We start from the raw sequence: 57390 nt of genomic DNA, 5'->3' as shown, positions 1-57390 counted from the left end.
TCGCTGCAGGCCGATGGTCCCGGCAAGCTCGGCGGTGAATACCCCGCGCTGGCCGACCAGCTGACCTCGATCGGCGGCCGGCTGTTCACGCTGTCCGCCGCGACCAGGGTGCTGCCCAACCAGGGCGAGGAGAGCACGATCGGCGACCTGGAGCCGCACTTCGACGACTGGGTGTCGGGGTCGCTGACCCGAGAGACGCCCCCTGAGGGCCCGCTGACCGACGGCACGGGCGCCGCGGGGATCAAGCTGAACCTGGGCGACCAGTAGGTGCTGGAGCAGCTCCCTCTTGAGGGCATGCCGCGGCGGCTCTATTCGTGCACGCCGTCGCGGCTGAACTCATGGCTCGACTGCCGCAGGCGCTACAGGTTCTCCTATCTCGACCGGCCACAGCCGCCCAAGGGGCCCGCGTGGGCCCACAACAGCATGGGCGCGAGCGTGCACAACGCGCTCGCCGCGTGGTGGCGGGAGCCGTACGCACGCAGGACTCCCGCGATGGCGGCGATCCTGCTGACCAACGGGTGGATCTCCGAGGGGTTCAGGGACGCCGAGCAGTCCACGCAGTGGCGTGATCACGCTCGCGGCATGGTCTCGGGGTACGTCGAGACGCTCGACCCCTCCGACGAGCCCGTCGGCGTCGAGCGCACGGTGGCCACGCGGACGAAGGCCATCGCCGTCTCCGGGCGTATCGACAGGCTCGACCGGCGCGGCGACGAGCTGGTGGTGGTCGACTACAAGACGGGCCGGCGCCCGCTGACCGAGGACGACGCCCGCGGCTCGCTCGCCCTGGCGATCTACGCGATCGCCGCCTCGCGTGTCCTGCGCACCCCGTGCACCACAGTCGAGCTGCATCACCTGCCGACCGGTGAGATCGTCGAATGGGAGCACACCGACGAGTCGCTCGGCCGCCACCTGGCCAGGGCCGAGGAGGTCGCGCTGGAGGCCGGTGAGGCCGACGAGCGCTACCGGGCGGGCGAGAAGGACGACCCTTTCCCGCCGAGTCCAGGCCCCCTGTGCTCGTGGTGCGACTTCCGGCGCCACTGTCCAGAGGGTCGCACGGCGGCACCCGACAAACTCCCCTGGGACGCCCTCGCCTGAACTCCTGAGGCTGTCACTCGTCGTACAGGTGGTAGTGGGTCACGCGGGGTTCCTTCTCCAGCAGGTAGGCGTCGTCGAAGTCGTAGTACTTCGCGACGGTGACGTCGTCGCCCGCGAACGCGGTGATGGACCCCTCGCTGTCCCAGAACGTCAGCGTGAGGAAGTGCGCGACCCCTTCGGCCTCACGGTGCAGCACGTAGGCGCCCTGATTGCCGGGACTCGACCGGTAGTCGGGGATCGCGACCTCGCGCATCAGCTTGAGGTAGTCGCCGGACTTGTCGAGCGGCGTGACGCCGTGCCAGATTCGAGCGATCATCAGGTTCCCTCCGTCTGCTCATGGGTTGAGTACCCGGTTCAGGAGGGACGGGCTCGTTCGTCAGGCCGCCAGGCCTCCCGGCCATCGGCGGGGGTCGGTGAGGCCCTTGAGCCCCTTGCTCACGTCGTAGCCGGCCTTCGCCAGGCGCTCGCGGGAGGCGGCGAGCATCTGCCTGGTCGGCTCGGAGAAGGCCAGGTCGTGGACGTGCTCGGGCAGCGAGTTGGCCCCCAGCCTGAACGCCTTCAGCGCGGCCGTGACCGTCGCGCGCGGCACCTCCGGCAGCGTGCCGTACATCCTCCTGGCCCAGCCGGGCAGCGAGTAGTAGCACAGCGCGCCGAACGGGAAGTAGACCGGCTTGCCGGGGGAGAGCCTGCGCAGCTCCTGCGGCAGCCGCGGCCACAGCAGGAACCGCACGGTGGCCGCCGACTCGTCGATGACCCTCAGCTGGGGCCGCATCTCCTCGAAGTAGGCGGCCATCTCGGCCTGCGAGCCAGGCACGTCGTCCACATGCAGGCCGACGTAGGTGGCGCTCTTGCGTTGCTCGTAGAGGTAACGGTCGGCCTGCCGGTCGGTCAGCCCGAGCCCGCCGCGCCTGGCCACCTCCAGGTAGGACGACACCTCCGCGCAGTGCACCCACCGCAGCAGCTCGGGGTCGTCGACCCGGTGTGTCCTGCCGCCGTCGCTGATGCGCAGCGCCCGGTGGATGCCGCGCACTCTGCGCCCGATCTCGTCGGCCTCCTGCGGGCTGCCGAACGTGACCCTTCCCACGAAGTCCGCGGTACGGCGGAGCCGCCCGAACGGGTCGTCCTGGAAGTTGGAGTTCTGCCAGACGCCACGCATCGCCAGCGGGTGGAGCGCCTGGAGCATGAGGCCGCGCACGCCGCCCACCCACATCGAGCGGTCGAGGTGTACCAGCCACGTCACAGCCTGCGGCGGCTGGACGACGATCTCTTCGATGCTCGCCATAGTAAGTAAATAATTACACGGCTGGGCGCCGAATGGCCTCCGCCTCGTTCCAGAATCTCGTCAGAGCCGCCGCGGTCGTCTCCGGCGCCTCGACGGCGGGGGAGTGGACGGCCCCCGGCACCACCACGATCTCGGCGCCGAGCCTGGCGGCCATCTCGGCCTGCACGCTGGGCGGCCAGCCGTCGTCGTGCTCGCCGAACAGGACGAGGGTCGGCACCTCGATCTGGGTGAGCTCCTCGGTGCGGTCGGGCTGGTCGAGCACCTGCTGCGCCATCGTCGTCAGCGCCGTCGGGTTGTTGGCGAACAGCCGCTTGCGCAGGAACGCCACGATCTCGTCGGGCACGCCGCCGACGAGCGCCTCGGGCTCGTAGCGGGTGGTCCACAGGTGTTCGAGGCCCAGCTCGGGCAGCTCGCGGATGATCACCCTGCCGACCCGTTCGCGTGGGCCCACGATGCCCGACGGGCCCGAGCTCATCAACGTGAAAGAGGCGAACTTGGTGCGCCCGTCGATCGCCGCCTCCCTGGTGACCAGCCCGCCGAAGGAGTGGCCGACGAGATGGACGGGGCCGCCGTCGCCGACGGCCATCGCGATCATGTCGACGTCGTTGCCGAGCGCGGGGCAGGTGTAGGCGGTGGCGTCGTCGGGGCCTGGCGTCTCGTACTGTCCCCGCATGTCGATCGCGACGACCTTGCGGTTGGCGGTGGCCAGGGTCTGCAGGATGGCGATGAAGTCTTCCTTGCTGCCGGTGAGGCCCGGCACCAGCAGCGCGGGCAGCCGCTCGATGACGCCGCTGATCGGAGTGGCCTCCAAGGCGGCGAACGGGCCTTGGGGCGTGTCGATCTGCACAGGGGTCACCCCGGGCGGCAGGGACAGGAAGCGCGGCGTACTCACGTAAGGCAACAATACCCAGAGGACAGGGTGGGAACACCGCGAAACGGTTCACTTACCCAGCTTGACGTGCCCAAAGGCACTCACAGAAGCGCCCCCGCGCCGGTCGGTGGGGCGCTGGTGGCTTGGCGGGGCGGTGAGCCGGGTCGCCGATGTCAGAGGCCTGCGGGGGAATCCAGGTGGGGGCCGGTGGCTTGGCAGGGCCGAAAGGGGTGTCGACGGCCCCGGTGAGGGGCACCGTCGCGCCGGGCGGGGACGTCGAGGGCTGGGGCGCTCGTGGGAGCGCCCCAGCCCGTTGGGACGTCAGCGGCGGCGAGGTCCGCCCGAGCCGCCACCGGTGCCACGCGGGCGACGCCGCTGCTGCTGGCGCTCGGTCGCGGCGGAGGGGGCGATCTCGTCATCGTCGGTCGCCAGGTCGGGCGACTGGAAGATGACCGTGAACGCGTTCGGCGGCACGATCCGCTCGGGCTCCCTGCGGACAGGGGGCGGCGGCGGGGTGGTGAGGAAGCTCGGCTCCTCGACGGGAAGCGGCGCGGACTGCGGCTCGGTCACCGAGGCGAGCGCTCCTTCCAGCGCCTCCGAGGAGGCGCCCCTGCGGGCCCTGGTCCGCCTGGAGGGCTGGTCGGCCGCGGCCTCGACCTCTTCAGCGGAGATGATGGCGGGCGTGTCGTCGTTCCTGCGGGAGCGCCTGCGCATGGGCTTCTCCTCTGGCGCGATCGTCGATGCGGTGCTCTCGGCGTCCTCGATCAGGCCGGTCCCGAGCGATTCGGCCGGTGTGAAGGCCGCGGCGGAGGCGACGGCCTCCGAAGCGACCCCAGTCGAGACGTACCCCTCCGAAGCGACCTCCTTAGCGGCCGACCCGTTCGAGGACGCCCTCTTGGAAGCCGATCCCTTCGAGGCCGCCCTGTTGGAGGTCGACCTGTTCGAGACGGGCCCGTCCGAGGTCGATCCGTCCGAGGTGGGCCCGTCCGAGGTCGATCCGTTCGAGGCGGGTCCGTTCGAGGTGATCTCGTCTGTCACGGGTCCCGTCGAGACGAGCTCGTCCGAGCCGGCCTCGGCGGCGCGGCCGCCGCGGGTGCGGCGACGCTGGCGCGGCGTGCGGGCGGGGCGAGACTCGCGCTCCTCCCTGTCCTTACGGCCACGCGAACGCGACCGCCCGGTCTCGCCGAGGTCCTCCAGCTCCTCCGCCGCCAGGCCCGCCCTGGAGCGCGCGGCGCGCGGCAGCACGCCCTTGGTGCCCTCGGGGATGGCCAACTCGGCGTAGACGTGCGGCGAGGTGGAGTAGCTCTCCTCGGGCTCGGCGAAGTCGAGGCCGAGCATGTTGTTGATCATCTTCCAGCGGGTCAGTTCCTCCCACTCGACGAAGGTGACCGAGATGCCGGTGCGCCCGGCCCTGCCCGTGCGCCCGACGCGGTGCACGTAGGTCTTGTCGTCGGTGGGGGCGTCGTAGTTGACCACGTGGGTGACGTCGTCGATGTCGATGCCGCGCGCCGCCACGTCGGTGGCGACCAGCACGTCGATCTTGCCGTTGCGGAAGGCGCGAAGTGCCTGCTCGCGTTGGCTCTGCCCGAGGTCGCCGTGGACGGCCGCCACCGCGAAGCCGCGGGTGTCGAGCTGCTCGGCGACCATGTCGCAGGCGCGCTTGGTCTCGCAGAAGACCATGGTCAGACCGCGGCCGTCGGCCTGCAGCAGGCGGGACAAGATCTCGATCTTGTCCATCCTGTGGACGCGCCAGACGAGCTGGCGCACCTGCGGCGTGGTCTCTCCCTCGCCGCTCTCCATCTCGGCGCGCACGTGGGTGGGCCGGTTGAGGTACTTGCGCGACAGCGCGACGATCTCGCCCGGCATCGTCGCGGAGAACAGCATCGTCTGCCGCTCGGCGGGGATGAGCTTGAAGATCCGCTCGATGTCGGGCAGGAAGCCGAGGTCGAGCATGCGGTCGGCCTCGTCGAGGACGAGCATGGTGACCTGGGAGAGGTCGAGGTGCTTCTGCTTGACGAGGTCGAGCAGGCGGCCGGGGGTGCCGACGATGACGTCGACGCCCGCCTTCAGCGCTTCGACCTGCGGCTCGTAGGCGCGCCCGCCGTACACGGTGAGCACGCGGGAGCCGAGCTTGCCCGCGGCGGTGACCAGGTCCTCGGAGACCTGGACGGCCAGCTCACGGGTCGGCACGACGACCAGGCCGCGCGGCTTCTTGCGGTTCTTGCGCGGCTTGCCGATGCTCTGCAGCATCGCGATGCCGAACGCGTAGGTCTTTCCCGTCCCCGTGCGGGCCTGACCGATGAGGTCCTGCCCCGCGAGGGCGAGTGGGAGTGCCATTTCCTGGATCGGAAACGGCTCGGTGATGCCCTCGGTCTCGAGGGCGTCGGCGATCTCTGGTGTGACTCCGAGGTCTCGGAAAGTCGTCAGCGTGGCCTGCCTCAGTCTCAAATGAAGGCGGGCCTGCCGGGACCATCGGGCGGAATTAATCCCCGTGCCTGGGTCCTCGCGGTAGAGCCAGCCCTCTCGCGTCATCAGCGACCGCAGGCCCGGAAGTGGGGGTTAGCGGGAGCGAATCTCCCGGATTAACACAGTGCGGTCGCACTTTCACAGAGCAGTGTACTCGATAGCACAACGCGGACCGAGATTCATTATGTTCCCGAAGTACGCTGCCTCCATGACAGATTCCCCGGGTGTCGTCGATCTCCTTGGCGTGCTGGCATACGCCGAGCTCACCGCCTTCCTCCGGCTGGCCGAGGACGCGGGCCATCTGGCCCCCACGCTGACGGACAGGGCGGTGCTGGGCGAACTGGCGGTGGCCGAGTACGCCCACTTCCAGCTCCTGCGCGACAAACTGGTCTCGCTCGGGGCCGACCCCGACAAGGCGATGTCGCCGTTCGTGGACGCCCTGGACGACTGGCACACGAACACCGCGCCTGGCGACTGGCTGGAGGCGCTGGTCAAGGCGTATGTCGGCACGGGGATCGCGCTCGACTTCTACCGCGAGGCGGCCAGGCATCTCGATCCGTCCATCGCCGACCTCGTCGACGAGGTGCTGGTCGACCAGGGCCGTTCGGCGTTCGCGGTGGAGCGGGTGCGGGCGGCGGTCGAGGCCGACCCGGCGCTGGCGGGACGGCTGGCGCTGTGGGCGCGGCGGCTGGTCGGCGAGGCGCTCAGCCAGGGCCAGCGGGTCGCGGCGGCCCGGCCCGAGCTGGCCCAGCTGCTGGTGGAGGCGGTGCCGGACGATCAGGCGGAGATCTCCAGGCTGTTCGCGAGGCTGACCGAGGAGCACGGCAAGCGGATGGCGGCTCTCGGCATCTGAGGGGTCGGGTTTATCCGGTCTGCGCATCGAGCGGCGCGAGCGCGCGGACGGTTGTACCGTGCCAGGTATGAGGGCCTCGCGCCGCTACAGCAGTTCCTTGACCAGATGTGGGCCGAATCGCTGGGCCACGCGCGCCGTACTGCGGAGGGGGAGCGCGGGCTGCCCGACCGGAGAGCCGAGGCGGGAGCACGTCCCTCGGCGCCGACGTCCGGGAAGATGCCTGATCGGCCCGGACAACCCCTGCCGTTGACGGCGGGACAGGCAAACCAGGGGGACGGCGCGCGACGCCGTACCCCTGGGCCGGAACCCGTCCTACAGCGTGCCGCCGAAGCCGACAGGCCTGTTCTCGTCCTCGCCGATCTCGATGAACCCGATCGAGGCGACCGGCACGACGACGCGCCTGCCCTTGACGTCGCTGATGGCGAAGACGCCCTTGTCGGCTGCCAGTGCCTGCCGGATCTCCTCCTCGATCTGGTCGGCCGACAGGTCGGTCTCCACAACGATTTCGCGGTGTACAGACCGTACGCCGATCTTGATTTCCATCGTGCTCCCTCTTGAGACGGGGCTAGCTCATCCCATCGTCACCCGTCTCCGTCAAGAAGGGGGCATTGATCGCGCCGAGCGAACGCCGTTATGCCGTACGCGGAAAACCGCTGATGCCACGCCAGGCGAGCCTGGCCATGAGTTGTTCGGCGGCGTCCTTGGGGATGGATCCGTGCTGGGTGATCCAGTAGCGGGCGCTGACCTCGGCCATGCCGACCAGGCCGACGCCGAGCAGGTGCGCCTCCTCGCTGGAGCAGCCGGTGTCCTCCTGGATCACCTGGCTGACCATTTCGGCGCATTCGCGCAGCGACCGCTCGACGCGCTGCCGTACGGGGGCGACGTTGCGCAGGTCGGACTCGAAGACCAGCCGGAAGGCCTCGCCCTGGCTGGAGACGAAGTCGAAGAAGGCGCGGAAGGTGGCCTGCACGCGGAGTTTGTTCTCGTGGGTGGAGGCGAGCGCGTCACGCACCCTGCTGACCATGTCGTCGACGTGGAGGTCGAGCAGGGCGAGGTAGAGCTCGAGCTTGCCGGGGAAGTGCTGGTAGAGCACGGGCTTGCTGACCCCGGCGCGGTCGGCGATCTCGTCCATGGCCGCCGCGTGGTAGCCGTTCTCCACGAACACTTCCTGCGCGGCGTTCAGGAGCTGGCGCCTGCGGGCGAGTCGGGGCAGCCGGGTGCCCCGGGGCTTGGCGTCCGGGGTTGCTGTCACGCGGGTCTCCTAGGGGACGGATGCTCTGTGCCCGCACATCCTACGCGCGGGTAACCAGGTCAGCGGTAGTCATCGTCATCGTCGTCGCCGACCGTGCGGTCCTGTTCGAAGGCGTCGGCCGGGTCCACGTCGATAGGGAGCTCCTGGCGGACGGCTTCGCCGGGCGTCCTGAGCCGTTCGGCCGCGTCGGCCGGATCGACCTCGATAGGGAGCTCCTGGCTGATGGTCTCCCCCTCGCCGAGCGTCCTGAGCTGTTCGGCCGCGTCGGCCTCGGGCACCTCGACGGACAGCTCGGCGTCGTTATGCGACATTCCATCCCCCTGTCGTAGCCGGACGGGTTCCACCTTACGCCTGGCCGAACAGGTCGCCATGATCCTCCACCCTGGCCAGTACGTCGGGCGCGGTGAACACCAGTTCCTCGGGGTTCTCGCAGTCCTCGACCTCCTCCCAGAGCAGCGGCGTCGAGACCGTCGGGCGGGAGTTGGCGCGCAGCGAGTAGGGCGCAATGGTGGTCTTGGCGGGGTTGTTCTGGCTCCAGTCGATGAAGACCTTGCCCGGCCTGAGCTTCTTGGCCATCACGCTGACGACCTGGCGGGGGTGCTCCTTCTCCAGGCGTTGGGCGAGTTCGCGGGCGTAGCCGGATGGTTCGACCCTGTTGTCCCATGGGGCGTAGAGCTGCATGCCCTTGTTGCCGCTCGTCTTCGGCCACGCGGCGAGGCCGTCCTCTGCCAGGACGTCGCGGATGAGCGCGGCGACCCTGCAGCAGTCGACGACGGTGGCGGGCGGCCCCGGGTCCAGGTCGAGCACCAGCAGGTCGGGCGGCAGCGCCGTGCCGTCCTTGCCGACCTTCCACTGCGGGACGTGCAGTTCGAGCGCGGCGAGGTTGGCGTAGTAGGCGAGGGAAGGGAGGTCGTCGATGATCGCGAAGTCGATGGTCTCGCGGTTCTTGGTACTGCCGGGAACCGGGAGCGTCGCCCTGCGCAGCCACGAGGGCGTGTGCTGGGGCGCGTTCTTCTCGAAGAAGAAGGCGCCGTCGACGCCGTTGGGATAGCGCTTGACCGTCAGCGGCCTGTCCCGCAGGTGAGGGAGGAGGACGGGGGCGATCCTGCTGTAATAGTCGATGACCTCGGCCTTGGTGAAGCCGACCTCGGGGTAGAGCACCTTGTCCAGGTTGCTGAGCGTCAGCTGGCGTCCGTCGACCTTGACGGGAACCTTCACAGCCTCACCTCTGCCGGTACCTTGTCGGCCCTGAGGCCGCGCCACACGGGATGTCTCAGCCTGCGGTCGTCGGTCCACATCGTGTAGGCCACCTCCCCGACCAGCTCGGGTCTAACCCACCTGTTGCGCCCCGTCACCTCGTCGGAGAACGGGCTGCGGGGCACTTCGAGCGGTTCGAGCAGCGCCAGCAGGTGAGCGAGCGCCGCGTCGGTGAACCCGGTGCCCGCGTGGCCGACGTAGGAGAAACCCTCGTCGGTGAACATCCCGAGCAGCAGCGACCCGATGCCGCCCGCGCGCCGCCCCTTGCCGGGTTTCCAGCCGCCGATCACGACCTCGGTGGTGGCCTGGTGCTTCACCTTGATCCACGACGGCGAGCGCGTCCCCGCCCTGTACGGCGAGTCGAGCCGCTTGGCGATCACGCCTTCGAGCCCCTGCTCCAGCGTGGCGGCCATCAGGTCGGAGTCGCCGGGGAAGAAGGGCGGCGCGCCGATGTCCAGCTCGTCGAGTAACGCCCTCCTGTCCCTGTACGGCAGGTCGAACAGCGGCCGACCGCCCAAATACAGCAGGTCGAAGGGTAAGTAGGTGATCGGCACCCGGTGCACGAGCGAAGGGCTCGGGTCGCTGAGGTGCATGCGCCGCTGTAATCGGGAGAACCAGGGCCGCCCGTCGGTACCGAGCGCCACGACCTCGCCGTCGATGATCGCGTGGTCGAGCCCGAAGCCCGCCGCGGCCGCGCACACCTCGGGGTACCTGCGCGTGTAGTCGGCTCCGTGCCTGCCCGACACCCTGCACGCGCCCGCTTCCAGGTGGATGAGCGCCCTGATGCCGTCCCACTTCACCTCCAGCCCGTACTGCTCGCGATCGGCCGGAAGGCGCCCGGGTACGGCCAGCATCGGTTCGACTGGATATGGCATCGGATCGCCCATGACGGGTATGTGCCCATGAGGTGAGCCCGCTATTTCTCTTGGAGTGCCCATGCGCAGCATCTGGAAGGGTGCGATCTCCTTCGGGCTGGTCACGATCCCGGTCAAGCTCTACTCGGCGACGGAGCAGAAGGACGTCACCTTCCACCAGGTGCACCGCGAGGACGGCGGCAGGATCCGCTACAAGCGCGTGTGCACGGTCGACGGCGAGGAGGTGCCCTACTCCGACATCGCCAAGGGATACGAGCTGGCCACGGGCGAGATCGTCGTGCTCACTGACGAGGACTTCGAGGATCTGCCGCTGACCACCTCGCGGCGGATCGACGTGCTGCAGTTCACGCCCGCCGACCAGATCGACCCGATCTACTTCGCCAAGTCCTACTACCTGGAGCCCGACGCGCAGGGCTCCAAGCCGTACGTGCTGCTGCGGAACGCGCTGGAGAGCTCGGGGCAGGTGGCGGTGGTCAAGGTGGCGCTGCGGCAGCGGGAGTCGCTGGCCACGCTGAGGGTGCGCGACGGGGTGTTCGTCCTGGAGACGATGCTGTGGCCCGACGAGATCCGCAAGCCCGACTTCGGCTTCCTCGAGGAGGACACAGAGGTCAGGCCGCAGGAGCTGAAGATGGCCGAGTCGCTGATCACCACGATGGTGGCCGACTTCGACCCCGCCGAGTACCACGACGCCTACCGCGAGGCGCTGCAGCAGGTGATCGAGGCGAAGGTGGCGGGCAAGGAGGTCATCGCCGCTCCCGAGGGTGAGGAGGAGGCCGGTCCCGCCGTCGACCTCATGGCCGCGCTGCGGGCCAGCGTGGAGGCGGCGAAGAAGGAGCGCGGCGCCTCGGAGAAGAAGGAGCCGAAGAAGAAGGCCCGCAAGTCGGCCTAGCGTCGCCCGTCACCCGTGTCCGCTTTGCGGTAACCCATGCGACAAGCGGGTTATCGTCGAGGAAACGGAAGGGGGACGAGCGGTGACAGAACCCATCGCACACTGGCCGGGCAGGATGGTCGGTGACGTGCACGTGCGCTCGACGCCTGAGGGCGGCGCCGACCAGGCGGTCTTCGTGCACGGCCTGGCAGGCTCGGCCACCAACTGGACCGACCTGATGGGCGAGCTGCGCGATCTGGTCACGGGTCACGCCATCGATCTGCCCGGCGCCGGCTACTCGCCCGCGCCACCCGATGGCGACTACAGCGTCTCCGCCCACGCCAGAGCGGTGATCGGCCTCCTGGAGCGGACAGGTCCCGCCCATCTGTTCGGCAACTCGCTCGGCGGGGCCGTCTGCGTCACCGCCGCGGCCGCCCGCCCTGACCTGGTGCGGTCGCTCACGCTCGTCTCGCCCGCGCTGCCCGACCTCGTCCCCAGGTACGGCCCGGCCCGCGTGGCCGCCTCCGCCGCCCCCGGGCTGGGGGAGTGGGTGGCGGACAGGCTCCGCTTCCTGCCCGCCGAGCAGCGCATCAACGCGAGCCTGGCCATGTGTTACGCCGACGTGTCCGTCGTCCATCCCGCCAGGATCCGCGACGCGGTCGAGGAGCTGCGCAGGCGCGACGGCCTGCCGTACGCGGGAAGGGCGTTGATCGGCTCGGCGCGCGGCATCGTCGCGGAGTACTTCAGGCGCGGCGAGCAGAACCTGTGGCGCCAGGCGGCCAGGGTGACCGCGCCCACGCTGATCATCCACGGCCGCAGGGACAGGCTCGTACGGCCGGCCACCGCGCGAAGGGCACTCACGTCGTTCCCGCAGGCCAGGCTCGTTCTGCTGCGGAACGCAGGCCATGTCGCCCAGATGGAGGTGCCCGAGGCGGTAGCCGCTGAGGCTCGCCGTCTGATCCTTGAGACGCGATTGGGGAATGCCCCACTCCCGAGCTAGGTTTCACTGAAGATAGGACCCCTAATCGGGAGCGTAGAACTGTGTCGTTGCCACCTCTGGTCGAGCCGGCCGCCGAGCTGACCGTCGATGAAGTGCGCCGCTACTCGCGCCACCTGATCATTCCCGACGTGGGCATGGCCGGGCAGAAGCGGCTGAAGAACGCCAAGGTGCTGTGTGTGGGCGCGGGAGGCCTCGGCTCGCCCGCGCTGATGTACCTCGCGGCCGCGGGCGTCGGCACGCTGGGCATCATCGACTTCGACGTCGTCGACGAGTCCAACCTCCAGCGCCAGATCATCCATGGCCAGTCCGACGTGGGCAGGCCCAAGGCGGAGAGCGCGGCGGCGACGGTCCGTGAGATCAACCCGCTGGTCGAGGTCGTCATCCACAACACGGCGCTGTCGACCGAGAACGTGATGGAGATCTTCTCCGGCTACGACCTCATCGTCGACGGCACCGACAACTTCGCCACGCGGTACATGGTCAACGACGCGGCTGTGCTGCTGGGCAAGCCGTACGTCTGGGGCTCGATCTACCGCTTCGACGGCCAGGCGAGCGTGTTCTGGGCCGAGCACGGCCCCTGCTACCGCTGCCTCTACCCCGAGCCCCCGCCTCCCGGCATGGTGCCCTCGTGCGCCGAGGGCGGCGTGCTCGGCGTGCTGTGCGCGTCGATCGGCTCCATCCAGGTCAACGAGGCCATCAAGCTGCTCACGGGCATCGGCGACCCGCTCGTCGGGCGGCTGATGATCTACGACGCCCTGGAGATGAAGTACCGCGACGTCAAGGTCCGCAAGGACCCCGAGTGCGTGCTGTGCGGCAAGAACCCGACGGTCACCGAGCTGCTCGAGGACTACGAGGCGTTCTGCGGCTCGATCTCCGACGAGGCGGCCGAGGCGGCCTCGGGCTCGACGATCACCGCGCAGGAGCTCAAGGCGATGCAGGACAACGAGGAGAACATCTTCCTCATCGACGTCCGCGAGCCCAACGAGTACGAGATCGTCTCCATCCCCGGCGCGACGCTGATCCCGAAGGGTGAGTTCCTGAACGGCTCGGCGCTGGAGAAGCTGCCGCAGGACAAGCGCATCGTCCTCCACTGCAAGTCGGGCGCCCGCTCGGCCGAGGCGCTGGCGGTCGTGAAGAACGCCGGCTTCTCCGACGCGGTGCACGTCGGCGGCGGCGTGTTGAGCTGGATCAAGACCGTCGACCCCAGCCTTCCCACGTACTAGCGACCAGGCCACGACACATCGGGGACGCCGCGGAGCGGTGTCCCCGATGTGTCGTGTCAACAGGCGGCAAAGCCCGTCCAACACGCTTTCCTGTCCGCCGAGTACTTTCCGACGCGGTTGAGGGGATGTCGTTAGGCGCTCCGCATTAAGGTCGAGTTGTGAGCAACGGACGAGCATGGCCGCCACTGGTCGTGACGTCCGCGTTGGCGCTGATCTGCGCAATCACCGCGGGCGTGGCGGCCAGCGCGTCCGGCGCGGAGCTCACCAGGGGGCCCACGCAGGCGGAGCTGGAGAGCGCCGCCAAGCGTGAGGTCGCCGAACGGTGGCGCACCTGGCCGGCCGGCAAGATCTTCCCCGCCACTCTCGCCTACGTCGCCGAGCAGGGCGGCGCGGAGAAGGCCCGACGCGTGGGGATCTCCACCTCGACCGCCTGCGCGGGCGCGGTGGACAGGAAGGCGGCGGCCACGCTGCGCAGAATGGGATGCAGGGCCGTGCTGCGGGCGACCTACCTCGACGAGTTGCAGGGCGTGGTCGTGACCGTGGGCGTGATCGCCCTGCCCGACGAACTGCGTGCCGTACGGGCCAAGAAGGCCTTTCCTATCGCCGGCAGGTCGGTGCCGGGACTGCGGCCCGTGGCGTTCGAGGGGACGGTCACCGACAGGTTCACCCCGCAGGGCCGCCAGGCGGGCTCGGTACGGCAGGCCGGCCCCTACGTCGTGCTGACGACCGCCGGCCAGGTGGACGGCAGGCCCGCGCGAGCCGTCGGAGGGCAGCGGCCCGCGGTGTTCGCCTTCGCCGCCGACCTCGGCGAACGCGTCCTGATCGAGCTGAGCACGCCACGCATGCCCGAGTGCGGATCCACGGCGTGGCGATGCTGAGGCGGGTGAGCCTCGCCGTGGCGCTGGTGCTGGTGGCGGCGCCGGTCGCGCACGCCGACAACGTGCGTGACAGCCAGCGGGAAGTGATCGACACGCTGCGGCTGCCGGAGGCCTGGCGGACCAGCAAGGGCGCGGGCGTGATCGTGGCCGTCCTCGACTCGGGGGTGGATCCCGTCCATCGCGACCTGGCGGGCTCGGTGACGGTCGGCGACGACTTCACCAAGGGCGCCAACCCGCCGGGCGTGCCGCCGCAGCGGCTGCACGGCACCTACATGGCCTCGCTCATCGCAGGCCATGGCCACGGACAGGGGAACGGCGACGGCATCATCGGCGTCGCGCCGCGGGCCAGGATCCTGTCGGTCAGGGTGATCCTGGAGGACGAGGAGCCGGGCTTCGGCGAGTTCAACACCGCCAAGCGCTACGAGGACGTGGTCGCCAAGGGCATCCGCTACGCCGTCGACCAGGGCGCGCAGGTCGTCAACATGTCGATCTCCAAGGAACTGGCCACCCAGCAGGAGCGCGAGGCGATCCGCTACGCGATCTCCAAGGGCGTCGTGCTGGTGGCGGCGGCGGGCAACGAGGGCGCGCGCAAGCCCGAGGCCAGCGGCTACGCGCCCTACTCCTACCCAGCGGCCTTCCCCGGCGTGGTGTCCGTGGCCGCGACCGACAGGGGACTGCGCCGCGCGGCCTTCTCCAACTGGAACCCCTCGGTCCTCTTGGCCGCGCCGGGCGTCGACATCCTGGGCGCGGGACCCGGCGACGAGTACTGGGTGGGCAAGGGCACCTCGCAGGCCAGCGCCCTGGTCGCGGGCGTCGCCGCGCTCATCAAGGCCAGACACCCGCGCATGTCGCCCGCGCTCGTGGCCCAGGCCATGACGCTGGGCGCCTCCAGGCGGCCCTCGGGCGGCTACGACACGGGCACGGGTTTCGGCGTGGTCGACGCGGAGGGAGCGCTCGCCGAGGCGGCCAGGCTGGCCAGGCACACGCACACCGCTCGGGGGAAGGACGCGCACGACCCCGACCGGCCGCTCGGCGAGGCGGCCGCGCCCGTCCAGGTGATCTACCGGGACCATCGCAGGATCGTCGTCTACGGCTCGATCGCGGCGGCCGCGGCCCTGGCGGCGCTCACAGCCGTTCTGGTGCTGACAGCACTGGTCAAGCGGACGCGAAGGGCAGACAATCCCCAGGACGCATGATCCGCGCCCTTAGGGGGACGAATTACCTATGAGAAACGCGCAAAAGGGCCCTTCACCACCGTGAAGAGCCCACGTTTCTCCTAGGTGAGAACCAAGTTGAGTGAGGAGCGGTGGGGGACACGTCAGGGAGGGCACGCAGGCGGCCTGTGTCAGGGCTGCCTCGATCGGGGCAGACGCCTGGAAGCGGATCGCCGCTCGGCCCCCCTGTGACCCGACGCTCCCGCGTGCGCTCGTGGCCCGCGGCCACCGGTCGCAGGGACGGGCAGGCGGCGAAGGAGAGAGCCGAGCGTGAGGCACTGGCGCGGGGCGTCAGGTTCCGCACCGTGTTCCTCGGCATCCTGGGCGCGATCGTGGCGCTGTCGGCCGTGGTGGTCCTGCTCGGCACCACCGGCCTGCTCGCCGAGAGCAGGTCCCGCCCGCTGACCGTCGCCGAGCAGACCCGCTACAAGCAGGAGGAGATCGCCAGGCGCTGGCAGGCGTGGCCCGCCACGGGCGTCTTCCCTGAAGAGGTCGCCTACCAGGGGCTCGACCAGGCTCAGCAGTACGCGAGGAGGGTCGGCATCGCCCCGGAGGCCACGTGCGCCGCCGCGACCGACAGGGCCGTGGCCAGGGTGCTCGACGGACACGGCTGCCTGACCATGCTGCGCGCCACCTACATCGACCAGAGCGCGATGTTCGTCTTCACCGTGGGCATCGCGGTGCTGCAGGACGAGGAGTCGAGGGCGGCGGCCACCGAGGAGTTGACGGTCGACGACCGCGTGGGCGTGCTGCCCGTCGCCTTCCCCGGCACGGTGGTCGAGCGCTTCGGGCTCGACCAGCGGCAGCGTAACGGCTGGGTGGGCGCGGGTCCCTACATAGTCTTCTCCACCGCCGGCTACGCCGACGGCCGCACCCGCGCCGCCATCCCCCTGGAGGAGATCCTGCACAGCGAGCTGTGGTCGGCCGCCAGATCCGTCGGCGGCCAGATCGCCTTCTTCCTCGCCGAACCGCCCAAGGTCCCTCGCTGCACCCAGGGGAACGCGTGCTGACCGTCGTGCGGTCGCTTCTCGCGGCGGCACTGGTCCTGTACGGCACGACGGCTCCCCCCGAGCGTGAGCAGCAGCGCTGGGTGCTGACCGCGATCAACGCCGAGCAGGCGTGGCCGGTGAGCAAGGGCGCGGGCGTCACCGTCGCGGTGATCGACAGCGCCGTCGCCCCGGGGACGCCGGGACTCAGGGGCAGGGTGACGGTCGCCCCCGACATGTCCTCCACGACGCTCGATCGCATCGGCGCCGTTCCCGGCGAGCACGGCACCGCGATGGCAGGCCTCATCGCGGCCTCGGGCGACAAGGGCGGCTTCATCGGCATCGCCCCCCAGGCCCGCATCCTGTCGGTGCCCATCACCGTGGACGAGACGCTGGCAGGCGGCGCGATCCCGCCCCAGGACGACCTGCTGTCGAGCAGGGAGAGCCCGCTGTCCAGGGCGATCCGCTACGCCGTCAACAACGGGGCCAAGGTCATCAGCATGTCGATCGGCACGTACGGCGTGCACAAGTCCGAGCGCGAGGCCGTCGCCTACGCCCTCGACAGGGGTGTCGTGCTCGTCGCCGCCGTCGGCAACGACGGGCAGACCGCCTACACCAAGGCCAACAGCACCTCCTACTGGAGCTTCCCCGCCGGGTATCCGGGCGTGATCGGCGTGTCCGCGGTCGACAAGCAGGGCAGGCGGGCCGCCTTCAGCAGCGACAACCTCTCCGTCATGGTCGCGGCGCCCGGCGTGGACGTGCCGGTGCTGAAGATGAGCGGGGCGCTCGGCTCCAGCAAGGGAACCAGTGTGGCGACGGCACTGGTGGCGGGGGTCACCGCGCTGATCAAGTCGAAGTACCCGAACCTCACGCCTGACAAGGTGGCGCAGGCCGTCACCAGCAGCGCCCGTGCCAGGCCGTCCGCGGGGTACGACGACAAGATCGGCTTCGGCGTGGTCGACGCGGCGGCGGCGCTCGACAGGGCGGGGGAGCTGGCCGGGCAGCAGCGCGGCCTGGCCGTACCCGATGGAAAGCACTTCGGGGCGGGGGAGAAGGCACCGCTGCCCTCGCCGCCGGGGCCGAGCCCGTGGCGGATGTGGCTGTTCGGCGGCGGCGTGCTGTTCGGCCTCCTGGCCTTCGGCGCGGCCGTCACTCTGCTCAGTCAGCGCAACAAAGGCAGTTGAAACGTGCTTTTCTGCCACAGATTTCCCAACGCGTACCAGGACCTGCGGTGATCATGAGTATGCTCCCGCCTCATGAGCTACGAGCTGTACGTGGAGCGTGAGTCTCCGCTCGCCTTCGCCGAGCTCGCGAGAGCGATAGCGCCCGCCGGGTTCTGGCTGCGCGAGCCCGGCGAGATCCTGGCAGGCGAAGAGCACCGCCCCGTCGCGCGCTGGCGCGACCGCGTCGTCGGCACGCCCGCGTCGGACTGGGACGTGGCCCAGCTCGTCCGGCTGGCCGCGGTTCTCGGCGGACGCCTGCGCGGCGAGGACGGCGAGCACTACTACCTGCGCGACGGCGTCATCGAGGTCGACGGCGACGCCATCGGCAAACTCGACGAGATCCTGCGGGAAGGGCCCGCGGCGTGGTGACACCGTACGGCGAGCGGGTGCTCGACCTGGTCGAACGCATCCCGCCCGGGCAGGTCATGTCCTACGGCGACATCGCCGAGTACCTCGAGGAGGGCGGGCCCAGGCAGGTGGGCACGGTCATGTCCACGTGGGGCGGCGCCGTACCGTGGTGGCGGGTCGTGCACGCCGACGGGACCGCCGCTCCCGGGCTGGTCGACAGGGCACTGCCGCACTGGCGGGAAGAGGGCACGCCGCTGCGTGGCGAGCGCGTGGACATGCGAAGTGCCCGATGGTTGCCTTCAGGGGACTTTCAGCAACCAACTGACCTGGCATGACACGATTTTTGCGGATTTGCGGTATGTGACGCGCATTACCATAGCGAAGGACTGCCCACCGTTCCCGGGTCCGAAAGGCGGTGCCCTTCATGGCCACCCCAACCGGCGATGTCGTCGCCGAGCGCCTGAAGGTTGTCCAGGACCTCTGTGACCGGGGGGAACCGCTGGATGCCATCATGCGGACCATCCGGTCAGGGGGACTGCCGCCTGCCGAGCGACGCGCGTTCGACGCCGAGGTGCTCAGCGGCTCGCTGGGCCTGCGCTTCGACCAGGCCGCCAAGCGCGGCGCCGCCCGCAGACGCGAGCTGGTCAACCTGTTCAGGCCCTACCTGGCCGAGGTCGACCCAGGCGTCAAGCGCGACCTGCCCGTGGAACGCAGGCTCGCCTACCACCTCGTCGAACACAGGCCCGACGAGGAGCTGATCGACGGCGACGCCCTCACGAAGTTCATCGCGGCCGCGGCCGAGCCGTCCAAGCGCATCCGCAAGGGCCTGCGCTGGTATGCCGACCTGCCGTTCGCCGACGAGCTGCCGCACGACCTCTACCGCCTGCGCCGCTCCGACCTGGTGCCCGTAACCCAGATCGACGACATCGTCTGGGAGAACGGCAGGCTCCGCGTCGACGGCTTCGCCTACCTCGCCGGCCTGTCGGTGCGCAGCCGCCGCTTCAACAGGGCCACGGTCGTGCTGCGCGGCCCCCGCTGGCTGCCGCCCGTGCGGATGCGCACCCGCCGTACGCTCGCGCCCGAGGCCACCCACGGCGCGCGCGAGCCCGGCTGCAACTACGACTGGTCGGGCTTCACCGCCACCCTGAGCCCGTGGCCGCTGCGCTGGCGCTCGTCGCTGCGCGCCGTCGTGTCGGCGGTGCGGCGCACCATGCGGCACCGGCCCACCGTGCAGGACACCACCACGTGGCGGGCCGAGATCGTCTTCTGGTCCCGTGGCGCGCGGGCGACCGGCCTGCTGCGCGGGGCCTCGCTCGGCAGGACCGAGCGGCCCGCCGGGCTGCGCGTCAAGCCGCGCTGGTGGGTGCGTCCCGTGTGGACCTCCGACCGGGCGCTCCAGGTCGTGCTCCAGCCGAACAGGGCCGAGCTGACCGGCGTCCAGCTCGACGGCGAGCGGCTCGAACTGACCGTCTTCCTGCCCGGCCGCACCTGCACCAAGGGTCACGCCAGGCTGGGCGGACACCGCATGGCGGCCGAGTTCCACCCCGTCGAGGGCGGCACGAACGTCACCGTGGCGCTGGCCGTACCCGCTCTGCTGCAGGAGAAGGACGGACGGCGGCTCTGGGTCGAGCCCAAGGGCGACCCCGCGGCCTCCGTCATGCTCAGCGACGCGCTGGAGGAGACCAGAGCGACCGTCGGCGACAGAGAGATCACCGTGCTGGGCGACAGGCGCGACCGCGTCGTCGTCTCCGCGCACCGGATCAGGCCCGTCATCACCTCGGCCACCTGGGACGGCCCCGTCCTCGAGCTCCGCGGCGACTACCCGGACGCCGAAGGCGCCCGACGCCTGTCGCTGCGGCACCGTTCGGGGCTGATGTTCCACGCGGACATGACCCGCACGGGCGACCAGTTCACGGTACGGCTGGCGCCGTCCGAGATGGAGCGGTTCGGCGAGCGGATCCCGATGCCCTCGGGCACCTGGAACCTGTCCGTCCGCCACCCCACGGGCGAGATCGTCCCCGTGCGTGTGTCGCACGCCGCGCTGCCCACGCTCGACGAGTCGCAGCACTCCTTCTCCGGACGCGGCTACCGGCTGGTGTCGACCCGCTTCGACGTGCCTGTGCTGATGGCCGAGGAGTCGCGCCCCGCCGACGAGAAGGGCGTCGCGGGCACCCACGTGCTGCGCCGCGTCTTCTACCCGGCCCAGCGCGCCGAGCCGATCCAGGAGTCGACGGTCTACGTCGTCAACGACGGCCGCCACTACGCCGACAGCGTGCGCGCCATCTACGAGGAGCGGCTGCGCCGCGGCGACGACCGCGAGCACATCTGGATCGTCAAGGACGGCGCGTTCGTCCCGCCCGGCCCCGCGACCGTGGTCCGCGCGGGCAGCAGGGAGCATCACGCGGCGCTGGCACGTTCCCGACACATCGTGACCAACTCCTTCCTGCCCACCTGGTTCAGGGCGCGCGAGGACCAGGTCGTCCTCCAGACCTGGCACGGCACGCCCGCCAAGCGCATCGGCAACGACCTGCCCCACATGTCGCGCGACCCGCGCCCGCCGGTCTGGCACCGGCAGGCCGCCGAGGTCCGCGGCTGGGACGTGCTGCTGTCGCAGTCGCCGTGGGCCACGCCCGTCCTGCGGGAGGCCTTCGGGTACAAGGGCGAGGTGCTGGAGAGCGGGCTGCCGCGCAACGACGTCCTCACCTCGCCTGACAGAGAGGTCCTCGCGGCGGCCATACGGCGGCGCCTCGGCCTGATCGAGGGCAAGAAGGTCGTCCTGTACGCGCCCACGTGGCGCGACTACGACAGGAAGAACAGCACGATCAAGCTCGACCTGTCGCTTGCCCGGGCCGAACTGGGGGCCGACCACGAACTGCTGGTCAGGGCGCACCCGATGCAGGCGATGCCGGTGGTGCCCGCGGACGTCGCCCATGACGTCACCTCCTACCCCGACATGGCCGACCTGCTGCTGGTCGCCGACGTGCTGGTCACGGACTACTCGTCGTCGATGTTCGACTTCACGGTGACCGGGCGGCCGATCGTGTTCCTCTCCTACGATCTGGAGAAGTACTCGTCGAAGCGGGGGCTGTACCTGGACCTCGCCGCGCAGGCGCCGGGCCCGTTGCTGTCGACGTCGGCCGAGGTCGTGGAGGCGCTCAGGTCGATCGACACGGTGGCGGCGGCTCACGCGGACCGGTACGAGGCGTTCAAGGCCACGTACGCGCCCCGCGACGACGGCAAGGCCACCGCCCGCGTCGTCGACCACCTCTTCTCGTAAGCGAGGGCCTCGGGCGCTGTCGCGCCTGAGGCCTCTGGCGTTCTGCCGGATGGGCGCGACGGGGTGTGGTCGCGCTCTTCGGCGTCGCAGTCCAGGGGACCTGGATCCCTACACTCGCGGGTATGACGGCAATGGAGGATCTGGTCCGGTTGGTGCCGCCGCCGGTGGTGCCGGTAGACGCGTACGGCGACTGGCGGGAAGTCGAGGCCGCGCTCGGGCTCGGGCTACCCGCGGACTTCAAAACGCTCACCGAGCGCTACGGCCGCGGCCAGTTCGTCGATTTCCTTACGCCGCTGACGCCGTTCGGCACGCACGAGCTGCTGGTCGAGCAGGCGCGGCAGCTGTTGGACGGCGAGCGGTCGTTCCGGGAGAGCGACCCCGACAGGTGCCCCTACCCGTTCCATCCCGAGCCCGGTGGGCTGCTGCCGTGGGCGGGCACCGACAACGGTGACCGGCTCTGCTGGTCGACCGACGGGGAACCGGACGGTTGGACCGTCGTCGTCTGGAATCCGCGCAGCTGGACCTACGACGCCCACGACATGGGCGCGGTGGCCTTCCTTCATGGCTGGTTGAGCGGACGGGTGACCACCTCCGTCTTCGATGACGCGGACGAGGCGGCGCCCTGGTTCGAGCCGTTCCGCGAACTGAAACACGTCTACATCGGACTGTCCGAGGGCGAATCGCCGTACCAGGAACGGCTGCGGATCCTGCGTGACGCGCTCGCCCCCACGGCCGACCGAGGCGCTTACGACGACGGTGACGGCGAGCGGCAGGACCACTTCGCCGCCACGGAACTCGGCTGGCGGCTCACCTACGAGACCGTCTACGGTCACCAGATCCGGGTCGCCTTCCCTCCGTCGGACGAGGAACGGGTTCGCGACACGCTGTTCGACGCCGCCCGCCGTATGGGCTGTCAGGTGACGTCCACGACGACGCACCTCGGAGAACCCGTCTGGGGCTGGAACCCGCCCCAGACGACATGACCCGGTGCCCGCCAGAGGATCAGGCGGCAGGGTTGAGCGGCGTCGGACGAGAAAGGAAGCTTGACGACCAGGACACGCTGCGCGACTTCCAGGTCCGCTACGCCCGCCCCGCGGCCGAGGTGGCCGACTGGACCAGGGACGAGAAGCTCGGCGGGATCACGCTGGCCGAGGTGGTGCGCCGCATCCGGCCGACCATCCTGATCGGCACGTCGGGCCACGGCGGGGCATTCACGGAGCCGATCGTCCGCGAGATGGCCGCGCACGTCGCGAGCCCGATCATCCTGCCGATGTCCAACCCGACCGCGCTGGCCGAGGCCACCCCCGCCGACCTGCTGGACTGGACCGACGGCCGGGCGCTCGTCGCCACCGGCAGCCCCTTTCCTCCGGTGATCCACAAGGGCGTCACGTACTCGATCGCGCAGGCGAACAACGCGTTCATCCTCCCAGGACTGGGCCTCGGGGCGATCGTGGCCAGGGCGACCCGGATCACCGACGGCATGCTCACCGAGGCGGCCCACGCGGTCGCCCAGCACACCGACCTCAGCGCGCCGGGAGCCGCCATCCTCCCGCCGGCCGACAGGATCCGCGAGACCTCCGCCGCCGTCGCGGGGCCGTCGCACGCGCCGCGGCCCGCGACGGCGTGGCGGGGGTCGCCGTGGACGACGACACCATCGACCAGCAGGTGGACGCGGCGATGTGGCAGCCGGCCTACCCGCCGATCCACCCGGTCTGACCGTCCGCCCGCAGTCACACGACCCTCCCGCCCGGACCGGCCGCGGACCTGGGTCACCGCCGTCCCGCGCCCATGCGACGTGGCTCAGGAGAACGGCGACCCCGCCGGGAGAACCCCGAAGGAGACTCCGGTGGAACGCCGGGGGAGGCCACTCGGGACGAGCCCCCCGGGGGACGCCCCCGGGGAGACACGGTTTACCAGGCGCTGCCCGGCCTCCCGGGGGAGAGGCCGCTCAGGAGAACAGCATGCGGCGGCCGGTGACCCGGTACCCGATCCGGTCGAAGACGGCCGCCATGGGCGCGTTGCCCACATCGGTGTTGTCGTTGATGAACGGCTCGCCCTCCTCGGCGAAGATGTGCATCGCCTCGGCCAGCAGGTCGTAGGCGTACCCGTGGCCGCGATGCCGGTGGTCGACGCCGATGTACCCGATCGTCGCCGAGCGGCTGTTGCGCGTCGGCATCACCATGCCGACCAGCTCGCCGGAGCTGTCGTGGCCCAGCCGCCACCTGTCGCGCCCGCCCGGCATGTCCGCGACCATGGCCAGCGCCTCGGCCGCCACGTCCTGCGGTGTCCTGGTGCGCAGCTCGCGTCTGTCCCATGCGTCGAGGCTGCCGGTGACGATGTCCGCCAGGAGGTCGAGCAGCACCTGGTCGTCCGTGACAGGGCTGAACGTGAGCCTGGTCGAGCGTGGCGGCAGGCCGTACTCACGCTCCCATCGGAGGGTGAGCCGCTCCACGTGGAAGATGAGCCCCGCCCGCTCCGCCGCCTCGACGCGGGCGTCGGCGTCGGCCTTGGCGTCGGGACGCTCGCGCCAGTCGGCGGGCAGGAACAGGTTGTACTCGGGCCGATCGCCGATCGGCGCGTGGTAGTCGGGCGTGACCAGGGCGGCGTAGGCGGCTTCGAGCAGGGCGGTCCCCGTCTCGACGGTGTCGAAGTCGAAGAAGTCGAGGGCCGACGGGTGTTCGGCGTCGGGCGGACCCCAGAACGAGGCCCTGGCGACGACCTCGTCGCCGCGCAGGGCGATCCAGACCCAGGCGGGCCGGTAGTCGCCGTCGGCGGCGAGGTCCGCGAAGGTACGGCTGCGCTCGCCGACGCCCGAGGTGGGAAGGGTGGTGACGCGGTCGAAAAGGGGGAACTCGCTCTCGTCGCTGAGAGCGCGGAAGACCAGTTCGGTCAAGGGATCTCCTGTGGCAGGAGCGCTCCCCTCAGGCGGACGCCTGTCCGAAGGGGGAGCGCGACATCGTTACAGGGAACATGCGTCTCCTCACCTCCTTCGATCTATCGCTGCACGGACAATAGCGGCCCGCCGACGGCCCGCGCAACCACCCGGCGGCGGGAGCGAGACGGTTGGGATCGGAACGGTGGCCCGGGTGGCGGGAATGCGCCGGAGGCCGCGCGAGTTGGCGCCTGTAGTTCAATCTTCATGGCGGCGGAACTCATCCTGATGCTGGTGATGGGCGTGCTGGTCGTCGGCGGCATGGGCGCCGCGTTGATCGCGCTGGTCCACTCCGGCTTCCGTGCCGGCGAATGGCCCGTGCAGAACAAGCGTCGCGTCGTCTGGCGCGGCTTCGTGGTCCGCTAGCAGGCAGGTCACCGGGACGCCCGTGCGCGGAACGCGGCCGCCTTGGCCCGGTTGCCGCATCCGCGCATGTCGCACCACCGCCGGGTGCCCCGGTGTGACGTGTCCACGTACAGCCGGGTGCAGGGCGCGGCCTCGCACTCCCTGATGCTCGCGGCCTGCGCCCCTCCGAGGAGTTCGACCGCCGCCCGAGCGGTGGTGGCGAGCGCCGCGGCCAGGTCTCCCTCACGGTCGAGACCGCCGGAGGGGCGCAGCCGCACCCCCGCGGGTTCATGGGCGGCGACCCGGTTGACGAGGTCGCAGTCGCCCGCCTCGAACGCGGCGCCCAGCCGTACGGCGGAAGCCAGCCGGTAGATCGCCTCGCGCAACGCCCTGGCCCCCGCGAGATTCTCCTCGCTCACGACCGGCGGGACGTCCAGCAACTCCGCGGACACCGTCCACCGTGCCAGGTCGGCGGGCGTGTCCAGCATGTCGACGCGCGAGTTGCGTCGATGCCCGACCGTGCCCGCGAGGTCGAGCCCCAGGTTTCCGCTGACGAAGGTGAACTCCACGCCAGTCATAGTAACCGACTTGACAGGTTAGTTCGAGTCCTGCCACTTTCAGATAACCGACATTGCCGGTTACTTCTGGGGAGTTGATCGTGTACGGGCCCAACCATCGATGGATCGTGCTGTCGCTGGGCGTCGCCGCGCAGGCGAGCTTCTCGGCGATGTTCTCGGGCCTCCCCGTCACGGGGATCACGATGCGCACCGACTACCACCTCTCGACCGCCCAGCTCGGCCTGGTCGTGGGTTGTCTGGGGCTCGGCGTGGCGATCTCCGAGATCGCGTGGGGCCTGCTGACCGACAGGTACGGCGACCGCAAAATCCTGCTCACCGGCCTGCTCTCCACTGGAACGCTCATGGCGGTGATGGCGCTGGTCCCCATCCGCTCGATGACCGCGCTGGCCGCCTGCATGCTGGCCGCGGGCGCGCTGGGCGGCAGCGTCAACGGCTCCTCTGGCCGGGCGGTCATGACGTGGTTCGCCGACGGGCAGCGCGGGTTCGCCATGAGCGTCAGGCAGACGGCCATCCCCGTGGGGGGCGCGGTCGGCGTCGCCCTGCTGCCCTGGCTGGCCGACGCCTACGGCTTCGCGCTCGTCTACGGTGTGCTGGCCGGGTTCTGCCTGCTCACCGCCGCCGCCACGGGGCGCTGGCTGCCCGCCGCCGAGGTCGGCGCCGTCATCAGGGAGCGGGCCGACTCGCCCCTGCGCCGCTGGGACGTGTGGCGGTTGGCGCTGGCCACCGCGCTGCTGACGGTTCCGCAGTTCGCCGTGCTGTCCTTCTCCGCGATCTTCCTGCACGACGTCAAGGGCGAGGGCGTGGCGCTGGCCGGCCTGATCGTGCTGATCGCGCAGCTCGGCGGGGGAGCGGCGCGCGTGTGGACGGGACGGCTCAGCGACCGGGGCGGCGACCGCCGTACCTGGATCAAGGGCTTCGGCGTGCTCATCGCGGTGGCCATGGCGGGCGCGGCTGTCCTGACCAACGCGCCCACCCCACTGACCGTCGCCGCGCTCGCGCTGGGCGGGCTGCTCGCCAACGCGTGGCACGGCCTCGCCTACACCGAGATCGCCGTCATGGCGGGACCGGGACGCGAGGGCACGGCGCTCGGCCTGGAAGGCACCACGCTGTTCGCCACCGGGTTCCTCACCCCCGTGCTCATCCCGATCGTGCTGGCCGCCACGTCGTCGTGGACCGTCGTCTGGGCGCTCGCCGCCCTTGCGCCGCTCCTGGCCGTTCCGCTCGCCCCTGGCGCCAGGAAGCGGCTGGTGACGGCCGAAGCGAGGGCGTGAACCACCGGCCCGAAAACGGAATGCCCCAGTACAGGGCGCTCTGTACGGTGGCCGACATGACACCGATCTTCCGCCTGTGCGACGAGCACATCACCAGGTCAGCCGAGCTCGACCCCGTTGACGCCGTGTACATGGGCCTCTCCGGCGACTTCGGCGTGTCGACCGACTACAGCCCCGACGGTCACGCGGCCAGGCACGACCTGATCACATCCACCCTGGCCGAGATCGACACCCTCGAACCCACGTCGCAAGACGACCGCCGCGCCGCCGACCATCTGCGCGAACGCCTCCAGGCCCAGGCCGCGTGGTTCGAGACGGGCGAGCAGTACCGCGACCTCAGCACCCCCTTCGGCATGCTGTCCCAGGTGAGGGACAGCATCGACCTGCTGCCCACCGGCGACGACGACCAGTGGCGCAAGGTGGCCGCGCACCTGGCGGCGGTGCCCGAGATGCTGGCGGGCTGGCAGGCCTCCCTGAACGAAGGCCTGAGCAGGGGGCAGGTGGCGGCGCGGCGGCAGGCGGTGGAAGGCGCGGGCCAGGCGGAGAAGTACGCGGGCACGCACGACGAGCTGGTCGCCTCCTACGGCGATGGGCCGCTCGCCGGCGAGCTGGCCAAGGCGGCCGCCCAGGCCCACCAGAGCTACGTGGACACGGCCCGCTACCTGTTCGAGGAGTACGCGCCGCGGGCGGCCGAACGCGACGGCGTCGGCCCCGAACGCTACGCCGTGGCCGCCAGGCAGAACCTCGGCGCCGACATCGACCTGGTCGACGCCTACGAGTGGGGCTGGGCGGAACTACGCAGGATCGAAGCGGAGATGGTCGAGGAGGCGCACGCCATCCTGCCCGGCGCGAGCGTCGACGAGGCGATCGCCCACCTCAACGAGACGCAGTACGTCGTCGGCTCCGAGGCGTTCCTCGCCTGGCTCAAGGACAAGCATGACGGCGCCATCGCGGCGCTGCACGGCACCCACTTCGACATCGCCCAGCCGCTGCACACGGTCGACGTGACGCTGGCGCCCGGCTCCACCTCGGGCTCGGCCTACTACACGGCGCCCAGCGAGGACCTGACCCGCCCCGGCCGTACGTGGTGGCCGGTCGGCGGGCGGGAGAAGTTCGCGACGTGGAGCGAGCTGTCGACGGTCTTCCACGAGGGCGTCCCAGGACACCACCTGCAGCTCGGCGCGGTCGCCGTGGCGGGCGACAGGTTGTCACGCTTCTCGAAGTTCTCATGGGTGAGCGGGCACGGCGAGGGCTGGGCGCTGTACGCCGAGCGGCTGGCCGACGAACTCGGCTGGCACACCGAGCCCGGCACCCGCATGGGCATGCTGACCGACTCGGCGCTGCGGGCCGCGCGCGTCGTGATCGACATCGGCGTTCACCTGGACCTGCCGCTGCCAGACGGCTCCACGTGGAGCTTCGAGAAGGCGTGCGAGGTGCTGCGCGAGCGCGGGCGCGCGGTGGCGCACACCGTGCACCCCGAGATTGTCAGGTACTTCGGTTGGCCCGCACAGGCGATCTCCTACAAGCTGGGCGAGCGCGCGTGGCTGGAGGCGCGCGCCGAGGCCGCGCGCAGGCCGGGCTTCGACCTGAAGACGTGGCACACCGCCGCGCTCAACCTCGGCCCGATCGGCCTCGGCGGCCTCCGCGCCGCCCTGAGCGAGATCTAGCCGTACGGCGGCGCGATGAACAGCATGGTCCCTCTCCTCCGGGCGAGGGGCCGGCCTTCCCCGGGGGCTCCCGCCCCTGTTGACCACGCGCCCCGGGATCCCGACATGGTGCCAGGCCGGCGCGCACGCGCTGCCCCGTGGCAGCGGCCGAGCAGGGCGGAGCCCCCCTCGGCGATGCTCAGTCCACTCCGTGACGCGCGTCCTGTTGACCAAGAGAGATCGAGGTCCAGGATCATGTCGAACGACTGCGCGCCGTCCCTCCCGGTGAAGGAGCCGACCGGCTGGAAGCCGAGCTTCTCGTAGAAGCGAATGGCACGTGGGTTGTCGGCGAGTACGCCGCCGAACAGGATGATTCTCTTCTTGCCGACAGTCCCTCAAGGAGGCTTGCCAGACGCTCCGCGTCGGTGTGCACGAGCGGTCGGAAGACAACTTCCGAACCGTCATTCAGGTTCAGGCGACGCGTCAGGACAAGCGGGTCTTCGGCCACCGCCGTCAGTGTGAGCACCTCAGCCATCCCTCCCTGCTAAAACTTTGGTGGCAACGCGCAATCTTCGATGTCACGGGACATCTGTTGAGTCAGCCCCCCGACCACAGACCATCGACACCATCGAACACACGCGCGATCCACATGGCGCGTCCTAGACGTTGGCCGGTCACCGGTCATGCCGAAGCGGGGACGGTTCGAGTTCGAGTGCGAGTTGGAGTTGGCGCGTCCACCAGCGCAGCTGGGCGGTCGGGTCGCTCGCTGCGACGCCGGTGAGGCCGGCGCTGCGGCGGAAGGCGCTCCCGTAGAGAGGCTCCATCGCCATCGCTTGGTGGAGGGCCGCGACCGCGAGCCGCGTGTCCTCGATCGAAGCCGCGGATGGCCGGAGCTTGTGGAGGGCGTCGACAACCGGGTTCAGCATCCCGCTGTCATGCTCTCGCCAGCCCGCAGCATGCAGCGCGACCGCCAGCTCGCCGTAGCCCTGCCGGTACAGGCCTGCGAGTGACTCGACGAGCTCCAGGAGGTCGGCGCCCTGCTCCAGCCACGACGAGAGAACGTCCTGCACGGCGGCTCTCAGTTGACGTCCACCGTGTCGCAGCAGTTCGCGCAGCAGGTTGTCGCGGCTCTGGAAGTGGTGCGTCACGCCGGCGTCGGTCATGCCGACCCGGGCGGCGACGGCACGGACCTGGACCGCTGCGACGCCTCCGTCGGCGAGCAGCGCTGCTGCGGCGTCGAGGATCAGGCGGCGAGCCTCCTCAGGAGGTCTTCGTGTTCGACGTGTCCCCACAACCTTGAACCTTACCTTGACCGGCCAAGGCAGTGGGTCGTATCGTACCTTGACAGCTCAAGGTAGAGGGAGCATGGAGGTGCCCATGGTTGACCTGACGATGCCGCGGGGGAACGAGGTTCCGGTCGGTAGCCCAGGTGTTCGTGCGGGATTCGCTCGACTGTTCGGAGCCGCCCCTGGCAGCAAGCGTCGCGACGAGCCTCGCTTCAATCAGCGATGACCGACGTCACCCTCGCCCGAGGAGGCGCAACGCTGCGAGGCACGGCCACCGGCACCGGCCCGACCGTCCTTCTGCTCCACGCCGGCGGCGAACGTCGCGGTGTGTGGACACCGGTCGCGGCGGCGCTCACCCTGTGCGGGCTCCGGACCGTGGCCTTCGACCTGCGCGGTCACGGCGACAGCTCGGGACGGGCAACGACGCTGCGGGCGATCTCGGACGACGTGACCGCGATGATCTGCCGTGAGCCGGCACCGGTCGTCGTGGTCGGCGCTTCCCTCGGCGGACTGGCCGCCATCGCGTCCCTCGCCGACCCACGCGCGGTACGACATGTCGCCGGGTTGGTACTCGTCGACGTCGTACCCGACCCCGATCCCGCTCGGGTTCGCGCCTGGCTCGATGACCGCGGCCTCCTCCACGACCGCACCGAGCTCGTCGAGGACATCCTCGGACGCGGTCCCGAGCTTCTGGCGACAGCCACGAAGATCGAGCTGCCGATCCTGCTCGTTCGTGGCGGGCCGCGCTCACCGCTCACCGATGCTGAGGTGGAGCGCTTGCGCGCCGCCAACCCTGCGGTCACGGTCTCTCGGGTGCCTGCCGCAGGTCACCTGGTAGCCCGTGATGCTCCGGATGAGCTCGCCCGCATCGTCGCGGACCAAGCGTCGACGTGGCTCGCCACCGAGACGACCGCCCGTCGCGCCTTCGCGCTGCAGCGCTCTCTGGGCGCCGACCGGCTCGACCACCCAGGTGGAACGCTGCTTGCTCACCTGCACAGGGTGCACGCCCTCACCGTCGAGTGGTCCGCCACGCCACGCACCCAGCTGGCCGCCATCTGCCACGCGACCTATGGCACCGACGGGTTCCCGCACGCGCTCATGGCGACGACGGAGCGGCGCCGGCTCGAAGGCATCATCGGGCCCGATGCCGAGTCGCTCGTCTATCTCTACGGCGCCTGTGACCGATCCAACACCTATCGCAACCTTGGGCGCCAACCGCTTCCCGCCCATGATCGCTTCACCGGCGACCTCACACCGATCCATGAGGCCGACCTCGTCGACTTCGCCGTGCTCACCATCGCCAACGAGCTCGACGTCGCCCGCTTCGCTCGTCTTCCCGGCACGGCCCTGAACGAGATCCGCCGCCTCGTGGCCGCGCTCGCTGCCTACGCGCCCGTCGAAGCCGCGCGAGCGCTCGACGACGGTGCCCTCGCATGACGACCGATCCCCGTCCTCTCGTCGGCCCAGGCGTTTGTCCTGTGAATCCGGTGTGCGGATCAGTCGGCCGGAGGCCGCGCATGGGCGCGTGGTTCTCAGCGGGGCATCGCCCTGTCGTGGTGGCGGCTCAGCTCACGCAGGGCTGCGATGCCCGGGTCGTCGCTCGATGACCTCACGGCCGGCAGCTCGCCACCGCCGCGTTCCACCAGGACCATCCCGGTCGCGACGAATCCCTCCATGAGTGAGCGGAGGATCACGTGCGTGCTGCGGGCATACCGGCAGGCCAACCTGTCGATGAAGCGTGAGAACGCCTCGATGTCGAGCTCGCACTCGTCGGCGACCATGGGGCCGAGGCCTGACGGGAGATCAACAAGCTGGGAAAGGGAGTCGGCGGCCCGCACGAACACCTGAGAAACGCCCGCCGAGGGGTTCCAGAGAACACGCTCGCCGACTTCAAAGTACTGGCTCATCGTCCTACTTTCTGGTCCGACCGTCCGACCGCGTGACGTCATCATCCGGCGGACAGGCGTCGTCATGGCGTGGTGCCACGATCGGGCATAACCCGGCTTGCCGTACCAGATGAGCATGAAAGCGGGCGTGTCGGAGAACAGGAAGGACGATTTCCCCCGGTACGGTGGGCGGATCCCGTGGGGAGACCGGTCAAGTCGGCACGATCTACCCCTGTGGTCTGGTGGAATCTAGTGCTGTGAGTTCTCAGACCTGGCGGTTGGTGCGACGTGGGGGCGGTGGGCCTGTTGCGGCCCCTGCGCTCGACCGCGACCAGCGGGCCGTGGTCGAGCATCCAGGCGGACCGCTGCTGGTCCTCGCGGGTCCCGGCACCGGCAAGACCACCACGATCGTCGAGGCCGTCGTCGACCGCGTCGAGCGGCGCGGAGTCGACCCCGAACGCGTCCTCATCCTCACCTTCAGCCGCAAGGCCGCCGAGGAACTGCGCCAGCGGGTGACGGCCCGCATGCGGCGCACCACCCGGACCCCGCTCGCCCTCACCTTCCACAGCTACGCCTACGCGCTGCTGCGCCGCGAGGCCGTCCTCGAAGGCAGGGAGCCGCCGCGCCTGCTCACCGGGCCCGAGCAGCTCCTGGAGATCCGCCGCCTGCTCCACGGCGAGCTGGAGGACGGCGCCCCGCTGTGGCCCGAGTCGTTGCGCGAGGCGCTGAAGACGCGCGGGTTCGCAGAGGAACTGCGCGACTTCCTGGCCCGCGCGGGCGAGCGCGGCCTCGACGCGGCGCGCCTGGTCGATCTGGGCAGGCAGTACGGCAGGGCGGACTGGGCGGCCGCCGGACGCTTCTCCCAGCGCTACCAGGAACGGTTCGACCTCGACCCCGAGCTGTCGCTCGACTACGCCGAACTGATCAGGGCGGCGGCGGCGCTGCTGGCCGACGCGTCGGTGCGGCACCGCGAACGTTCGGCGTATGACGTGGTGTTCGTCGACGAGTACCAGGACACCGACCCCGCGCAGGAGCACCTCCTGCGACACCTCGCGGGCGACGGGCGCGACCTCGTCGCCGTGGGCGACCCCGATCAGTCGATCTACGGCTTCCGCGGGGCCGACGTGCAGGGCATCCTCCGCTTTCCCGAGCGCTTCCGCGACCGGGCGGGACGTCCCGCGCGCGTCGTGGCCCTCCACGTCTCCCGCCGCAGCGGCGCCGATCTGCTGACCGCCTCCCGCCGCGTCGCCGCCCGCCTCCCCGCCGCCCCCAACCCCGACCCCCGAACCTCCTCACCGGCCTCCCGAGGCTCCTCCGCTCCCGACCCCGGCGTCTCCGCACGCCAGGCGTCGGCACGCCAGGCGTCGGCACGCCAGGCGTCTGCAGGCCAGGCGTCGGCGGGCCAGGCGGAGGGAGCGAAGGCGTGGGAGATGCCCGACCGGCGTCAGCCGCGCGGGCACCGCGATCTCGTCGCGCCCGAGAACGCAGATCCGGGGCAGGTCCGGGTGCTGCTGGCGGACAGCGTCAGCCAGGAGGCGGCCGTGGTCGCCGACACCCTGCGCAGGGCCCACCTCATCGACGGCCTCCCGTGGCATCGGATGGCGGTGCTGGTGCGCTCGGCAACCCGACAGGTGCCGCTGCTCAGGCGTGCGCTGGTGAGCGCAGGGGTCCCGACCATGGTGGCGGGTGACGAGGTGCCGCTGGCCCAGGAGCCTGGGGTACGGCCCATCCTCACCACCCTCCGCATCGCCCTCAACCCCGGCGCGCTCGACGAGGCGGTGGCGGAGGAGCTGCTGACGGGGCCGTTCGGCGGCACCGACATGCTCGGCGTCCGTCGGCTCAGGCGCGCCCTCAAGATCGCCGAGAACGAGGTCGCCCAACACCTGGACACCGACCCGACCACCCTGGGCACCGACGCGACCGGCCTGGGCGACACCGCCCACTCGACCGACGCGAGCGATCCGGCCGATGTGAGGGGCCCGGCACAGCCGCAGCCCGACGGCGAGCGGTCCGACGGGGAGCGGCGCGAGGGGGACGGGGACGCGGTCGGCGCCGGCAGCCAGGTCGACGGGGTGGGGGAGGGCAGGGCGGGGGCGCCGCGTTCGTCGGGGGAGTTGCTCATCGCCGCGCTCAAGGACGCCAGAGAGCTGGTCAGGATCGAGCCGCACATCGCCGTCCCCGCCGAACGCGTGGCCAAGCTCATCCAGACCGCCCGCGAAGCCGTACAGGCCGGTGGCACGGCGGAAGACGTGACCTGGGCGGTGTGGCAGGCCAGCGGCCTGGCCGAACGGTGGACGGACGTCAGCCTCGCGGGAGGCGCCAGGGGAGCGCAGGCCGACAGGGACCTCGACGCGGTGGTGGCCCTCTTCGACTACGCGGCCAGGTTCGTGGACAGGATGCCGAAGGCGGGTCCTGAGGTGTTCCTGGAAGACCTGTCGTCCCAGGAGATCCCCGGCGACACGCTCGCCGAGCGGGCTCCCGACGGCGACGCGGTCAGGGTGCTGACCGCCCACAGGTCCAAGGGCCTGGAGTGGGACCTCGTCATCGTCGCGGGCGTTCAGGAGGGGGTGTGGCCGGACATCCGGCTGAAGGGCTCGCTGCTGGGCATCGACGAGCTGGTCGAGCTGGCGGAGGGCGCGCCGCTCGACTCCACGGACGCGACCGCCGCCGCGCTGGCCGCCAAGCAGCTGGCCGAGGAGCGGCGCCTGTTCTACGTGGCCGCCACCAGGGCGAGGAAGAGGCTGGTCGTCACCGCGGTGGGCGGGGAGGACGCCGACGAGCGTCCTTCGCGGTTCCTGTCGGAGCTGATGCCGGGCGCGGTCGAGGAGGCGACGGTCGACGACCACGCCAGGTGGCTGAACCTCGCCGCGCTGGTCGCCGACCTGCGCAGCGTGGTCACCGACGCCTCGCAGCCGGAGAGCATGCGCAGGAAGGCCGCAGGGCACCTGGCGCGGCTGGCCAGGCAGGGCGTGCAGGGCGCGCATCCCAGCGAGTGGTACGCGCTCACGCCGATCTCCGATGACCGCCCGCTGAGCTGGCCGGACGGCATCGTGCGCATCTCGCCTTCCGCGGTGGAGAGCTTCACCAAGTGCGGGCTGCGCTGGCTGCTGGAGACGGCGGTGGGCGCGGCGGGCACGAGTTCGGCGCAGGGCCTCGGCACGGTCGTCCACGCGCTGGCCGTTCTCGCCACGGAAGACCTGGCCAGCGAGGAGCTGCTGGGAAAGCGGCTCGACGACATCTGGACCGAGCTCGACTTCGGCGGTGTCTGGTTCAACCGCAAGCAGCGCAGGACCGCCGAGCAGATGATCGCCAGGTTCATGGAGTGGCAGCGGCGCAACGGAAGGACCGTCGTGGCGACCGAGGAGTCGTTCGTGGCGATGGTGTCGGAGGGCGTGCAGATCAAGGGCAGGGTCGACAGGGTGGAGATGGACGAGGAGGGAAGGGCGTTCATCATCGACCTGAAGACCGGCAGTTCCAAGCCGAAGCCCGAGGAGCTCGACAGGCATCCGCAGCTCGGCGTCTACCAACTGGCGGTGCTGCTCGACGCGTTCAAGCGGCACGGCCTGGCCGAGCCAGGCGGCGCCGCGCTGGTCCAGGTCGGCAAGGCGGCGGGCAAGGACGCCAAGGAGCAGGCGCAGGCCCCGCTCGAAAGGGGCGACAACTGGGCCAGGGACATGGTCGACACCGTCGCCCTCGGCATGTCGGGGCCGTTCTTCCAGGCGAAGGTCAACGACGGCTGCCGCACGTGCGCGGCCAAGGGCAGCTGTCCCGTCAACGACAGCGGGGGGCAGGTGTGCTGAACCCCGTCGAGCTGGCGGACAAGCTCGGCATCCTGCCGCCGACGTCCGAGCAGGCCACGGTCATCGAAGCCCCGCTGGAGCCGATGGTCGTCATGGCGGGCGCGGGCTCGGGCAAGAGCGAGACCATGGCGGGCCGCGTCGTCTGGCTGGTGGCCAACGGCCTGGTCAAACCCGAACGCGTCCTCGGGTTGACCTTCACCCGCAAGGCCGCCGCCGAGCTGGCCCATCGCGTGAGGGAGCGGCTGAACGGCCTGGCCGAGGCGGGGCTGGTGCCGGCCCAGTTGCTCGACAACGAGCCGACGGTCTCGACGTATCACGCCTACGCCGCGCGCCTGGTGACCGACCACGCCGTCCGCGAGGCGCTCGAACCGACCATGCGCCTGGTCACCCCCGCCGTCTCGTGGCAGCTCGCCTCGCGGGTGGTCGCCATGTACGACGGGCCGATGGACAAGATCGAGCTGGGCCCTCCCTCGGTCACCGCCGCCGTGCTGGAGCTGGCGGGCGAGATGTCGGAGCACCTGCGTTCGGGCAGGGACGTCAGGCGGCTGGGCGAGTGGCTGCGCGACAGGCGGGCCGAAGCGTCCACCGTCCGCCAGCGCAGGCCGATCAGCGTGCACGACGCCCGCGAGCAGCTGCTTCCCCTGGTCGAGGCCTACGAGCGGCTCAAGCGCGGTCGCGAGGTCATCGACTACGGCGACCAGATGTCGCTGGCCGCCCGCATCGCCGCCAACCATCCCGACGTGGGCCGCATCGAGCGTTCCCGCTACTCGGTGGTGCTGCTGGACGAGTACCAGGACACCAGCCACGCCCAGCTCGTCCTGCTCAGAAGCCTGTACGGCAACGGCCACCCCGTCACCGCCGTCGGCGACCCCTGCCAGTCCATCTACGGCTGGCGCGGCGCCTCGTCGGGCAACCTGCGGCGTTTCGTCGCCGACTTCCCCACGGCCAAGGGCGACCCGGCCCCCGTCAGGCAGCTCAGCGTCAGTTTTCGCAACGGCGACCGCGTCCTCGACGTGGCGGCCCGCGTCCAGCTGCCGCTGCGCATGGAGGCCCGCGAGGTTCCCGTGCTCGTGCCGGGTCCCAACCGCGTCGACAGGGGCCGCGTGACGTGCGCCTTCCACGAGACGGCGGAGGACGAGGCGCGGTGGGTGGCCGAGCAGGTCAGGCAGGCGCTCGACCACGAGGTCGCCCCCGACGGCCTGCCGTGGGGCGCGGGCGAGCGCAAGAAGACGCCGGTCATCCAGCCTCAGGACGTCGCGGTGCTCGCGCGGAAGCGGTCGCAGTTCCCCGCGCTGCGCCGGGCGCTCGAAGAGCGCGACATCCCGGTCGAGGTCGTCGGTCTCGGCGGGCTGCTGACCGTGCCCGAGGTGAGCGACCTCGTGGCCACGCTCAGGGTCCTGTACGACGCGAGCGCGGGCGACGCGCTCGCCAGGTTGCTGGCCGGCCCGCGCTGGCGGATAGGACCCGCCGACCTGCGGCAGCTCGGCGAGTTCGCCAGAGAACTGAACCGCGAGCTGCGCGAGGGCGCGGAACGCGTCGCCGACCCGCTGGACCAGGCCGTCGCCGACCTCGCGGAGGAGCGCGGCAGCCTGGTCGACGCGCTGGACGAGCTGCCGGACAGGGCGGAGTGGCTCGACGTGTTCTCGCCGCTGGCCAGGACGAGGATGGTCGCGCTCGCCCAGGAGCTGCGCCACCTGCGCGCCCACACGCACCAGCCGCTGCCTGACCTGATCACCGAGGCGGAGCGCCGGATGGGCCTCGACATCGAGGTCGCGGCCCGAGCGGGAACGGCAGGCGCCGTCGCGGCCCGGGCCGACCTGGACGCGTTCCTCGACGCCGCCTCCCGTTTCGCGGGCGACTCCGAGGATCCGACGCTCGGCGCGTTCCTGGCCTACCTGGAGGCGGCCGAGAGCGAGGAGTTCGGCCTGGAGGCGGGCAGGGTCGGAGAGAGCAACAGCGTGAAGCTCATGACCGTCCACGCCTCCAAGGGCCTGGAGTGGCCGATCGTCGTCGTGCCTGGCCTGTCGCAGCTGCTGAGCAGGAACGGCATCACCAAGGGCAGCATCTTCCCCTCCACGCCCGTCACCAACAGCCGGTGGACGGAGAACCCGCGCAAGCTGCCGTACCCGCTGCGCGGCGACGCCGCCGACCTGCCCAGGCTGACCGGGCTGACCAAGGACGAGCTGGACGCCTTCGACGAGCGCTGCCGCGACCGCGACCTGATGGAGGAGCGCCGCCTGGCGTACGTGGCCGTCACGCGCGCCCACTACCACCTGATCGCCTCCGGTTACCGGTGGGGGAGCGCGTCCAAGCCGCTGCAGCCGTCCGACTTCCTGCTGGAGATCAGGGACACCTGCGGCAGGGCGGCCTTCTGGGCGCCCGAACCCGCGGAGGGCGCCACCAATCCGCTGCTCGCCGAGCCAGCCGAGGCCGCCTGGCCGCTCACTCCCGGCGGGGTCCGCCAGCAGGCCATCGAGGAGGGCGCCGATCTGGTGCTCCAGGCCCTGATGGAGTCGATCGACGACCCCGAACTGGCGGAGACGCCGACACACGAGCAGGAGGTGGAGGCGCTCGGGGAGGAAGGCGCGGCGGAGGAGTTCGGCGAGGGCGACGCGGAGCGGATGCGGGCCTGGGAACGCGACACCGACCTGCTGCTACGCGAGCGCGCCACCAGCGGACGCCGTTCGCGGACCACTGTCGAGCTGCCCACCAAGCTGACCGTGTCCTCGCTGGTCACGCTCGCCACCGATCCACGCGCCCTGGCCCGCAGGATCCGCCGCCCTGTCCCCACCCAGCCGGCCCCGCTGGCCCGGCGCGGCACCTCCTTCCACAGGTGGCTGGAATCCCGGTGGGGCCAGCAGCGGCTCATCGACGACTTCGAGCTGCCCGGCGCGTACGACGAGCCGGAGGAGCTGGACGAGCGGCTGGCGGAGCTCCAGGAGCGTTTCGAGGAGAGCGAGTGGGCGGGCAGGGAACCGCTCGACCTGGAGGTTCCGTTCGAGACGATGATCGCCGACCGGCTGGTGCGCGGCCGGATGGACGCCGTCTTCGAGCGGGAGGACGGCTCCTACGAGGTGGTCGACTGGAAGACCGGCCGTCCGCCCTCGGGGAAGGCGGCCAGGGGCGCTTCCGTGCAGCTCGCCGCCTACCGGCTGGCGTGGTCGCAGCTGGCGGGCGTGCCGTTGGAGCGGGTGGGCGCGGCCTTCCACTACGTACGGTTCAACCGCACCGTCCGCCCCGTCGACCTGCTGGACGGCGACGGCCTGGTCGCGCTGATCGAGGCCATCCCCACCCGCCGCTGACCCCCGCGTCACCCGAACCGGACATCGGCCTGAACGCCGGCCACCTCAGGGTGAAGCCCTGTCGCCGTGGTCAGGCGAGGTAGTGGAATCCGGGTTTCGGATGCATCAGGAAGTCGTGGTGGGAGATGTTCCACGCATAGGCACCCGCCATCCCGAACACCACGGTGTCCCCCACCCTGATAGACGTGCGCACCCCGCTGGCCAGCACGTCCTTGGGCGTGCACAGCTGCCCCACGACCGTCACCGGCGTGTCCTCCACGCCCGGTCCCGATCCCGTCGGCAGCACGGTGAACGGCTGGGAGTGCCCTTTCGTCGCCGGCGTCCGCAGGTGGTGGGTGCCGCCGTGCACGATCGCGAACGTCTCCCCGTGCACCCGCCGTACGTCGATCACCCTGGTCACGTAGGACCCGCAGTAGACGGTCAGCGCCCGCCCCGGCTCAATGCGAACCACCTGGCTCTGACGGCGCAGCGCGGCGAGCCCCGCCCCGTAGGCGGCCCAGTCGAAGCGCGACCCTGGCGAGGTGTAGGAGACGGCCATGCCGCCGCCCACGTTGACCTCCTCGTCGTGTTGCGCCATGACGGCCGACGCCAGATCCAGCAGGGCGGGCGCGTCCAGGCCGCTGGCCAGGTGGGCGTGGACGCCGCGCAGCCGTACCGTGTCGGTGAACAGCGGCAGGCACGCGGCGAGACCCTCGGCGTCCATGCCGAAAGGCCCGCTCATGGCCAGGGCCGCGCCGGTGGTCTCGAGGCGCAGGTTCAGCCTGAGCAACACGTCGGCCGGCACGCCCGAAGCGATCAGCCGCCGCAGCTCGAACGGCGACTCGACGTGCACGCGGTGCGCGGGCAGCCGCAGCTCGGCGTCCGTCTTGCCGGGGCCGCCGACCGCCAGCCGCGCCTTCGGCAGGACCGCGCTGACGTGCGCGTGCTCGCCGGCAGACGACACCTCGAAGCCGTCCACGTGGGCGTCGAGCACCCGCAGCAGCGCGGGGTCGGGGTTGGCCTTGACCGCGTAGTAGAGCTCGACGCCGGGCAGGGCGGCCCGTACGGAGGCGGCATGGGCGTCGAGCCCCGCCAGGTCGTAGACGAAGGCGGGCGCGTCCAGCGCCGCAGCGACCTCGAAGATCATGCGAACGGGTTCGCGATCGGCACGTACCCCGCGCTCCTGTCGGCGCCCCTGGCCCACCTGACGGTCAGGTTGGCCTTGGCGGGCAGCGGGGCGCCGGCCAGGAGGTCGGACAGCGGCAGCGGCCGGCCCGACGCGTCGCCGTATCCGGCGAGGATGTCCCTGGCCACCATCCACAGCTCGCGCAGCGCCGCGTCGGACGGGGCCAGCGTGGCGGCGATCTCGGTGAGGTGGTTGACCATCAGGCAGTAGACGACCCGCGCCCAGCCGCGCGAGGCGTCGTAGGTGAGCGCCTCCGCCACCCTCGGGTGCATCCCCGACAGGTCGTGGCCGACGAGCTTGGTGCCCTCCAGGTCCCTGAAGATCGCTTCGGCCGGGCGGCCTTCGGCGTCGAGGCAGACGAGGACGTTCTGCAGGTGGGGTTCGAGGACGACGCCGTGGGTGAAGAACGCGTCGAGGACCGGCAGCGCGACCGCCCGCACATAGGCGGCCCACCAGGAGAGCGGGTCGGCGGGCGCCGACGCGCGGGCCAGCGCGCCCGCCAGCACCGGGGTCAGCCCCGGCGAGCAGACCGACCACGGGCCGGCCCGCACGATCACGCCGAGCCCCTCCAGCAGCCTGGTGTCCAGCGCCGCCGACCGGTAGCCGGGCTCGGGCAGCCAGCGCGTGCCAGGGAACCTCCTGGCGAGCTCGTCGAAGACCGGCGCGAGCCGCTCGGTCAGCGCGACCGCGCCCGACAGCTCGTACCAGGCGTTCTTCCGCACGCAGTTGGTGATCCGCACGTCCAGGCTGAACTTCAGGCAGTTCCCGCTCACCGGGTCGTAGACCGTCCGCACCGAGGAGGTGGGGGCGACGAGCGGGCCGGGGCCGAGGTCGATCAGCCGGTCATCGAACGAGGGCCTGATCAGGTCGAGCTGCCACGGATGGGCGGGCAGCACCGCGTAGCCGGGCGGCGCGACCCGTGCCAGGTCGAGGGCGGCGGCCTCACCCTCCTGGGCCAGCACGTCCTCGCGCACGCCCAGCAGCCGCAGCGGGAAGGAGGCGTGGGCCTCGGGCGCGTAGCGCAGCCAGTCGTCGCCGTCCCGCGCCTTGGGCGAAGGGTGGAACGGGTGGCCGAGGACGAGCGCCTGCTCCGAGGCCAGCCACGGATCGTTCGGCGGCGGTGCGGAGGCGCGGGCCCGCAGGATCTCCGCCAGCGCGTTCCTGCTGGCGGCCACCTGTCCGGCGAACTCGGGGTTGTGCCCGTCGAGCTCGGCCTCCGCCAGCTTGACCAGCTCGTCGGCGGTCAGCGGCGCCCACGCGCCCGACTCCAGACGCTCCACCTGCCCCTCGAACCGCAGCGCGCCGCCGCCGCCCGTGCGCGCCCTGATGAGGGTGCCGCCCACCGTCAGCAGCAGGTACGGCGAAGCGTGCCACACGTGCCCTCGCGGCCCTGCCACCTCGCGCACGCAGCAGCGCAGCAGTGCCGACAGCGTGGCCTCCTCGGCGATCGCGGCAGGCGGGTCGAGGACCAGGCTTTCCATGATCAAGCGCTCCTCAGCAGGGAAAGGACCCGCAGGTAGTTGGGTCCGCTGGTGCCGTAGAACTTGTTGATGTCGCGCGCGCCCGAGCGCTCCTTGGCCATGAGCGTCCCCGCAGTGATCATCGACTTGCCGGTCAGCCTGGCCGCGTCGAGCGTGCGGGCGCGGAGCAGCCTGGCCATCGGGTCGTCGCCGTGCTCGGCCAGCGCCTCGTCCAGGCACGAGCGCACCAGCGCGGCCGCCCGGTCGGCGGGCAGCGCGCCGAAGGCGATGGAGGCCGCGGCCAGGTGCAGGGTGATGGTCACGAACACGTCGGCGAGCGCGTGCGGGTCGTCGGTGAGCATCCGCTCGTCGGCGAAGGAGGGCGGGGCCACGCCGGCGGCGGCCAGCCTGGCGGGGGAGGCGAGCAGGCCGTCGTTGTCCTTGACGAGCAGCTTGAGGTCGCCCCCTGTCAGGACGAGCGCGAGGTTCTGCTGGTGGGCCTCCAGGGCCACGCCGTACCTGACGAACAGCCGCACGTTCCAGCGCAGCAGCGTCGTCAGGTAGCGGGTGAGCAGGCTCTCCACGTCGCCGAGCTCGTCGCGCACCTCGGGGACGTTCAGCGCGGCGACGGGGATGATCGTGCCCTCGGGCAGGCGGCGCAGCATCCAGCCGAGGTACTCGTGGCCTGCGTGGGCGTAGGTCTGCTCGTCGGCCAGCAGGATGTCGGGGTCGGCCAGCCCGCGCAGCAGCCTTTCGGCGGCGGCGCCGTCGGCCAGCGTCGACGGCTTGATCGAGCGGCGGTTGCGGCGGCCGAGCGTGCTGGTGGGCAGCGGCAGCTTCAGCTGCGTGCGCGCGTCGAGCTGGACGGTCCGCATCGACAGCGTGGGCCTGACCGTGATCGGCGGCCCGTCCTCCGCGATGCGGGCCTGCGGCGGCAGCGCGCCCACGGTCAGCGGATGGACGGGCAGCAGCACCGCGCCGTCCTCCTCCCGCGCCCAGTGCGTGGCCGCGCCCTTCACGCGCTCGCGCGGCACCCACGCCCATCGCAGGTCGAACGAGGGCGCGAACTCGGGGGCGTAGGCCAGCAGCTCGTCGTCCGACAGTCCGGCCCGCGCCCGCGCGGTCGGGTAGACGGGGTGGTCGACGAAGGCCGCGAGCGACTCGTAGTCGGCCAGCTCCCTGCCCGTGACGGGAGGTCTGTGCTCGTCGTGCAGTTCGAGCGAGTGCAGGGCCTCCACGCACTCCTCGAAGAAGGCCGCCACGCCTTCCGCGTCCTCGGGGTCGGCGATCTCCTGCAGCGTGTTGAGCACCTGTTCGAGGCCGAGCAGCTCGTCGTCGGCGACCACGAAGTCCTGGAAGAGCAGGCCTGGGGCCAGCCGTACGCGCCTGCCGTCGGCCAGCAGCAGCGCCACGCCCTCCTTGCTCCTGGTGACCCGCTTGGCCAGGTCGCCGTAGTCCTCCCGCAGCAGCGCGTCGAGGATCCTCCTGGCCAGGTACGGCTCGCGCGGTCTCACGCGATCACCCACGGGTGCCGTTCCATGAACGACCCGACGGCCGCCTCGACCCTCTCCGCCGAGGGCCCGACCGCTCTGATCACGCCCAGGTAGTCGCGGTTGGTGTGGGTGAGCTCCACCCTGTCGCCCACGCTTCTGAGCGGCCTGTGCCACAACCCGTCCCCTTCGTAGGCGGGCGGTGCCTCCACGACCACGCCCGATCTGTCGGCCACCACACTCACCGCGCACCCGTGACCGCCGGCGGAGGGAATCTCGGGCGCGGGTTCGCCCATGTGCACCCGCAGGATCCACTCGAACAGCGGCACGCCGAGGATGTCGGCCAGCAGGAAGTCGCAGTTGTCACCGATGACCCGGTAGTTCACCTCGACGATTCTCGGGCCTTTCGCGGTGACCACGTACTCGGTGTGGCACGCCCCGAAGCCGACCCCCAGCCTGGCCAGCGCCCGCAGCACGTGCGGGTCGGCGTCGGGCGCCCAGTCCAGCCGCTCCTCCACGAAGTACGGCAGCGGCCCCAGCGTGGTCGCGAAGCCGCCCAGCACCCGCGTCGTGGTGCCGTCGCCGAGCGTCTCCAGCGTGCGCAGCGGCCCCTCCAGGTACTCCTCCACGACCAGCGGCCGGTCCCGCAGCCCGGCGATCGCCCGCTCCAGGTCGCGCTCGACCAGCATGACGTTCTCGCTGGCCACCCCTTCGCGCGGCTTCACCACCACCGGGTAGGGCACGCGGCCCGGCACGGGGTCGCCGGGGGCCAGCCGTACGGACCAGACCCGCTCCACCCCCGCCTCGGCCAGCCTCCTGCGGGTCAGCGACTTGTTCTTGGCCGCCAGGCAGGCCCGCCAGTCCTTGCCGGGCAGGCCGAAGTACTCCGCCGCCAGCGCGGTCTCCACCTGCAGGTGGTCGGAGTTGGAGAAGATCACGTCAGGCCGATGGTGGTGCGCGATCGCGTCGATCACCGCTCGCGGATCCCACACGTCGCACGCGATCGCGTCAGGATGCTGCTCCGGCCGGTCGGTGAGGATCGTGACGTCGCAGCCCAAGGCGCGAGCCGCGGGCAGGAAACCGTCGGTCACCGAGTCGGTCGGTTTGGCAGCGGTCACGTAGAGCCGCAACGCGTGGCACCCCCGGAATCAGGTAAGGCTAACCTAACTCGGCAGATCCTAGCGCGGCAGAGATCATCATGCGGCATGGACGGCGTAATCAGCCCGTATGAGAGTCTGCGAGGCAATCCGCCGGCTGATCACGTGTCTTGGCGGCGTCGATGAGTGAAGGCGCGGCTACCGTGACGACCTGGTGGTCTACGCTGCCTCACACGAGGGCCCTTGACGTTCACGCGTCCAGGGCCCGCATCCTGCTGCGGTCAAAGGACCGTCATAGGATGACATCGGACCTTCGGGGAGGAAGTGGCGCGTGGAGACGACGGCCGAAGAGCAGTTGCTGGGGCCCTTGCTACTCGCACGCGGCACGATCGACAGGTCGGCGCTGCTGCGTGGCGACACGGGCTGGCTCGCCGAAGCGTGGGCGAACCCGGCGAGCAGGGTGCTGCTCGTCAGCGAGGGCCACACACTGGTCAGGCGCACGGGCGACGAGGTCGAGGCCGTCCTCTACACCACGGACGAGGCTCCCGAGGGGGAGCGCTACCTGCTCGGCGTCGAGGCCGGCGCCGCCTACTTCGCGGTCGCCGCGCCGCTGCCCGGGTTCGCCACGGCCGACTCCAACGGCCGCGTCGTCGCGCCGCTGGGCCTGAACGACACCCCTGAGGGCGAGCCCTTCCCCGCGGGTCTGCGCCAGGTGGGAGCGCTCCTGGGCGACCGCGACGCGGGCCTGCTCGTCTACGCCGTCGCCCTGGAGGCCTGGCACACCACGCACGAGTTCTGCCCGCGGTGCGGCAGCCGTACGAGAGTCGAGGCCGGCGGGCACATCCGCGTCTGCCCCGAGGACCGCAGCCAGCACTTCCCCAGGGTGGACCCCGCGGTCATCATGCTGGTCCGCGACGAGCGCGACCGCTGCCTGCTGGCGCGCGGACCCCAGTGGCCCGAGGGCCGCCTGTCGATCCTGGCAGGGTTCGTGGAGCCGGGGGAGTCGCTGGAGCACGCGGTCATCCGCGAGGTGGCCGAGGAGGTGGGCGTCACCGTCGTCAACCCCCGCTACCTGGGCAGCCAGCCGTGGCCGTTCCCCCGCAGCCTCATGCTGGGCTTCTTCGCCCAGGCCACCACGACCGATCTCGTCTGCGACGCCGACGAGATCGCCGAGGCCCGCTGGTTCACCCGCGCCGAGCTGCTGGCCGCGCTCGAGAGCGGCGAGGTACGGCTCCCGCCGCCCGTCTCCATCGCTCGCCGCCTGATCGAGACCTGGTACGGCGACCACCTGACCGGCGACTGGTGACGTGACAGGGCGGTCACGCCGGCACGTGATTGCGCAGGCGCAACGCCTCGGGGAAGGGCAGCAAGTAGGTCTGGTCGCGGACATAGGCGGCGGGCTCGCCACGGGCGTGATGCCTCAGCAGGGTAGTGGGGACGCTGAGCGGCACCCTGCCCGCCCGGTACGACCCGATGACCTCCACCAGGTCCGCCCGCCTCGCCGGATCGAGCTGAAGCATCCCCATGCAGTGCTGCAGCACGTTGACGTTCCCTCCCACGGTGGCCCTCCTGGCCAGCGCCGCGCGGAACGCCCGGCTGTAGTGGGCGCCCAGCTCCTCCCTGGGCCGCAGGCCCGCCCCCGCCACCACGCGACCCGCCTCCCTGTAGTGGACGGGGTCGTGGGCGAGGATCTGCATCTTGTGCCTGGCGTGGAAGGCGACCAGGTCGGCCGGACGCCAGTCGCCGTCCAGCAGCTCACGCAGCCTGGCGTGGGCGAAGACCCGCTCCACGAAGCTCTCCTTGAGCAGCGCGTCGTTCAGCCGCCCCTCGTCCTCGACGGGGAGCAGTGGGTGCGCGTCCATCACGACCGACGCGAACGTGCCCCTGTCGCGCTTGCCGACCGGCCCGCCGCCGCCCTCGGGGTGGAGCGGGATGCCGTGGACGCCGCAGCTGGGGCTCCTGGACTTGAACACGTACCCGTCCACGTCGAGCGCGGCGCTGCGGGCGCGCGCCAGTGCGGTCATGCGGTCGGTCAGGTCGGCCCTCGTCGTACGGGTCATCAGCCGCGGACCGCCGGGTGAGCGCTCCAGCCTGAGCGTCTCGCGCGGGGTGCCGAGGCCGACCTCCATCTCGGGGCAGATCCGCACCCAGTCCACGAACGGGTCGAGCGCTCCCGAAAGGAACCTGTCGCGGCTGTGGCCGCCGTTGAACCTGACGAGCTCCCCCAGCAGGCAGCTGGACACCGCGATCCTCGGCCTGGCCGTCATGCCGCCGCCAGCAGCGTCGAGAGCCGGTGCAGGCCGCGTGCCGTACGGGCCTTGACGGTGCCGAGCGGGACGCGCAGCCGTTCGGCGATCTCCCGCTGGCTCAGCTCGCCGTAGTAGGCCAGCTCAATGGCCTGGCGCTGCGGATCGGGCAGCTCGGCGAGCGCGCGGCGGACGAGGTCGCGGTCGGCGAGGTCGTCGCCGACCGCCCTGCCGTCGGGCCCCTCCGGGTCGCCGACGACCTCCAAAGGGACAGTGGGCGGGCGACGGCCACGCAGATGGTCGACGGCCCGCTTGTGGGCGATGCAGAGGACCCACGTCTCCAGGCTCCTTGCCGGGTCGTACCTGTGCCTGGACCGCCAGACCTCGGTGAACACCACCTGGGTGACGTCGTCGATGTCCTGCGCGGGCACCAGGCGGCGCAGGTACGAGCGGACCAGCGAGGCGTGGGTGCGGTAGCACTCGGCGAGCGCCTCCATGGATACCTCCCTCGCGAGATAATTCATTCAAAACTCATTCAACCTGGAGTGCGGAAAGCCGCGCAACCAAGGCCAGGGAGATCAGTCGAGAGCCGCGGCGATCACGATGATGGCCTCGTCCAGCGAGGTCACCCGGGTGACCTTGGCGGGCAGCGGCTCCGCCCACCCGGGGCCGCCGACGATGATCCTGCTGGGCGGGCGCACCGCAGGCAGTCCTCTCAGCGGGGCCGGGTCGCCGGTCGAGGACTGCTGCGACCAGACGAAGACGACGGAAGGGCCGAGGCGGCGCATCGCGTCCCCCAGCGCCCGGTACGGCGTGCGAGCGCCCAGCACCCGCGTCTCCACCAGCCTGTCCACGGTCAGCGCGGCGGCCAGCGCGTAGACGGGCAGGCTGTGCTGCTCCTCCTCCGCGCACGCCAGCAGCACGGGCCGCGCGTTCACGGGCCGGGCTGGGCGCTCGACCAGCGGGGACAGCGCCGCCAGCAGCCGGTCGGAGAACAGGTGCTCGACCTCGATGCCCGCCCCCGTCTCCGCCTGCCTGAGGTGGATCGTCCCGAAGACGGGGCGGACCAGCCGCTCCCACGTCCACACGACGCCGCGCCCGGCCAGCGCGGCGGCGACACCCTCGGCGACGACGCGCCCGTCGAGCGCCTGCGCCGCCCTCGCCATCATCGCCGCCGTCGGCACCTGCCCTCGCTCTCGCCCCTCCGGCGCCACGGCAGGCGCCGACGGACCGTCGCCGGGCGTGATCCGGAGCCGGAGAGCCTCGCGGGCGGCGTCCGCGGGCGCGACCCCCGCGCGGATCAGCCGGTTCATCTCCTCCAGACGCCGCAGGTCGGCCGTGTCGTAGCGGCGGTGGCCGCCGGGGCTGCGCCTGCTGGGGCCGATGCCGTACCGCAGGTTCCACGTCCGCAGCGTGGGCGCGGGCACGCCGAGCCGCCTGGACACCGCGCCGATGCCGTACCCAGGCCCTTCCTCGGGAGGCTCGTCGCCCCGCTCATGCGCACCGATCCCGACATTGTGACGGATCGGCCTCCCCCCGGCCGCAACCGCCGGGCGCCGGGCGCCGAATGCTCAAGTGATGGACACGGTGATAGTTCTCTTCAACAGGGACCTCAGGGTCCGCGACCACCCGGCGCTCGCCGCCGCCTGCGCGCAGGCCAGGCGGGTGGTGCCGCTGTTCGTGCTCGACCCGGCGATCCCCTCGGGGCGGCGCGGCGCGTTCCTGCTCGACTGCCTGCGGGACCTGCGCGACTCGCTGCGCGCCCGCGGCGGAGACCTTCTGGTACGGCAGGGCGACACGGTCGCCGAGACCATGCGCCTGGCCCGCGAGACGTCGGCGACCGACATCTTCACCAGCGCCGACGTCAGCTCGCTCGCCAGGCGCAGGCAGCAGAGGTTCGCGGAGGAGCAAATCGGGTTCCGGCGCTTCCCCGGCGTGACCGTCATGCCGCCCGACCAGCTGCGGCCCTCGGGAGGCGGCGACCACTACCGGGTCTTCACCCCCTACTGGCGAGCGTGGTCCGCCGCACCGCGGCGGGCGCTGGCCGAGGCGCCGCAGGTCGTCCCGACGCCCAAGGGGCTACGGGCCGGCGCCATTCCGCGCGGCCTACCGTACGGAGGGATCAGGGGCGGAGAGGCGGCGGCGAGGGAGAGGATGCGCACCTGGACGCGCGACCGCCTGGACGACTACGCCGACCTGCACGACGACCTGGCGGGCGACGGGACCTCCAGGCTCAGCCCCTACCTGAGGTTCGGCTGCCTGTCCCCGCTGGAGCTGGCCGGTTGCGGGAACGAGGACTTCGTCAGGCAGCTGTGCTGGCGTGACTTCCACCACCAGGTCGCCTTCGCCTTCCCCGACCTGAACCGGCGCGACTACCGCCCGCGGGGCACGGAATGGCGTACCGACAAGGACGCCGAGCAGGCGTGGCGCGAAGGCATGACGGGCGTGCCGATCGTCGACGCGGGCATGCGGCAGTTGCTCGCCGAGGGCTGGATGCACAACCGCGCCCGCCTGATCACCGCGGCCTACCTCGTCAAGCACCTGCGGATCGACTGGCGGGTGGGCTACGACCACTTCTTCGACCTGCTGCTGGACGGGGACGTGGCCAACAACGCGGGCAACTGGCAGTGGGTCGCGGGCACGGGCAACGACACGCGGCCCAACAGGACGTTCAACCCGCTGCGGCAGGCCAGGCGGTTCGATCCCGAGGGCCACTACGTGCGCCGGTACGTGCCGGAGCTGGCCGACGTGCCCGCGGCGCACGTCCACGAACCGTGGCTGCTGTCCGGCCAGGCCGGCGGCTACCCACCGCCCCTCGCGGCGCCCCAAGGGCCCCACGCGCACGAGCGGGGCCCCGGAGGACCGGTCAGACGATCGCGGCGAGGCGGATCTTCACCTCGTTCACCGAGGGGTTGGTGACCGCGGTCCCGTCAGGAAAGACCACAGTGGGCACCATCTGGTTGCCGTTGTTGACGCTCATCACGAACTCCGCCGCCGCGGGGTTCCGCTCGATGTCGACCTCTTCGTAGGCGATGCCCTCACGGGTGAGCTGGCTCTTGAGCCGCTTGCAGGGACCGCACCAGCTGGTGGAGTAGACGGTGAGCGCCATATGACAATCCTTCCGGGTTCAAACGAAGGCCAAAGAGCGCAACAATCCGTATGGCCTACGTAATCCCCGGGTCAGGACGACAGCCGCTCGCCGATCCACTGCTGCACGCGCTCCGCGACGCCCGGCTCCCTGTAGAGCGGCGCGCTGTGCGAGATGCCCGGCTCGGTGAAGACCGTCATCTTCACCCCGACCTGGCCGAGCATCTGCTTCAGCAGCAGGCTCTGCGACGCCGGCACGAACTCGTCGTCGGAGTGGACGGTCAGCATCGGCGCGTCCCTCTTGCTGGCGTGCCACGGCACCTCCATCGAGGCCCACACACGCGAGCACTTGCCCTTGGGCTCGCACCCGCCCGCCAGTCTGATCGCGGCGTCGCGCAGCTTGATGCGGTTGGGGTCGGTGGAGTCGGCGCCGTCGGTGTAGGCGCGCAGCGGCGAGATCACGGGGGAGACGCCGACGACGCCCTTCAGCCCCTGCAGCAGGCCGTCGCCGTACGTGCCGACGGCGGCGGCGATGTGGCCGCCCGCGGAGAAGCCGACGACCACGTAGTTGTTCGGGTCGAAGTTCCAGCGCTCGGCGTGCCTGCGGGCGGTGGCGATGGCGTCTAACGCGTCGGTGCGCTGCGCGGGCCAAGGCGCCTCGGTGGACAGGCGGTAGTTGAGGTTGAAGACCGTGTAGCCGAGCTCGACGTAGCTGCGGGTGACCTCGGTCATGTACTTCTTGTCGCCGCTCGACCACCAGCCGCCGTGGATGAGGAAGACGGCGGGGTGCTTGGTGTAGTCGGGCATCCACCAGACGTCCATGGCCTGGTGGCGGCCGGGGCCGTACGACACGGTCTCGAACGTCGTGCCGCCCAGCGGGTCGCCGTACGAGGGGGACGGGTCCTTCGACGCGTGCGCCACTCCGGGGATCAACGCGACGGCAGCGAGAGCACCCGCGATTACCGCAGCTCGCACGGGCCTTCCTTTCCCCCATGATTCGGTCGGGCCCCATTGTGGGGGAAATGACCTACTTTTCGCATCTCGGCGACGAAGAAACAGGTGACGGCGGCATGTTGCCAGAATGGAGCAGCCCCCCGCCACCTCCTGCGAGGATGTTGATGTGATGACAGGTGATGACGTTCTGGCCGGGCTCGACCCTGAGCAGCGCGCGGTGGCCGAGGCCGTACGCGGCCCGGTCTGCGTGCTCGCCGGTGCGGGAACGGGCAAGACCAGAGCGATCACCCACCGCATCGCGCATGCCGTACAGACCGGCGTGGTCGACGCCCAAGGCGTGCTCGCGGTGACCTTCACCACCCGCGCCGCGGGAGAGCTGCGGCAGCGGCTGCGCCAGCTCGGCACGCCCGGCGTGCAGGCGCGCACCTTCCATGCCGCCGCGCTGCGCCAGCTCACCTACTTCTGGCCCAAGGTGATCGGCGGGTCCGCGCCCTCGGTGATCGAGTCGAAGCTGCCGCTGCTCGTGGAGGCGTCCAGGCTGATCCGCCGCAGCCCCGACCGGTCCGAGCTGCGCGACATCGCCTCCGAGATCGAGTGGGCCAAGGTCACCCAGATCGGGCACGAGGACTACGTCGCCGCCGCGGCCAAGGCCCACCGCTCGCCCCCCGCCCCCGCCGAGGAGATCGCCCGGCTCTACGAGGCCTACGAGCAGCTGCGCCGCGAGCGCCACCTGGTCGACTTCGAGACGATCCTCGAGCTGACCGCGGCGGTGATGACCGAGCACCCCGACGTCGCGAACCAGATCCGCCAGCAGTACCGCTACTTCGTCGTCGACGAGTACCAGGACGTCAACCCGCTGCAGAAGCTCCTGCTCGACACCTGGCTCGGCGGTCGCGACGACCTGTGCGTGGTCGGCGACCCCAACCAGACGATCTACTCCTTCACCGGAGCGACCCCCCGCTACCTCACCGGGTTCTCCGTCGAGCACCCGAACGCCTCGCTGATCAAGCTGGTCCGCGACTACCGCTCCACGCCCGAGGTCGTCAGCCTCGCCAACCTCGTGATCGCCAAGGGCAAGAGCCCCCACCGCCTCGAACTCGTCGCCCAGCGGCCCGAGGGTCCCGCGCCCACCTTCTCCGAGCACGACGACGAGCCCGCCGAGGCCGCCGGTGTGGCCCGCGCGATCAGGAAGCTGATCGACAAGGGTGTGTCCCCCCGCGAGATCGCCGTCCTGTTCCGCGTGAACGCCCAGTCGGAGGCCTACGAGGAGGCGCTCGCCAAGGCCGAGATCCCCTACCTGGTGCGCGGCGCCGACCGCTTCTTCGAGCGTCCAGAGGTACGGCGGGCCGTCGTCCTGCTGCGCGGCGCGGCCCGATCCGCCTCCGGCGAACCCCTGGCTCAGGAGGTCCACGGCATCCTCGGCGGCATCGGCCTGACCCCTGTCCCGCCGGGCGGCGGCAAGGCGCGCGAGGAGTGGGAGTCACTGCGCGCCCTCGCCGACCTGGCCGAGGACCTGGCCGCCGAGGGCGCCGACCTGCCCGCCTTCGTCGTCGAACTCGAACGCCGAGCCAGCGAGCAGCACGCCCCGCCCGTCGAGGGCGTCACCCTCGCCTCCCTCCACGCGGCCAAGGGTCTGGAATGGGACGCGGTGTTCCTCGTCGGGCTCACCGACGGCATGATGCCGATCATCTACGCCGAGACGCCCGAACAGATCGAGGAAGAGCGCCGCCTCCTCTACGTCGGCATCACCCGCGCCCGCGTCCACCTCGGACTGTCGTGGGCGCTCGCCCGCGCTCCGGGCGGACGCAAGGGCCGCCGCCCCTCCCGCTTCCTCGACGGCCTGACGGGGCGTCCCATGCGATCGTCCGCTCCCTCGGGTACGGCCACCGCCCCCCGCCGCGCGGTCGCCGCGCCCGTCAACTGCAGGGTGTGCGGGAAGACCCTGGTGGCGGCGGCCGAGCAGAAGCTGGGCCGGTGCTCGACGTGCCCTTCCGACTACGACGAGGCGCTGCTGGAGGCGCTAAAGGCCTGGCGCACGTCCATGGCTAAGGAGGCCAAGGTGCCGCCGTACGTGGTGTTCACGGACGTCACCCTCCAGGCCATCGCCGAACGCGCCCCGCGGAGCGAGCAGGAACTGCTGTCGATCGCGGGGATCGGAAAGGTCAAACTCGACCGGTACGGCGCCGCCGTCCTCGACATCTGCCGCACCCACCCCTAACCCCGCACACTCCTCCACCCCCGAGACACCCGCGGATCTTGCCCTCTCTCTCCGTCGACCCCCGAGTCGAAGGACACCCGCCACCCGACGCCCCCGTCGAGCCGCACACTCCTCCAACGGCCACCCGCCACCTGTTGACCTTGTCGGGCCGCGCGACTCCGGCACCGCCCGTGCCCCCCTTCGGTCCGGTCCGCCTTCCAAGGGACGCGGTCGGGCCGCTCGTTCCTCCGAAGGCCGCCGCGCCACCTGGTGACCTCGTCGGGCCGCACGCTCCGGCACCCCATGCGACCCCGAGAGATCTTCACCACAGGAGACCTGGGTCCCGCGCCCCTTCGGCCGTCGCCCTCCGAAAGACGCCTGCTACCTCGGGCCCCTTTGGCCCCGGCAACGCCCCGGTGAGCGGTCGAGGCATCAGCACCGACACACTAGGTTTGGATGGCTTTCCGCCGTAGAAGGGGACCCCCGTGAACGAAGCGCTCAAGGAGCTTCTCGACCTGCTCGACCTGGAGCAGATCGAGCTCGACATCTTCCGCGGGCGTAGCCCCGAAGAGCGCATCCAGAGGGTCTTCGGCGGCCAGGTCGCGGCCCAGGCGCTCGTCGCCGCCGGCCGTACCGTCCCAGACGACCGTGACGTGCACTCTCTGCACGCCTACTTCATCCGCCCTGGCGACCCTTCCATCCCGATCGTCTACAACGTCGAGCGGGTCAGGGACGGCAGGTCCTTCACCACCCGCAGGGTCGTCGCCGTCCAGCACGGCAAGGCGATCTTCACGATGTCCGCCTCCTTCCACATCTTCGAGGAGGGCGTCCACCACCAGGCCGCGGTCATGCCGAAGGTCGTGGCTCCCGAGGAGCTGCCGACGTTCCAGTCGCGCATGCTGGAGCTGGTGGGCGACGACTCCCAGTGGAAGGAGTGGCTGGCCCGCCCCCGCCCCGTCGACGCCCGCTACGTCTCCCCGCTGACCTGGGAGGCCTACAAGGATCCGTCGCTGCGGTCGGCGGAGAACAACGTGTGGTTCCGCTACGACGCCGAGCTGCCCGACGACCGTCTGCTGCATGTCGTCCTGGCCGCCTATGCCTCCGACTACACGCTCGTCGACACCGTGCTCCTCGCCCATGGCCTCGCGTGGGGCGCGTCGAACGTCACCGGAGCCTCCCTCGACCACGCCATGTGGTTCCACCGTCCCTTCAGGGCCGACGACTGGGTGCTCTATGCTCAGGAGTCCCCCTGGTCAGGGGGCGCGCGAGGTCTGGCGCGGGGCGAGATGTTCACCCCGTCGGGAGACCTGGCCGTGTCCGTGGTTCAGGAGTGCATGATCCGCGTGGCGAAGTCGTAAAACTGCAGGTAGAAAATATGTTGCCCCTTCCGGGCTTCCCGGTTTAGGGTCATGGTCAAGCGAGTCGGACACTCCTGTCCGACGATCCCAGAGTGGAGGTGAGCCCAGTGACGAACATGACTGAAATGTCGGCCACGCAGTGGCTCGCTTCCGCATGCCGTGACGGCGTCAGGCTCGCCAGTGGCCTGGCCAAGCTACGACAGGACAAGTCTGCCCGTAGCCAGCTCGCGTTCCACGCAGGCTATGGCGCAGCCGCTGCCCAGGGCGCCCCCGTCTACGTCGCGGGCGCCGACGTGCCGACCCAGCAGATCACCAAGGGTGGACTGCGCGGTCCGCATCCCTGGAGGGATGAACCGGTCATAACCTGACCGGCACTTTCAGCCTCCAGGCCGCGGATCCGCAGACAGGATCCGCGGCCTTCTTGTTTGTCCGTGATCCCCCAGACACCCATGAGGTATCCGACCAAGAACAACCAGAAGGAGACACAGATGGGGGCCAAGACGATCATGGACCTGATCGACGAAGCCGGAATCCCCTGTCGTACCGACCCCGACCTGTGGTTCGCCGAGTCGCCCGAGGACGTCGAGTTCGCGAAGACGCTCTGCGGCGGCTGCCCGATCCAGAAGGCCTGCCTGGCCCGCGCGCTCGAGCGCGAGGAGCCGTGGGGCGTCTGGGGCGGCGAGCTGATCCTCCGGGGGACCGTCGTTCCCCGTAAGCGGCCTCGCGGGCGTCCCCGCAAGCACCCGGTCGCTGCCTGAATCCCACCCACCGCACCACAGAAAGCCGAGACATCCGATGAGCATCATTCCTGGTAGGAGCTTCGAAATGCCGTATATGTATCAAGAACTGGTCAACGACCGAATACAAACCCTCCACCGGGAGGCTGAGGAGTATCGGATGGTGTCCCGCTTCAAGCGCGTCCAGCGCGCGAAGCGTGACATCCAGCGGGCCAACGACAGGCTCCGCAAGGCTCTTCTCTCCCAGGGATAGGTGGTGAGATCCTGCCGCCGGCGGAGGATCTCACGGTCTGACCTCACGTAGAAAGGCCGGGTGCGCTCCACGCACCCGGCCTTTCGGCTGTCTTCATGGCTACTTCGCCGCCGCCTCGCACAGCAGGTCCCGCTCCGGCCGTACCCCTTCGGTCAGGAACGCGGTCACCGTACGGTCACCGCAGGCGTTGCCGTTCGCGAGGTAGACGCCGTGCCCGCCCGAGTCCACGGCCACCATGCGCGCCCGCTCGCCGAACGCCCGCCGCATCTCCTTCGCCCCGCTGTACGGCGTCGAGGGGTCGCGCAGGTTCTGGATGAGCAGCACGTTGGAGGGCCCATGCGACGTGATCCGCACCGGCGCCTCCGCCACCGGGTAGGGCCAGTACGCGCACGGCCCCATGTTGACCGGCATCCCCGCCGTCAACGGGTACCGCGCCCTGTCCTGCGCCACCTTCCGCCGGTGCCAGGTCACCGAACTCGGCCACTCGACGTCGTTGCACAGCGTCGCGGCCGCCGACGCCGCGGTGTTCTGCAGCGCGTTCTCAGGCGGAGTGTTCGGCGCGGGCAGCGGGTCGCCCGCCATCGCCGCCCGCATCAGACCCGCCAGCATCGGGAAGCCCGCGTCGCTGTAGAAGGCGTTGAGCATGGTCTCACGCAACACGTTGCCGTTCAGCTCCTCGGGGTTGGCGCCGGGCCACGGCACCGGGTGCCGGTCCAGCCGCGCCGCGAGCCGCAGGAACGTACGGCGGACCGCCCCCGCGTCCCCGCCGAAGCCGTACTCGCCGTCGCGCGCGGCGGCCCACGCGGCGAAGTCGGGGAATCTGTCCTCCACCCCGACGGAGTAATTCGCCAGCCACGCCCGCGCCACACGCCGCGGGTCGGGGTCGTCATTGCTGTCCAGCACCACGCGATCCGTGCGCTCGGGGAACATCTGCGCGTAGACCGCACCCGCGTACGTCCCGTACGAGATCCCCCAGTACGACAGCTTCTCCTCGCCCAGCGCCCTTCTGATGCTGTCGATGTCCCTGGCCTCGTTGCGGGTGCTGATGTGCCGCAACACCTCACCGCCGGTGCGCGCGCACGCCTCCGCGATCCGCCGCGACCACGCCACGTTCTCGGAGATGTCCCCGTGTACGGCAGGCCACGGCTTGAGCCTGGTGAGCGCCACATCCGCCTTGCTCAACCCGCACGAGACCGGCGTGCTCGCCCCCACCCCGCGCGGATCAAACCCGACCAGATCGAAACGGTCGAGCACCTCCTGCGGGAGCCGCTTCGCCTGCGCGCTCGGCCTGTTCAGCCCCGGACTGCCAGGACCGCCTGGGATCAGCAGCAGAACGCCTCGCCTGAGCTCCGGCTTGGCGGTCCTGATCCGTGAGACGGCCAGCGAGATCGTCCGCCCGCCCGGCGCCTGGTAGTCCATGGGCACCTGCAGGGTCGTGCACTCCTGCCGCGGGTCGACGCCCGCCCCAGCCGCGCATCCACCCCAGACGGGGGTCGCGGCGGACGCGGCCAGGGCGGCAGGGGCGACCGCGGCGGTGACGGCGACGGCGGTGGCGAGGGCGGACAGCTTCGTGAGGGCGCGCATGGGTTCGTCTCTCCCGTTCGGATGGTTCGTCTTGCTGCGCCTCAGAGTCTTCCGAGCGGCGGACCGCGGCCCCAGAGACGTGATCACCACCCCGCCATGACCTCATCACAAACCAGACAAACCCCTTCAAACCCTCCCCGACATCGACCCGCAGCCCTCCAGAGCGGCCCGACAAGGCCCGGCGCTCGGGTCGCTGTCACCACGGGCAAGCGACCTGTGGAAACACGGTCGCCGTCATTATCGCGACGCCGGTCAGTGAACCACCTGCCCATCGCGATCACAGCAGCTTCTGACGATCGCGATGGGCAGGGTTGTGACACGCACTCGCAGAACGATCTACGGCGGGCAAAAAGCCGATCTTGGTTGCGGTTCGATACCGCGTTTCCGCTGGTAGGAGCACCTCTCCGGCGTGGACGATCTCTACAGAACACCACGGCTGGCGGCCGCTTACGCCGCCTGTCCGGCGCGGTTCAACCCCTTCCCAGGGACCACCGCGTCAGCCGCTAACGGTAAGGGAGCGCAATGAGCGACAACACGGAACCGAAGCTGATCTACGGCCAGGGGGTCGAGGCGTGCCCGGAGGGGAACTTCTGTCTCTACCGGGCCAATAACTTCAACGCGGGTCAGACCCCGGGACATGGCGACAAGATCCTGGCCATTCCGACGGGCGCGTACGTCAACGACTTCTCCGAGTACGGCTTCGACCACAGCGGCGACGGGGTGAGCGCCGTCGTCAACAACACGGTCGAGGACAACGCGCTCTTCTCGGCCGCCAACCAGCAGGGACACTCACTACCGGTGGAGCGTGGGGCCTCGATCGCGAGGCTGTCGGAAATCCCCATGGCCGGGAGTCCGAACGGCTCCTGGAACGACCAGGCCCAGTCCGCGCTGGCCTCCCGCTTCGTGGGGAATCTGCGCGTCGACCAGGAACTGCGGGGCCACTGGGCGGAAGGCTCGGGGCACCTCTACTCCTACCGGCTCACGATGCACGCCGAGGACACCCGCGTCATGAAATGGGCCGTGGGCTTCGGTGACCTGCCGGAGGGAACCTCACTGTCCAAGAGCTTCATCGACACCTTCTGGGGCGAGATCCTCCGTGACGGCACCGACGGTGCCGTCCTGCTCGGTTCCCCCGAAGGCGGCGGACACAGCGTCGATCCCGGGACGGCCCTCCCCATCGACATCCAGGTCATCTACCCCGGCCAAAGCCCCGCCTACGAACGCCTCACCGGCGTGAACGCCCAGCAACTGGGCTGACCCGGCACCCGACCCCACCGAACCCCCTGGAGGGGTGCCACCGGAATACGGCATGGACGGGCCGCGCCGAGCCACCGACCGGACAGAACCTAGATTCTGTCCGGTCTCCCGCAACCGCATCTCCGCAGGTCAGCAACCCGGCGTCGGCTTGAGTGCCAATCCGGTCCCACTCGCCGCACGACAGTCTGCCGCCGAAACCCCTGCTCCCGGCCCGCTGACTGACCTGCGGTTCCAGGTGGACGCGGCCCGGTCCCGCCGTATTCCGGTGGCACCCCTTCGACGGCTTCATCGACGACGTCCGCGTCTACAACCGAGCCCTCACCGCCACCGAGATCCAGAACGACATGAACGCGCCTGTCAGCTGAGCCGTCGACCACGCGGACCCCGGCCGGGTGCCCACCACCGCCGGGGTCCGCACCCTTTCACTTCCCCTTCTTGCACCCCTTCAGGGGGAAAGCCGGTGGCTCGGTCCAGCCCGACTCGGGGCCGTG

Annotated in this window: 51 protein-coding genes and 1 pseudogene (1 of these 52 only partly in view); 28 read left to right on the top strand and 24 right to left on the bottom strand. The window is 70.8% G+C overall.

What is annotated here, in order from left to right:
• Together AB0B45_RS27285 and AB0B45_RS27280 are read left to right on the top strand one after the other, a co-directional pair.
• Positions 1 to 267, top strand: the end of a protein-coding gene (locus AB0B45_RS27285) for an MBL fold metallo-hydrolase (RefSeq protein WP_358135876.1). The gene continues 441 nt to the left of window position 1, outside the view; 267 of the gene's 708 nt are visible here — the last part of the coding sequence; its start codon lies beyond the left edge, outside the window; the stop codon is at positions 265 to 267.
• The gene (locus tag AB0B45_RS27280; protein ID WP_358135873.1) at positions 268 to 1095 is read left to right on the top strand and encodes a PD-(D/E)XK nuclease family protein; all 828 of its coding nucleotides are present in this window, start codon (positions 268 to 270) and stop codon (positions 1093 to 1095) included. It abuts the gene before it with no gap.
• Between the two features lie 13 nt (positions 1096 to 1108).
• On the opposite strand, the gene AB0B45_RS27275 is transcribed toward AB0B45_RS27280, so the two are convergent.
• The 4 genes from AB0B45_RS27275 to AB0B45_RS27260 form a co-directional block, all read right to left on the bottom strand.
• Positions 1109 to 1411: a hypothetical protein gene (locus AB0B45_RS27275; RefSeq protein ID WP_358135870.1), complete on the bottom strand. Its 303-nt coding sequence runs from the start codon at positions 1409 to 1411 to the stop codon at positions 1109 to 1111.
• Between the two features lie 60 nt (positions 1412 to 1471).
• On the bottom strand, positions 1472 to 2377 hold the full coding sequence (locus AB0B45_RS27270) for an oxygenase MpaB family protein (RefSeq protein WP_358135869.1): 906 nt from the start codon (positions 2375 to 2377) through the stop codon (positions 1472 to 1474).
• A gap of 13 nt (positions 2378 to 2390) precedes the next feature.
• The gene (locus tag AB0B45_RS27265; protein WP_358135866.1) at positions 2391 to 3269 is read right to left on the bottom strand and encodes an alpha/beta hydrolase; all 879 of its coding nucleotides are present in this window, start codon (positions 3267 to 3269) and stop codon (positions 2391 to 2393) included.
• Between the two features lie 300 nt (positions 3270 to 3569).
• Positions 3570 to 5585 (bottom strand): DEAD/DEAH box helicase, encoded by a 2016-nt coding sequence (locus AB0B45_RS27260; RefSeq protein WP_358135864.1) that lies wholly within the window; start codon positions 5583 to 5585, stop codon positions 3570 to 3572.
• 337 nt (positions 5586 to 5922) lie between these two features.
• Between AB0B45_RS27260 and AB0B45_RS27255 the strand changes: the two genes are divergently transcribed.
• Positions 5923 to 6567, top strand: coding sequence for a ferritin-like fold-containing protein (locus AB0B45_RS27255; RefSeq protein ID WP_358135861.1), 645 nt, complete (start codon positions 5923 to 5925; stop codon positions 6565 to 6567).
• 312 nt (positions 6568 to 6879) lie between these two features.
• Here the strand turns inward: AB0B45_RS27255 and AB0B45_RS27250 are convergent, their stop codons facing one another.
• The 5 genes from AB0B45_RS27250 to ligD (AB0B45_RS27230) form a co-directional block, all read right to left on the bottom strand.
• Positions 6880 to 7110: a DUF3107 domain-containing protein gene (locus tag AB0B45_RS27250; protein WP_358135858.1), complete on the bottom strand. Its 231-nt coding sequence runs from the start codon at positions 7108 to 7110 to the stop codon at positions 6880 to 6882.
• A gap of 88 nt (positions 7111 to 7198) precedes the next feature.
• Entirely contained in the window at positions 7199 to 7819 is a 621-nt protein-coding gene (locus AB0B45_RS27245) for a TetR/AcrR family transcriptional regulator (protein ID WP_358135856.1), read from the bottom strand.
• 59 nt (positions 7820 to 7878) lie between these two features.
• Positions 7879 to 8130, bottom strand: coding sequence for a hypothetical protein (locus AB0B45_RS27240; protein WP_358135853.1), 252 nt, complete (start codon positions 8128 to 8130; stop codon positions 7879 to 7881).
• 34 nt (positions 8131 to 8164) lie between these two features.
• On the bottom strand, positions 8165 to 9037 hold the full coding sequence (gene ligD, locus AB0B45_RS27235; RefSeq protein ID WP_358135850.1) for a non-homologous end-joining DNA ligase: 873 nt from the start codon (positions 9035 to 9037) through the stop codon (positions 8165 to 8167).
• Positions 9034 to 9930, bottom strand: a complete 897-nt coding sequence (ligD, locus tag AB0B45_RS27230) for a non-homologous end-joining DNA ligase (RefSeq protein WP_358135849.1) — start codon at positions 9928 to 9930, stop codon at positions 9034 to 9036. The genes ligD (AB0B45_RS27235) and ligD (AB0B45_RS27230) overlap by 4 nt, the downstream gene beginning before the upstream one ends.
• 82 nt (positions 9931 to 10012) lie before the next feature.
• Between ligD (AB0B45_RS27230) and AB0B45_RS27225 the strand changes: the two genes are divergently transcribed.
• From AB0B45_RS27225 to AB0B45_RS27170, 12 genes and pseudogenes are all read left to right on the top strand, one after another.
• A complete protein-coding gene (locus AB0B45_RS27225) occupies positions 10013 to 10840 on the top strand; it encodes a Ku protein (RefSeq protein ID WP_358135847.1) in 828 nt (275 codons plus the stop codon).
• Positions 10841 to 10922: 82 nt separating this feature from the next.
• Positions 10923 to 11819 carry an alpha/beta fold hydrolase gene (locus AB0B45_RS27220; RefSeq protein ID WP_358135844.1) on the top strand — a complete coding sequence of 299 codons (897 nt, stop codon included), beginning with the start codon at positions 10923 to 10925 and terminating at the stop codon, positions 11817 to 11819.
• 41 nt (positions 11820 to 11860) lie between these two features.
• Positions 11861 to 13042, top strand: coding sequence for an adenylyltransferase/sulfurtransferase MoeZ (moeZ, locus tag AB0B45_RS27215; protein ID WP_358135841.1), 1182 nt, complete (start codon positions 11861 to 11863; stop codon positions 13040 to 13042).
• Positions 13043 to 13200: 158 nt separating this feature from the next.
• Entirely contained in the window at positions 13201 to 13920 is a 720-nt protein-coding gene (locus tag AB0B45_RS27210) for a hypothetical protein (protein ID WP_358135838.1), read from the top strand.
• Between the two features lie 5 nt (positions 13921 to 13925).
• Complete coding sequence (locus tag AB0B45_RS27205; protein WP_358135835.1) at positions 13926 to 15116, top strand: S8 family serine peptidase; 1191 nt, start codon at positions 13926 to 13928, stop codon at positions 15114 to 15116.
• 206 nt (positions 15117 to 15322) lie between these two features.
• On the top strand, positions 15323 to 16144 hold the full coding sequence (locus tag AB0B45_RS27200) for a hypothetical protein (RefSeq protein WP_358135832.1): 822 nt from the start codon (positions 15323 to 15325) through the stop codon (positions 16142 to 16144).
• Positions 16138 to 17304: a S8 family serine peptidase gene (locus AB0B45_RS27195; protein WP_358135829.1), complete on the top strand. Its 1167-nt coding sequence runs from the start codon at positions 16138 to 16140 to the stop codon at positions 17302 to 17304. Before AB0B45_RS27200 ends, AB0B45_RS27195 begins: the two co-directional genes overlap by 7 nt.
• Before the next feature lie 72 nt (positions 17305 to 17376).
• Positions 17377 to 17712 (top strand): hypothetical protein, encoded by a 336-nt coding sequence (locus tag AB0B45_RS27190; RefSeq protein WP_358135827.1) that lies wholly within the window; start codon positions 17377 to 17379, stop codon positions 17710 to 17712.
• Complete coding sequence (locus tag AB0B45_RS27185; RefSeq protein ID WP_358135824.1) at positions 17706 to 18026, top strand: MGMT family protein; 321 nt, start codon at positions 17706 to 17708, stop codon at positions 18024 to 18026. The genes AB0B45_RS27190 and AB0B45_RS27185 overlap by 7 nt, the downstream gene beginning before the upstream one ends.
• A 176-nt stretch (positions 18027 to 18202) precedes the next feature.
• Positions 18203 to 20968 (top strand): CDP-glycerol glycerophosphotransferase family protein, encoded by a 2766-nt coding sequence (locus AB0B45_RS27180; RefSeq protein ID WP_358135821.1) that lies wholly within the window; start codon positions 18203 to 18205, stop codon positions 20966 to 20968.
• 122 nt (positions 20969 to 21090) lie between these two features.
• Positions 21091 to 21951 carry an SMI1/KNR4 family protein gene (locus AB0B45_RS27175; RefSeq protein WP_358135819.1) on the top strand — a complete coding sequence of 287 codons (861 nt, stop codon included), beginning with the start codon at positions 21091 to 21093 and terminating at the stop codon, positions 21949 to 21951.
• Positions 21948 to 22499: pseudogene (locus tag AB0B45_RS27170) on the top strand (malic enzyme-like NAD(P)-binding protein); the annotation flags it as partial. The gene AB0B45_RS27175 and the pseudogene AB0B45_RS27170, both read left to right, overlap by 4 nt.
• Positions 22500 to 22916: 417 nt before the next feature.
• On the opposite strand, the gene AB0B45_RS27165 reads toward AB0B45_RS27170, so the two are convergent.
• The 3 genes from AB0B45_RS27165 to AB0B45_RS27155 form a co-directional block, all read right to left on the bottom strand.
• Positions 22917 to 23861 (bottom strand): GNAT family N-acetyltransferase, encoded by a 945-nt coding sequence (locus AB0B45_RS27165; RefSeq protein WP_358135816.1) that lies wholly within the window; start codon positions 23859 to 23861, stop codon positions 22917 to 22919.
• 237 nt (positions 23862 to 24098) lie between these two features.
• Positions 24099 to 24278, bottom strand: coding sequence for a hypothetical protein (locus AB0B45_RS27160; RefSeq protein ID WP_358135813.1), 180 nt, complete (start codon positions 24276 to 24278; stop codon positions 24099 to 24101).
• Positions 24275 to 24814: an ABATE domain-containing protein gene (locus AB0B45_RS27155; protein WP_358135810.1), complete on the bottom strand. Its 540-nt coding sequence runs from the start codon at positions 24812 to 24814 to the stop codon at positions 24275 to 24277. The genes AB0B45_RS27160 and AB0B45_RS27155 overlap by 4 nt, the downstream gene beginning before the upstream one ends.
• An 89-nt stretch (positions 24815 to 24903) precedes the next feature.
• Here AB0B45_RS27155 and AB0B45_RS27150 point away from each other — a divergent pair, with 89 nt between their 5' ends.
• Positions 24904 to 26094, top strand: coding sequence for an MFS transporter (locus AB0B45_RS27150; protein WP_358135807.1), 1191 nt, complete (start codon positions 24904 to 24906; stop codon positions 26092 to 26094).
• Between the two features lie 56 nt (positions 26095 to 26150).
• The gene (locus tag AB0B45_RS27145) at positions 26151 to 27761 is read left to right on the top strand and encodes a DUF885 domain-containing protein (RefSeq protein ID WP_358135804.1); all 1611 of its coding nucleotides are present in this window, start codon (positions 26151 to 26153) and stop codon (positions 27759 to 27761) included.
• Positions 27762 to 28414: 653 nt separating this feature from the next.
• Here AB0B45_RS27145 and AB0B45_RS27140 read toward each other — a convergent pair.
• The gene (locus AB0B45_RS27140) at positions 28415 to 29032 is read right to left on the bottom strand and encodes a TetR family transcriptional regulator (protein WP_358135801.1); all 618 of its coding nucleotides are present in this window, start codon (positions 29030 to 29032) and stop codon (positions 28415 to 28417) included.
• A 216-nt stretch (positions 29033 to 29248) separates the two neighbouring features.
• On the opposite strand from AB0B45_RS27140, the gene AB0B45_RS27135 reads away from it, so the two are divergent.
• Positions 29249 to 30463: an alpha/beta fold hydrolase gene (locus tag AB0B45_RS27135; RefSeq protein WP_358135799.1), complete on the top strand. Its 1215-nt coding sequence runs from the start codon at positions 29249 to 29251 to the stop codon at positions 30461 to 30463.
• Positions 30464 to 30558: 95 nt separating this feature from the next.
• Here the strand turns inward: AB0B45_RS27135 and AB0B45_RS27130 are convergent, their stop codons facing one another.
• Positions 30559 to 30933: a DUF6086 family protein gene (locus AB0B45_RS27130; RefSeq protein WP_358135797.1), complete on the bottom strand. Its 375-nt coding sequence runs from the start codon at positions 30931 to 30933 to the stop codon at positions 30559 to 30561.
• A 236-nt stretch (positions 30934 to 31169) separates the two neighbouring features.
• Here AB0B45_RS27130 and AB0B45_RS27125 point away from each other — a divergent pair, with 236 nt between their 5' ends.
• Positions 31170 to 34712, top strand: coding sequence for an ATP-dependent DNA helicase (locus tag AB0B45_RS27125; protein ID WP_358135796.1), 3543 nt, complete (start codon positions 31170 to 31172; stop codon positions 34710 to 34712).
• Positions 34706 to 38014, top strand: coding sequence for an ATP-dependent DNA helicase (locus AB0B45_RS27120; RefSeq protein ID WP_358135794.1), 3309 nt, complete (start codon positions 34706 to 34708; stop codon positions 38012 to 38014). Before AB0B45_RS27125 ends, AB0B45_RS27120 begins: the two co-directional genes overlap by 7 nt.
• A gap of 70 nt (positions 38015 to 38084) precedes the next feature.
• Here AB0B45_RS27120 and AB0B45_RS27115 read toward each other — a convergent pair whose 3' ends face one another.
• From AB0B45_RS27115 to AB0B45_RS27100, 4 genes are read right to left on the bottom strand one after another with little or no spacing between them, the layout of a single operon-like run.
• Complete coding sequence (locus AB0B45_RS27115) at positions 38085 to 39140, bottom strand: type III PLP-dependent enzyme (RefSeq protein WP_358135792.1); 1056 nt, start codon at positions 39138 to 39140, stop codon at positions 38085 to 38087.
• Entirely contained in the window at positions 39137 to 40660 is a 1524-nt protein-coding gene (locus AB0B45_RS27110) for an IucA/IucC family protein (protein ID WP_358135790.1), read from the bottom strand. Before AB0B45_RS27110 ends, AB0B45_RS27115 begins: the two co-directional genes overlap by 4 nt.
• Before the next feature lie 2 nt (positions 40661 to 40662).
• Positions 40663 to 42153 (bottom strand): IucA/IucC family protein, encoded by a 1491-nt coding sequence (locus AB0B45_RS27105; protein ID WP_358135789.1) that lies wholly within the window; start codon positions 42151 to 42153, stop codon positions 40663 to 40665.
• Positions 42150 to 43259 (bottom strand): siderophore biosynthesis protein, encoded by a 1110-nt coding sequence (locus tag AB0B45_RS27100; RefSeq protein WP_358135786.1) that lies wholly within the window; start codon positions 43257 to 43259, stop codon positions 42150 to 42152. Before AB0B45_RS27100 ends, AB0B45_RS27105 begins: the two co-directional genes overlap by 4 nt.
• A 298-nt stretch (positions 43260 to 43557) precedes the next feature.
• Between AB0B45_RS27100 and nudC the strand changes: the two genes are divergently transcribed.
• Positions 43558 to 44532, top strand: coding sequence for an NAD(+) diphosphatase (gene nudC, locus AB0B45_RS27095; protein WP_358135783.1), 975 nt, complete (start codon positions 43558 to 43560; stop codon positions 44530 to 44532).
• 13 nt (positions 44533 to 44545) lie between these two features.
• On the opposite strand, the gene AB0B45_RS27090 is transcribed toward nudC, so the two are convergent.
• The 3 genes from AB0B45_RS27090 to AB0B45_RS27080 are packed head-to-tail and all read right to left on the bottom strand — an operon-like array spanning position 44546 to position 46980.
• Positions 44546 to 45493: a DUF523 and DUF1722 domain-containing protein gene (locus tag AB0B45_RS27090; protein WP_358135781.1), complete on the bottom strand. Its 948-nt coding sequence runs from the start codon at positions 45491 to 45493 to the stop codon at positions 44546 to 44548.
• Positions 45490 to 45996: a sigma-70 family RNA polymerase sigma factor gene (locus AB0B45_RS27085; protein ID WP_358135778.1), complete on the bottom strand. Its 507-nt coding sequence runs from the start codon at positions 45994 to 45996 to the stop codon at positions 45490 to 45492. Before AB0B45_RS27085 ends, AB0B45_RS27090 begins: the two co-directional genes overlap by 4 nt.
• 54 nt (positions 45997 to 46050) lie before the next feature.
• Entirely contained in the window at positions 46051 to 46980 is a 930-nt protein-coding gene (locus AB0B45_RS27080; RefSeq protein ID WP_358136275.1) for a MerR family transcriptional regulator, read from the bottom strand.
• Positions 46981 to 47050: 70 nt separating this feature from the next.
• On the opposite strand from AB0B45_RS27080, the gene AB0B45_RS27075 reads away from it, so the two are divergent.
• A complete protein-coding gene (locus AB0B45_RS27075; protein ID WP_358135775.1) occupies positions 47051 to 48391 on the top strand; it encodes a deoxyribodipyrimidine photo-lyase in 1341 nt (446 codons plus the stop codon).
• On the opposite strand, the gene AB0B45_RS27070 is transcribed toward AB0B45_RS27075, so the two are convergent.
• On the bottom strand, positions 48339 to 48581 hold the full coding sequence (locus AB0B45_RS27070) for a mycoredoxin (protein WP_358135772.1): 243 nt from the start codon (positions 48579 to 48581) through the stop codon (positions 48339 to 48341). The two genes, AB0B45_RS27075 and AB0B45_RS27070, sit on opposite strands and share 53 nt — an antisense overlap.
• 71 nt (positions 48582 to 48652) lie before the next feature.
• Complete coding sequence (locus AB0B45_RS27065; RefSeq protein WP_358135769.1) at positions 48653 to 49534, bottom strand: alpha/beta hydrolase; 882 nt, start codon at positions 49532 to 49534, stop codon at positions 48653 to 48655.
• 148 nt (positions 49535 to 49682) lie between these two features.
• Between AB0B45_RS27065 and AB0B45_RS27060 the strand changes: the two genes are divergently transcribed.
• The 4 genes from AB0B45_RS27060 (at position 49683) to AB0B45_RS27045 (ending at position 53826) form a co-directional block, all read left to right on the top strand.
• Positions 49683 to 51731, top strand: a complete 2049-nt coding sequence (locus AB0B45_RS27060) for an ATP-dependent DNA helicase UvrD2 (protein WP_358135766.1) — start codon at positions 49683 to 49685, stop codon at positions 51729 to 51731.
• 464 nt (positions 51732 to 52195) lie between these two features.
• Complete coding sequence (locus tag AB0B45_RS27055) at positions 52196 to 53068, top strand: acyl-CoA thioesterase II (RefSeq protein WP_358135764.1); 873 nt, start codon at positions 52196 to 52198, stop codon at positions 53066 to 53068.
• A 107-nt stretch (positions 53069 to 53175) separates the two neighbouring features.
• Positions 53176 to 53436, top strand: a complete 261-nt coding sequence (locus tag AB0B45_RS27050) for a hypothetical protein (RefSeq protein ID WP_358135761.1) — start codon at positions 53176 to 53178, stop codon at positions 53434 to 53436.
• Positions 53437 to 53556: 120 nt separating this feature from the next.
• Complete coding sequence (locus AB0B45_RS27045) at positions 53557 to 53826, top strand: WhiB family transcriptional regulator (RefSeq protein WP_358135760.1); 270 nt, start codon at positions 53557 to 53559, stop codon at positions 53824 to 53826.
• A 331-nt stretch (positions 53827 to 54157) separates the two neighbouring features.
• On the opposite strand, the gene AB0B45_RS27040 is transcribed toward AB0B45_RS27045, so the two are convergent.
• Entirely contained in the window at positions 54158 to 55642 is a 1485-nt protein-coding gene (locus AB0B45_RS27040; protein WP_358135757.1) for an alpha/beta hydrolase, read from the bottom strand.
• A gap of 522 nt (positions 55643 to 56164) precedes the next feature.
• Here AB0B45_RS27040 and AB0B45_RS27035 point away from each other — a divergent pair.
• A complete protein-coding gene (locus AB0B45_RS27035; protein WP_358135755.1) occupies positions 56165 to 56899 on the top strand; it encodes a hypothetical protein in 735 nt (244 codons plus the stop codon).
• A gap of 218 nt (positions 56900 to 57117) precedes the next feature.
• Positions 57118 to 57264, top strand: a complete 147-nt coding sequence (locus AB0B45_RS27030; protein WP_358136272.1) for a LamG-like jellyroll fold domain-containing protein — start codon at positions 57118 to 57120, stop codon at positions 57262 to 57264.
• Positions 57265 to 57390: the final 126 nt, after the last annotated feature.

This window comes from Nonomuraea sp. NPDC049152 (genome assembly GCF_040648355.1).
Classification (GTDB): Bacteria; Actinomycetota; Actinomycetes; order Streptosporangiales; family Streptosporangiaceae; genus Nonomuraea.
This window is presented reverse-complemented; position numbering and strand designations above follow the sequence as displayed.

Coding starts and splice junctions, on each gene's coding strand:
- AB0B45_RS27275 (WP_358135870.1), bottom strand. CDS start 1,411: ATGATCGCTCGAATCTGGCACGGCGTCACGCCGCTCGACAAGTCCGGC.
- AB0B45_RS27270 (WP_358135869.1), bottom strand. CDS start 2,377: ATGGCGAGCATCGAAGAGATCGTCGTCCAGCCGCCGCAGGCTGTGACG.
- AB0B45_RS27260 (WP_358135864.1), bottom strand. CDS start 5,585: ATGGCACTCCCACTCGCCCTCGCGGGGCAGGACCTCATCGGTCAGGCC.
- AB0B45_RS27255 (WP_358135861.1), top strand. CDS start 5,923: ATGACAGATTCCCCGGGTGTCGTCGATCTCCTTGGCGTGCTGGCATAC.
- AB0B45_RS27250 (WP_358135858.1), bottom strand. CDS start 7,110: ATGGAAATCAAGATCGGCGTACGGTCTGTACACCGCGAAATCGTTGTG.
- AB0B45_RS27240 (WP_358135853.1), bottom strand. CDS start 8,130: ATGTCGCATAACGACGCCGAGCTGTCCGTCGAGGTGCCCGAGGCCGAC.
- ligD (WP_358135849.1), bottom strand. CDS start 9,930: ATGCTGGCCGTACCCGGGCGCCTTCCGGCCGATCGCGAGCAGTACGGG.
- AB0B45_RS27225 (WP_358135847.1), top strand. CDS start 10,013: ATGCGCAGCATCTGGAAGGGTGCGATCTCCTTCGGGCTGGTCACGATC.
- AB0B45_RS27190 (WP_358135827.1), top strand. CDS start 17,377: ATGAGCTACGAGCTGTACGTGGAGCGTGAGTCTCCGCTCGCCTTCGCC.
- AB0B45_RS27180 (WP_358135821.1), top strand. CDS start 18,203: ATGCGGACCATCCGGTCAGGGGGACTGCCGCCTGCCGAGCGACGCGCG.
- AB0B45_RS27175 (WP_358135819.1), top strand. CDS start 21,091: ATGACGGCAATGGAGGATCTGGTCCGGTTGGTGCCGCCGCCGGTGGTG.
- AB0B45_RS27145 (WP_358135804.1), top strand. CDS start 26,151: ATGACACCGATCTTCCGCCTGTGCGACGAGCACATCACCAGGTCAGCC.
- AB0B45_RS27135 (WP_358135799.1), top strand. CDS start 29,249: ATGACCGACGTCACCCTCGCCCGAGGAGGCGCAACGCTGCGAGGCACG.
- AB0B45_RS27130 (WP_358135797.1), bottom strand. CDS start 30,933: ATGAGCCAGTACTTTGAAGTCGGCGAGCGTGTTCTCTGGAACCCCTCG.
- AB0B45_RS27115 (WP_358135792.1), bottom strand. CDS start 39,140: ATGATCTTCGAGGTCGCTGCGGCGCTGGACGCGCCCGCCTTCGTCTAC.
- AB0B45_RS27110 (WP_358135790.1), bottom strand. CDS start 40,660: ATGGAAAGCCTGGTCCTCGACCCGCCTGCCGCGATCGCCGAGGAGGCC.
- AB0B45_RS27090 (WP_358135781.1), bottom strand. CDS start 45,493: ATGACGGCCAGGCCGAGGATCGCGGTGTCCAGCTGCCTGCTGGGGGAG.
- AB0B45_RS27085 (WP_358135778.1), bottom strand. CDS start 45,996: ATGAATTATCTCGCGAGGGAGGTATCCATGGAGGCGCTCGCCGAGTGC.
- AB0B45_RS27075 (WP_358135775.1), top strand. CDS start 47,051: ATGGACACGGTGATAGTTCTCTTCAACAGGGACCTCAGGGTCCGCGAC.
- AB0B45_RS27070 (WP_358135772.1), bottom strand. CDS start 48,581: ATGGCGCTCACCGTCTACTCCACCAGCTGGTGCGGTCCCTGCAAGCGG.
- AB0B45_RS27060 (WP_358135766.1), top strand. CDS start 49,683: ATGACAGGTGATGACGTTCTGGCCGGGCTCGACCCTGAGCAGCGCGCG.
- AB0B45_RS27045 (WP_358135760.1), top strand. CDS start 53,557: ATGGGGGCCAAGACGATCATGGACCTGATCGACGAAGCCGGAATCCCC.
- AB0B45_RS27040 (WP_358135757.1), bottom strand. CDS start 55,642: ATGCGCGCCCTCACGAAGCTGTCCGCCCTCGCCACCGCCGTCGCCGTC.
- AB0B45_RS27035 (WP_358135755.1), top strand. CDS start 56,165: ATGAGCGACAACACGGAACCGAAGCTGATCTACGGCCAGGGGGTCGAG.